The 55,969-nt window shown below is 70.1% G+C and carries 52 protein-coding genes and 2 pseudogenes (2 of these 54 cut by a window edge); 33 read left to right on the forward strand and 21 right to left on the reverse strand.

All coding sequences use genetic code 11. The features are described 5' to 3' along the window. Nucleotides 1-1,337, reverse strand: the 5' portion of a protein-coding gene (locus tag ACIA73_RS09360) for a carbohydrate-binding module family 20 domain-containing protein (protein ID WP_399438037.1). It extends 415 nt beyond the left edge of the window; only the first 1,337 of its 1,752 coding nucleotides appear in the window; the start codon lies at nt 1,335-1,337; its stop codon lies off the left edge, out of view. A 489-nt stretch (nt 1,338-1,826) separates the two neighbouring features. On the opposite strand from ACIA73_RS09360, the gene ACIA73_RS09365 reads away from it, so the two are divergent. Next, nucleotides 1,827-2,192, forward strand: a complete 366-nt coding sequence (locus ACIA73_RS09365; RefSeq protein WP_399437740.1) for an iron chaperone — start codon at nt 1,827-1,829, stop codon at nt 2,190-2,192. Nucleotides 2,193-2,214: 22 nt separating this feature from the next. Here ACIA73_RS09365 and ACIA73_RS09370 read toward each other — a convergent pair whose 3' ends face one another. The 6 genes from ACIA73_RS09370 to ACIA73_RS09395 form a co-directional block, all read right to left on the reverse strand. Then, nucleotides 2,215-3,027 carry a phytanoyl-CoA dioxygenase family protein gene (locus ACIA73_RS09370; protein ID WP_399437741.1) on the reverse strand — a complete coding sequence of 271 codons (813 nt, stop codon included), beginning with the start codon at nt 3,025-3,027 and terminating at the stop codon, nt 2,215-2,217. Between the two features lie 169 nt (nt 3,028-3,196). Next, nucleotides 3,197-4,237, reverse strand: a complete 1,041-nt coding sequence (locus ACIA73_RS09375; RefSeq protein ID WP_399438038.1) for a LacI family DNA-binding transcriptional regulator — start codon at nt 4,235-4,237, stop codon at nt 3,197-3,199. Continuing rightward, complete coding sequence (locus ACIA73_RS09380) at nt 4,222-5,898, reverse strand: glycoside hydrolase family 13 protein (protein ID WP_399437743.1); 1,677 nt, start codon at nt 5,896-5,898, stop codon at nt 4,222-4,224. The genes ACIA73_RS09375 and ACIA73_RS09380 overlap by 16 nt, the downstream gene beginning before the upstream one ends. A 402-nt stretch (nt 5,899-6,300) precedes the next feature. Then, on the reverse strand, nt 6,301-7,158 hold the full coding sequence (locus ACIA73_RS09385; RefSeq protein WP_399438040.1) for a sugar ABC transporter permease: 858 nt from the start codon (nt 7,156-7,158) through the stop codon (nt 6,301-6,303). A gap of 35 nt (nt 7,159-7,193) precedes the next feature. Next, nucleotides 7,194-8,246, reverse strand: coding sequence for a carbohydrate ABC transporter permease (locus tag ACIA73_RS09390; protein ID WP_399437744.1), 1,053 nt, complete (start codon nt 8,244-8,246; stop codon nt 7,194-7,196). A 9-nt stretch (nt 8,247-8,255) separates the two neighbouring features. Continuing rightward, on the reverse strand, nt 8,256-9,530 hold the full coding sequence (locus ACIA73_RS09395; RefSeq protein ID WP_399437745.1) for an extracellular solute-binding protein: 1,275 nt from the start codon (nt 9,528-9,530) through the stop codon (nt 8,256-8,258). A gap of 339 nt (nt 9,531-9,869) precedes the next feature. Here ACIA73_RS09395 and ACIA73_RS09400 point away from each other — a divergent pair, with 339 nt between their 5' ends. From ACIA73_RS09400 to ACIA73_RS09415, 4 genes are all read left to right on the forward strand, one after another. Further along, nucleotides 9,870-11,486, forward strand: coding sequence for a glycoside hydrolase family 13 protein (locus tag ACIA73_RS09400; protein WP_399437746.1), 1,617 nt, complete (start codon nt 9,870-9,872; stop codon nt 11,484-11,486). Between the two features lie 25 nt (nt 11,487-11,511). Then, nucleotides 11,512-12,531 (forward strand): LacI family DNA-binding transcriptional regulator, encoded by a 1,020-nt coding sequence (locus tag ACIA73_RS09405; protein WP_399437747.1) that lies wholly within the window; start codon nt 11,512-11,514, stop codon nt 12,529-12,531. Between the two features lie 74 nt (nt 12,532-12,605). Next, nucleotides 12,606-13,475, forward strand: a complete 870-nt coding sequence (locus tag ACIA73_RS09410) for a phosphatase PAP2 family protein (RefSeq protein ID WP_399437748.1) — start codon at nt 12,606-12,608, stop codon at nt 13,473-13,475. Between the two features lie 122 nt (nt 13,476-13,597). Next, nucleotides 13,598-16,588 (forward strand): bifunctional [glutamine synthetase] adenylyltransferase/[glutamine synthetase]-adenylyl-L-tyrosine phosphorylase, encoded by a 2,991-nt coding sequence (locus tag ACIA73_RS09415; protein ID WP_399437749.1) that lies wholly within the window; start codon nt 13,598-13,600, stop codon nt 16,586-16,588. A gap of 12 nt (nt 16,589-16,600) precedes the next feature. Here ACIA73_RS09415 and ACIA73_RS09420 read toward each other — a convergent pair whose 3' ends face one another. The 3 genes and pseudogenes from ACIA73_RS09420 to ACIA73_RS09430 all read right to left on the reverse strand — a co-directional run. Beyond that, nucleotides 16,601-17,116, reverse strand: coding sequence for a DinB family protein (locus ACIA73_RS09420; protein WP_399437750.1), 516 nt, complete (start codon nt 17,114-17,116; stop codon nt 16,601-16,603). A 5-nt stretch (nt 17,117-17,121) separates the two neighbouring features. Continuing rightward, entirely contained in the window at nt 17,122-17,859 is a 738-nt protein-coding gene (locus ACIA73_RS09425) for an SAM-dependent methyltransferase (RefSeq protein ID WP_399437751.1), read from the reverse strand. A gap of 99 nt (nt 17,860-17,958) precedes the next feature. After that, nucleotides 17,959-18,045, reverse strand: a pseudogene (locus ACIA73_RS09430) (glutamine synthetase); the annotation flags it as partial. 555 nt (nt 18,046-18,600) lie between these two features. On the opposite strand from ACIA73_RS09430, the gene ACIA73_RS09435 reads away from it, so the two are divergent. Continuing rightward, complete coding sequence (locus tag ACIA73_RS09435; protein ID WP_399437752.1) at nt 18,601-19,731, forward strand: hypothetical protein; 1,131 nt, start codon at nt 18,601-18,603, stop codon at nt 19,729-19,731. Nucleotides 19,732-19,748: 17 nt separating this feature from the next. Further along, entirely contained in the window at nt 19,749-20,393 is a 645-nt protein-coding gene (locus ACIA73_RS09440; RefSeq protein ID WP_399437753.1) for an HAD family hydrolase, read from the forward strand. On the opposite strand, the gene ACIA73_RS09445 is transcribed toward ACIA73_RS09440, so the two are convergent. From ACIA73_RS09445 to ACIA73_RS09460, 4 genes are all read right to left on the reverse strand, one after another. Beyond that, nucleotides 20,390-21,241: a DUF1932 domain-containing protein gene (locus ACIA73_RS09445; RefSeq protein WP_399437754.1), complete on the reverse strand. Its 852-nt coding sequence runs from the start codon at nt 21,239-21,241 to the stop codon at nt 20,390-20,392. The genes ACIA73_RS09440 and ACIA73_RS09445 overlap by 4 nt on opposite strands. Continuing rightward, entirely contained in the window at nt 21,238-21,825 is a 588-nt protein-coding gene (locus tag ACIA73_RS09450; RefSeq protein ID WP_399437755.1) for a guanylate kinase, read from the reverse strand. Before ACIA73_RS09450 ends, ACIA73_RS09445 begins: the two co-directional genes overlap by 4 nt. Then, nucleotides 21,822-22,829, reverse strand: a complete 1,008-nt coding sequence (locus tag ACIA73_RS09455) for an AAA family ATPase (RefSeq protein WP_399437756.1) — start codon at nt 22,827-22,829, stop codon at nt 21,822-21,824. The genes ACIA73_RS09450 and ACIA73_RS09455 overlap by 4 nt, the downstream gene beginning before the upstream one ends. A 249-nt stretch (nt 22,830-23,078) precedes the next feature. Continuing rightward, nucleotides 23,079-23,432 carry a GntR family transcriptional regulator gene (locus ACIA73_RS09460; protein ID WP_399437757.1) on the reverse strand — a complete coding sequence of 118 codons (354 nt, stop codon included), beginning with the start codon at nt 23,430-23,432 and terminating at the stop codon, nt 23,079-23,081. Nucleotides 23,433-23,980: 548 nt separating this feature from the next. Between ACIA73_RS09460 and ACIA73_RS09465 the strand changes: the two genes are divergently transcribed. The 16 genes from ACIA73_RS09465 (at nt 23,981) to ACIA73_RS09540 (ending at nt 34,692) form a co-directional block, all read left to right on the forward strand. Then, nucleotides 23,981-24,349, forward strand: a complete 369-nt coding sequence (locus tag ACIA73_RS09465; RefSeq protein WP_399437758.1) for a hypothetical protein — start codon at nt 23,981-23,983, stop codon at nt 24,347-24,349. 95 nt (nt 24,350-24,444) lie between these two features. Next, nucleotides 24,445-24,762, forward strand: coding sequence for a hypothetical protein (locus ACIA73_RS09470; RefSeq protein ID WP_399437759.1), 318 nt, complete (start codon nt 24,445-24,447; stop codon nt 24,760-24,762). Beyond that, complete coding sequence (locus tag ACIA73_RS09475) at nt 24,759-25,622, forward strand: DUF2637 domain-containing protein (protein ID WP_399437760.1); 864 nt, start codon at nt 24,759-24,761, stop codon at nt 25,620-25,622. The genes ACIA73_RS09470 and ACIA73_RS09475 overlap by 4 nt, the downstream gene beginning before the upstream one ends. Nucleotides 25,623-25,645: 23 nt before the next feature. After that, nucleotides 25,646-26,014: an RRQRL motif-containing zinc-binding protein gene (locus tag ACIA73_RS09480; RefSeq protein ID WP_399438041.1), complete on the forward strand. Its 369-nt coding sequence runs from the start codon at nt 25,646-25,648 to the stop codon at nt 26,012-26,014. Nucleotides 26,015-26,108: 94 nt separating this feature from the next. Next, on the forward strand, nt 26,109-28,316 hold the full coding sequence (locus ACIA73_RS09485; protein ID WP_399437761.1) for a cell division protein FtsK: 2,208 nt from the start codon (nt 26,109-26,111) through the stop codon (nt 28,314-28,316). A gap of 141 nt (nt 28,317-28,457) precedes the next feature. Then, on the forward strand, nt 28,458-28,709 hold the full coding sequence (locus tag ACIA73_RS09490) for a hypothetical protein (protein ID WP_399437762.1): 252 nt from the start codon (nt 28,458-28,460) through the stop codon (nt 28,707-28,709). 112 nt (nt 28,710-28,821) lie between these two features. After that, the gene (locus ACIA73_RS09495) at nt 28,822-29,010 is read left to right on the forward strand and encodes a hypothetical protein (protein WP_399437763.1); all 189 of its coding nucleotides are present in this window, start codon (nt 28,822-28,824) and stop codon (nt 29,008-29,010) included. An 11-nt stretch (nt 29,011-29,021) separates the two neighbouring features. Then, nucleotides 29,022-29,624, forward strand: a complete 603-nt coding sequence (locus tag ACIA73_RS09500) for a hypothetical protein (protein ID WP_399437764.1) — start codon at nt 29,022-29,024, stop codon at nt 29,622-29,624. 3 nt (nt 29,625-29,627) lie between these two features. Next, a complete protein-coding gene (locus tag ACIA73_RS09505; RefSeq protein WP_399437765.1) occupies nt 29,628-29,939 on the forward strand; it encodes a hypothetical protein in 312 nt (103 codons plus the stop codon). Then, complete coding sequence (locus tag ACIA73_RS09510) at nt 29,936-30,124, forward strand: hypothetical protein (protein ID WP_399437766.1); 189 nt, start codon at nt 29,936-29,938, stop codon at nt 30,122-30,124. The genes ACIA73_RS09505 and ACIA73_RS09510 overlap by 4 nt, the downstream gene beginning before the upstream one ends. Before the next feature lie 3 nt (nt 30,125-30,127). After that, on the forward strand, nt 30,128-30,289 hold the full coding sequence (locus ACIA73_RS09515) for a hypothetical protein (RefSeq protein ID WP_399437767.1): 162 nt from the start codon (nt 30,128-30,130) through the stop codon (nt 30,287-30,289). An 86-nt stretch (nt 30,290-30,375) separates the two neighbouring features. Continuing rightward, nucleotides 30,376-31,293, forward strand: coding sequence for a bifunctional DNA primase/polymerase (locus ACIA73_RS09520; protein ID WP_399437768.1), 918 nt, complete (start codon nt 30,376-30,378; stop codon nt 31,291-31,293). Next, nucleotides 31,290-31,652, forward strand: coding sequence for a hypothetical protein (locus tag ACIA73_RS09525; protein WP_399437769.1), 363 nt, complete (start codon nt 31,290-31,292; stop codon nt 31,650-31,652). Before ACIA73_RS09520 ends, ACIA73_RS09525 begins: the two co-directional genes overlap by 4 nt. Then, nucleotides 31,649-33,052, forward strand: coding sequence for a phage/plasmid primase, P4 family (locus tag ACIA73_RS09530; protein WP_399437770.1), 1,404 nt, complete (start codon nt 31,649-31,651; stop codon nt 33,050-33,052). Before ACIA73_RS09525 ends, ACIA73_RS09530 begins: the two co-directional genes overlap by 4 nt. A gap of 87 nt (nt 33,053-33,139) precedes the next feature. Next, nucleotides 33,140-33,355, forward strand: a complete 216-nt coding sequence (locus ACIA73_RS09535) for a helix-turn-helix transcriptional regulator (RefSeq protein ID WP_399437771.1) — start codon at nt 33,140-33,142, stop codon at nt 33,353-33,355. Nucleotides 33,356-33,426: 71 nt separating this feature from the next. Then, the gene (locus ACIA73_RS09540; RefSeq protein WP_399437772.1) at nt 33,427-34,692 is read left to right on the forward strand and encodes a tyrosine-type recombinase/integrase; all 1,266 of its coding nucleotides are present in this window, start codon (nt 33,427-33,429) and stop codon (nt 34,690-34,692) included. A gap of 78 nt (nt 34,693-34,770) precedes the next feature. Here ACIA73_RS09540 and ACIA73_RS09545 read toward each other — a convergent pair whose 3' ends face one another. Both ACIA73_RS09545 and ACIA73_RS09550 read right to left on the reverse strand, forming a co-directional pair. After that, nucleotides 34,771-36,132 (reverse strand): glutamine synthetase family protein, encoded by a 1,362-nt coding sequence (locus ACIA73_RS09545; protein ID WP_399437773.1) that lies wholly within the window; start codon nt 36,130-36,132, stop codon nt 34,771-34,773. A 179-nt stretch (nt 36,133-36,311) separates the two neighbouring features. Beyond that, nucleotides 36,312-38,327, reverse strand: a pseudogene (locus ACIA73_RS09550) (ABC1 kinase family protein). Between the two features lie 14 nt (nt 38,328-38,341). On the opposite strand from ACIA73_RS09550, the gene ACIA73_RS09555 reads away from it, so the two are divergent. The 3 genes from ACIA73_RS09555 (at nt 38,342) to ACIA73_RS09565 (ending at nt 40,176) form a co-directional block, all read left to right on the forward strand. Continuing rightward, nucleotides 38,342-38,758 carry a hypothetical protein gene (locus ACIA73_RS09555; protein WP_399437774.1) on the forward strand — a complete coding sequence of 139 codons (417 nt, stop codon included), beginning with the start codon at nt 38,342-38,344 and terminating at the stop codon, nt 38,756-38,758. Nucleotides 38,759-38,830: 72 nt separating this feature from the next. After that, entirely contained in the window at nt 38,831-39,487 is a 657-nt protein-coding gene (locus ACIA73_RS09560; RefSeq protein ID WP_399437775.1) for a DUF3105 domain-containing protein, read from the forward strand. Further along, a complete protein-coding gene (locus tag ACIA73_RS09565; protein WP_399437776.1) occupies nt 39,484-40,176 on the forward strand; it encodes a DUF305 domain-containing protein in 693 nt (230 codons plus the stop codon). The genes ACIA73_RS09560 and ACIA73_RS09565 overlap by 4 nt, the downstream gene beginning before the upstream one ends. A 51-nt stretch (nt 40,177-40,227) precedes the next feature. Here the strand turns inward: ACIA73_RS09565 and ACIA73_RS09570 are convergent, their stop codons facing one another. The 3 genes from ACIA73_RS09570 to ACIA73_RS09580 form a co-directional block, all read right to left on the reverse strand. After that, a complete protein-coding gene (locus ACIA73_RS09570) occupies nt 40,228-40,680 on the reverse strand; it encodes a DUF5990 family protein (protein WP_399437777.1) in 453 nt (150 codons plus the stop codon). 79 nt (nt 40,681-40,759) lie between these two features. Continuing rightward, nucleotides 40,760-41,611 carry an alpha/beta fold hydrolase gene (locus ACIA73_RS09575; protein ID WP_399438042.1) on the reverse strand — a complete coding sequence of 284 codons (852 nt, stop codon included), beginning with the start codon at nt 41,609-41,611 and terminating at the stop codon, nt 40,760-40,762. 71 nt (nt 41,612-41,682) lie between these two features. Then, the gene (locus tag ACIA73_RS09580; protein WP_399437778.1) at nt 41,683-42,357 is read right to left on the reverse strand and encodes a DUF998 domain-containing protein; all 675 of its coding nucleotides are present in this window, start codon (nt 42,355-42,357) and stop codon (nt 41,683-41,685) included. A gap of 74 nt (nt 42,358-42,431) precedes the next feature. On the opposite strand from ACIA73_RS09580, the gene ACIA73_RS09585 reads away from it, so the two are divergent. The 4 genes from ACIA73_RS09585 to ACIA73_RS09600 all read left to right on the forward strand — a co-directional run bounded on the left by ACIA73_RS09585 (nt 42,432) and on the right by ACIA73_RS09600 (nt 47,821). After that, nucleotides 42,432-42,971, forward strand: coding sequence for a hypothetical protein (locus ACIA73_RS09585; RefSeq protein ID WP_399437779.1), 540 nt, complete (start codon nt 42,432-42,434; stop codon nt 42,969-42,971). A 162-nt stretch (nt 42,972-43,133) separates the two neighbouring features. Beyond that, nucleotides 43,134-44,807, forward strand: coding sequence for a multicopper oxidase family protein (locus ACIA73_RS09590; protein ID WP_399437780.1), 1,674 nt, complete (start codon nt 43,134-43,136; stop codon nt 44,805-44,807). A 170-nt stretch (nt 44,808-44,977) separates the two neighbouring features. Continuing rightward, entirely contained in the window at nt 44,978-45,919 is a 942-nt protein-coding gene (locus tag ACIA73_RS09595; RefSeq protein WP_399437781.1) for a DUF4190 domain-containing protein, read from the forward strand. Nucleotides 45,920-46,042: 123 nt separating this feature from the next. After that, complete coding sequence (locus tag ACIA73_RS09600; RefSeq protein WP_399437782.1) at nt 46,043-47,821, forward strand: NAD+ synthase; 1,779 nt, start codon at nt 46,043-46,045, stop codon at nt 47,819-47,821. 82 nt (nt 47,822-47,903) lie between these two features. Here ACIA73_RS09600 and ACIA73_RS09605 read toward each other — a convergent pair whose 3' ends face one another. Further along, nucleotides 47,904-48,851: an endonuclease/exonuclease/phosphatase family protein gene (locus ACIA73_RS09605; RefSeq protein WP_399437783.1), complete on the reverse strand. Its 948-nt coding sequence runs from the start codon at nt 48,849-48,851 to the stop codon at nt 47,904-47,906. A gap of 654 nt (nt 48,852-49,505) precedes the next feature. On the opposite strand from ACIA73_RS09605, the gene panB reads away from it, so the two are divergent. The 3 genes from panB to ACIA73_RS09620 all read left to right on the forward strand — a co-directional run bounded on the left by panB (nt 49,506) and on the right by ACIA73_RS09620 (nt 52,536). Next, nucleotides 49,506-50,432, forward strand: a complete 927-nt coding sequence (panB, locus tag ACIA73_RS09610; protein ID WP_399437785.1) for a 3-methyl-2-oxobutanoate hydroxymethyltransferase — start codon at nt 49,506-49,508, stop codon at nt 50,430-50,432. Between the two features lie 200 nt (nt 50,433-50,632). Then, on the forward strand, nt 50,633-51,691 hold the full coding sequence (locus tag ACIA73_RS09615; protein ID WP_399437786.1) for an ATP-binding cassette domain-containing protein: 1,059 nt from the start codon (nt 50,633-50,635) through the stop codon (nt 51,689-51,691). After that, nucleotides 51,688-52,536: an ABC transporter permease gene (locus ACIA73_RS09620; RefSeq protein WP_399437787.1), complete on the forward strand. Its 849-nt coding sequence runs from the start codon at nt 51,688-51,690 to the stop codon at nt 52,534-52,536. The genes ACIA73_RS09615 and ACIA73_RS09620 overlap by 4 nt, the downstream gene beginning before the upstream one ends. A 16-nt stretch (nt 52,537-52,552) precedes the next feature. On the opposite strand, the gene ACIA73_RS09625 is transcribed toward ACIA73_RS09620, so the two are convergent. After that, nucleotides 52,553-55,969: the 3' portion of an AfsR/SARP family transcriptional regulator gene (locus tag ACIA73_RS09625; protein WP_399437788.1), read on the reverse strand. The gene runs 81 nt beyond the window's last position; 3,417 of the gene's 3,498 nt are visible here — the last part of the coding sequence; the start codon falls outside the window, past its right edge — the gene reads right to left on this strand; the stop codon is at nt 52,553-52,555.

Genomic DNA, 55,969 nt, shown 5'->3' on the forward strand with positions numbered 1-55,969 from the left:
ACGTCGCAGTAGTCCCCGGCGGGCAGGCCGGTCTGGAAAGTACGGGTGAGGGCGGCGCCGTCGTGGTTGATCGCCACGTACGCCCTGTCGCCGCGACCGAACGCGATCCGGTTGCCGCCGTCGTCCCACCAGTGGGCGACGGACTGCCCCCGGGCGGAATTGCGGAAGCCCACCATCGAGGCGACCTCCCGCCAGTCGTGCTGGCACTTCCACCCGTCCGCGTAACAGGCGTCCACCTGACCGCCCTTCGGCGGCCCGGCGTCCTTGTTGGTCCACTCGTAGCCGGAGTGCACGTCGGGCGACCCGTACGGCCACGCCAGCATGAAGACATGGGCGAGGGTGTAGGCGCTGCCCGCCTTGTAGTTGAGGGTGTCGCCGCCGCGCTCGGTGTCGTGATTGTCCACGAACACGGCGGACTTCCCGGACTCCATGAAGCCCCAGCCCTCGCCGAAGTTCTTGAGGCTCGCCAGACTCCCGCCCTGGAAGGCGGACTTCAGCCCCCGCCCGTACCGGAACTCCTGCACGTCGCCCGTGCCCAGGTACTCGCTCGGCGACACGGCCTCGCCACCGCCGTATATCGCCTCCTGCTTCCAGTGGACGCCGGGGTTGGTCAGCTTCCCCTTGATGGCGGCCAGGTCGGCGGCGGGCATGTGCTTGGCGGCGTCGACGCGGAAGGCGTCGACACCGAGCGAGAGGAGGTCGTTCAGATATCCGGCTATCTTCGTGCGGACGTACTCCTCGCCCGTGTCGAGGTCGGCGAGGCCGACGAGTTCGCAGTTCTGGACGTTGGCGCGGTCCTGGTAGTTGCTGATCTGCGACCGGCAGTCGTCCATGTCGGCGCCCGAGTACAGGCCGGGATAGCCGTACTTGGTGTACGCCGTCCCGCCGGTGCCCGTCCCGTCACCGGCCGCCATGTGGTTGATGACGGAGTCGGCGACCACCTTCACCCCAGCGGCGTGACAGGCGTCGACCATGCCCTTGAAGGCGGCCCGGTCACCGAGCCGGCTCGCTATCCGGTAGCTGACCGGCTGGTAGGCGGTCCACCACTGGTCGCCCTGGATGCGCTCCTGCGGCGGCGACACCTGCACGAACCCGTACCCGGCGGGCCCGAGCCGGTCGGTGCAGGCCTTCGCCACCGAGCTGAACCTCCACTCGAAGAGGACCGCGGTGACGTCCTTCTCGCCGGGCGGGGAGGCCTGGGCCACCGGGGCGGCCGGACCGACGAGGAAGGTGGCCGCACCGGCCACCAGGGCGCACCCGGCGGACAGCAGCCTGCGGGACGCGGGGGTCGTACGGGACACACGGGCTGTGCGGGACACGGGAGTTGTGCGGTCCATGGGGGTCATGCGGCTCATGGGGATTCCTCCTGCATGGGGGGAGGTGCGGGGGCGGGCGGCTCGGATGCGCGTCCGACAGCCCTGAATGTTCTTGCTGCAAGAATCCGGAAGTTCTTGCGGAGTGACGGTACGAGGACGCCCAGGGGTGGTCAACCCTTTGAACAGCGGCAGTTGTTCAAAATGAATGGGCAGGTCAGCGCCCGGCCGACGGCTGCGGCCAGGTACCCGCCGCCCGGTTGATCCGGAACACCTCCGGCACGCAGAGGTCCACCAGGACCGGCCGCCGGTGCGCAAGCGGCGCTCGCTCTCACGGTGGCGACCGGCCGTGCGGCGACGGCCACGATCGCCGGGTTGCCCAGGAAGAGGATCCAGCTCCGGGACAGCCGGTCCGCGAGGAGGCCGCCCACCAGGAGGAGGACGAGGGCCGGGACCGGAACCAGCCCCCTCCGGGTCCGCCCTCCCGCTCCCCCGCCGGTCTAGGCTCACCGCATGGTGCAGAGCAGGGCGGAGAACGTCGACGACTACCTGATCGGGGTGCCGCAGGAACGCGGGGAGGCCCTGGCCCGGCTCCGGGAGCTGTGCCGCACGGAACTCCCGGGCTTCACCGAGGCCATGGCGTACGGCATGCCGGTGTACGAACGCGACGGCACCGCCGAGGTCGCCTTCGCGAGCCAGAAGAGTTACGTGTCCGTCTATCTCCTGCGCGAGGACGTCCGGGAGGCGTTCGAGGAGCGGCTGGCCGGACACGACATGGGCAAGGGCTGCCTGCGCTTCCGCAAGCCGGAGAACATCGACTTCGACCTGCTGCGCGACCTGCTGAGGGCCACGGCGGCCGCACCCGGCACGGCCTGCTGAGCACGGCAGCCGTGAAGTGCGGCTACTCGGCGCTGTGGCCGCCCCCCTCCCGGTCCGGGCCGGGGGCGTCCAGTCCCAGGCCCCGGCGGATGGCCCTCTCCACGGGTGAGTACGCGCCGTCGGCCCGCTCCAGCGCGTAGGGCGCGGCAGGCATCAGCGGCGGCTGGGCCATGAAGCGCGGCCGCAGCCCGTGGTGCGGTTGCGCGGCGTGCACCAGGAACGGATGGCACAGGAAGACGTCGCCCGGGGACCCGGTGGCGAGGGCGAGCGGCCGGTGGTCGGACGCCGCCACCAGATCCGGGGCGAGGGTCAGCCCACTGGCCCCGTCCTCCCCGTACTGCTCCAGCACCTTCGGCGCGTCGAGATGGGAGCCGACCCGGATCCGGGTCGGGGCGTCCTGTTCACCGACCTCGCTGAACAGGAACAGCATCAGCAGCGCCCGGCCACGGGAACGCAGATTCGTGAAGTACCAGCTCTCGCCCTCCGGCAAATAGCTCCCCTCGATGTGCCAGCCCGCGTCGGCCGGCTCCTCCTCGTGCGGGAAGCGCAACGGGAACGTACCCAGCGAATAGCGCGGCTCCCAGCGCCCGGCACCGACCAGCAGGTCGTACGCACGGTGCAGGGCCGGGGAGTTGGGGGCGGCGGCGAACGGCCCCTGCCCCATGCCGGGCACCCAGTGCACGGGCTGCGTCCAGGTCGCCGGGTCGTCCGGGTCGCAGCCCGTCTCCCGCCACAGCAGCCGCGCGCAGTCCGCGGCCACGCGCGGCGCGACGGCTCCCTGAAGCTTCACGAAGCCGTCGCGGAGGAATCGGGATACCAAGGTCATGTCGTCCATGCCCCCATCGTGCGGCGGCACCGGCCGCGCTCACCCGACATTCCCCGCACCGTCTTTGTCGGGTACGAGGACGGGGCCTGCCGGGCGCGAGGACGGGCTCTGCCGGGTGCGAGGACGGGCGCACGGCCGCCGCCCGCCCCTCACTCCCCCGCCCTTCACTCCCCGCCCCTCACCCCCGCCGCTGGCCCGTGGACCCCCGTACCACCAGCTCCGGCTGGAACACGTACTCCGTGTGCTGGACCGGGTTTCCGCCGATCTCCTCCAGGAGCGCGCCGACCGCCGCCGTGGCCATCGCCTGGACGGGCTGGCGGACCGTGGTCAGGGGCGGGTCGGTGAACGGGATCAGCGGCGAGTCGTCGTAGCCGACCACCGAGACGTCCTCGGGGACGCGCAGGCCCCGGTCGCGGGCGGCCCGGACGACACCGAGAGCCATCATGTCGCTGCCACAGACGATGCCGGTGCAGCCCGCGTCCAGCAGGGCGCCCGCCGCCGCCTGACCGCCCTCGACGCTGAACAGGGTGTGCTGGATGAGCTCCGGTGCGCCGGTCGCCTCGACGAAGCCCTCGCGCTTGCGGTGGGAGGGGACGAAGCGGGCCGGGCCGACCGCCAGGCCGATGCGCCGGTGCCCCAGCTCCCCCAGGTGGGTGACGGCCATCCGTACCGCCGCATGGTCGTCCGGGGAGACGAACGGGGCGCTGATCGCCGGGTTGTAGCCGTTGATCAGGACGTACGGGACACCGCGCGCGGTCAGCGCGGCGTAGCGGGCCGGGTCGGCGGAGAGGTCGGCGTGCAGGCCGGAGAGGAAGATGATTCCGTCCACGCCCCGTTCGACGAGCTGCTCGACCAGTTCGTCCTCGATGGAGCCGCCGGGCATCTGGGTGCAGAGCACCGGGGTGTAGCCGCGGCCGGCCAGGGTCTGCTCCACGACCTGGGCGAACGCCGGGAAGATCGGGTTCGTCAGCTCGGGGATGACCAGCCCGACCAGGCCCGCACTGCGCTGGCGCAGCCGGGTGGGGCGTTCGTAGCCGAGGACGTCGAGTGCGGCCAGGACGCGCTTGCGGGTGGCTTCGGCGACGCCCGCCTTGCCGTTGAGGACGCGGCTGACCGTCGCCTCGCTGACCTTGGCCTGCGCGGCGAGGTGGGACAGTCGCGGAGCGGCGGCGGTGGGGCCGCCGCTCCGCGGCTCGGGCACGGTCACACGGCCCACCAGACGGTCGTGTCGGCGGGGAGGTCCAACTGGCCGTCGACCGGCGCCACTTCGCAGGAGGAGAGCAGCACACGGCCGTCGGGCACGGTGATCCATACCGGCTCTGTGGTGGTGTTCGCCGTGCAGACGAAGCCCTCGCGGGCGAAGGCGAGAACACCGGCGGGGGTGTCGGGCAGCCAGCTGACGCCGGTGCCCGCGCCCAGCCCCCGGTGGTCGCGGCGCACGGCGAGCGCGGAGCGGTACAGCTCCAGGGTGGAGGCCGGGTCGCCGGTCTGCGCCTCCACCGACAGGGCGCCCCAGGTGGCGGGCTGCGGCAGCCAGCTGCCGCCCGTCCCGAACCCGTACGAGGAACCCCCGACCGTCCACGGGATCGGCACCCGGCAGCCGTCACGGAAGCCGTCCTGCCCGGCCGCACGGAAGAAGGAGGGGTCCTGGCGCACCTCGTCGGGCAGGTCGGTGACGTCGGGCAGGCCCAGCTCCTCGCCCTGGTAGACGTACGCCGAGCCGGGCAGCGCCAGCATCAGCAGGGTCGCCGCGCGGGCCCTGCGCAGGCCGAGTTCGCGGTCGCCGGCCGTGCGGATCTGGGTGCCCAGGCCCGGCGGGTTGGCGAAGCGGGTGGCGTGGCGGGTGACGTCGTGGTTGGAGAGCACCCAGGTGGTCGGGGCGCCGACCGGCCGCATCGCGTCGAGCGAGGTGTCGATGACCTCGCGCAGCGCGGCGGCGTCCCAATGGGTGCCCAGGTACTGGAAGTTGAAGGCCTGGTGCAGCTCGTCCGGGCGGACGTAGTTCGCGGTGCGCTCGACGGTCGGGGTCCAGGCCTCGGCGACGCCGATGCGCTCGCCCGGGTACTCGTCGAGGATCTGCCGCCAGGCGCGGTAGATGGCGTGCACGCCGTCCTGGTCGAAGAACGGCATCACGTCGTTGCCGAGCAGCTTCAGCTGGTCGTGGGTCCCGAGGTCCGGGAGACCCTCCGCCTTGACCAGCCCGTGCGCGACGTCGATCCGGAAGCCGTCCACGCCCATGTCCAGCCAGAAGCGCAGGATCGAGCGGAACTCGTCGGCGACCGCCGGGTGCTCCCAGTTGTGGTCGGGCTGCTCGGGGGCGAAGAGGTGGAGGTACCAGTCGCCTTCGGTGCCGTCGGGGTTGGTGGTACGGGTCCAGGCCGGGCCGCCGAAGACGGACTCCCAGTCGTTCGGCGGGAGTTCACCACTGGCCCCCTTCCCTGGGCGGAAGTGGTAGCGGTCGCGCAGGGCCGACCCCGGGCCCTCCTCGATGGCCCGCTTGAACCACTCGTGCTGGTCGGAGGAGTGGTTGGGGACGACGTCCGTGATGATGCGCAGGCCCAGCTCGTGGGCGTCGCGGATCAGGCCGTCGGCGTCGAGCAGCGTCCCGAACATGGGGTCGATGGCCCGGTAGTCGGCGACGTCGTAGCCGGCGTCGGCCTGCGGGGACGCGTAGAACGGGCTCAGCCAGACGGCGTCCACGCCGAGGTCGCGGAGGTAGGGGAGGCGGGCGCGGACGCCTGCGAGGTCGCCCATGCCGTCGCCGTTGCCGTCGGCGAAGCTGCGGGGGTAGACCTGGTAGATCACCGCGTCGCGCCACCAGTTGGTGGGACCGGGGGTGGTCTCGTTCGCCGGGGCGGGGGCGGTGAGGTGCTGGGTCATGTCGTCCCTGGGGGTCTGGGAGGTGAGAGGGGGTCGGGTCCGGGGGTGGCGGGGTCGGGGGTACGGGGCGGGGCGGTGGGCGGGGCCGGGGTGGGCCGGGGGTGGGTGCGGTGCGACTCCGTCGAGGGCCGCCCCTTTGCCCGCCCGTTCCGCCCCCGGGGGGCGGCCCCGCCGCCCAAGCGGGCTAGCGGGAGCGAAGGGCGGGCGGCCGCCGTACCCAAGCGGGCTACCGGGGGGGTGGGCCCTGGGGGGGGCGGCCGGAGGCCGCCTTCCAGGGGCGCGAGGAACTGCGCGAGCAACCACCACACCCCCGCACCTCCCCACCAGCCCCGCGGCCGGCGGTTCAGGGAAGGGGCGGGGAGGGGCAAACGCCCGCCGCAGGCGCGAACGAACCCGGTCCGCTCACCCCTTGGTCGCACCAGCGGTCATACCGCCCACCAAATGCCTCTGGGCGAAGATGAAGACGATCCCCGCCGGAATGGCGATGAGCACCGACGCCGCCGCCATCGGCCCCCACTGACTGCTGTACTGGTTCACGAACTTCTGCAGACCACCCGCCAGGGTCATGTTCTCGTCCCCCACCAGGAACGCCGACGCATACGCCACCTCCCCCCAGGCCGTGATGAAGGAGTAGAAGGCGGTCACCGCCAGCCCCGGCTTCGCCAGCGGAAGAATCAACCGCCAGAAAGTCCCGAACGGCGTCAGCCCGTCCACCATCCCCGACTCGTCGATCTCCTGCGGGATCCCGTCGAAGAACCCCTTCATCATCCAGGCGCAGAACGGGACCGAGATGGTCAGATACGTGATGACCAGCCCCATCGGCTGATTCAACAGCCCCAGCTTCGCCATGATGTTGTAGATCGGCACGATCAGGACGGCCACCGGGAACATCTGGGTGATGAGCAGCGTCCACATCAGCCCCCGCTTCCCGGGGAACCGGAAGCGGCTGATCGCGTAACCCGTCGTCGCGGAGACGAAGACCCCGATGACCGTCGAAAGCCCGGCGATCAGCAGCGAGTTGCCGAACCAGGTGAGGAACGGGGTGTCGTTCAGCAGACTGGTGTAGTTGGTGAGCGTCGTCTCCCGGACGAAGTCCGTGGTCGTCGCGTACTGGGCCGGCTTGAGCGAGGTCAGCAGCACCCACAGCACCGGGAACACCGCGACGATCGACGCGACGACCAGCGTGGTGTGCAGCGCGACGGACGCCAGCGGCGAACGCCGGTCGCGTCGCTGCACATTGGCCGCCTGGCCGGTACTCAGAAGTGTTCCGGTCCCCGGAACGCTCTCGGTCGTGGTCACCAGACTTCTCCCTGCTTGCGGAGGACTCGCCGGTAGACCGCGGCGAAGATCATCAGGAGTACGAGGATCAGGACGCCCCAGGTGGACGACTGCGCGAAGTCGCGCGGGCTGATCTCGAAGGAGAACTTGTACGCCTGGGTCACCAGAATCTGAGTGGCCTCGCCCGGTCCGCCCCTGGTCAGCAGGAAGATCACCGGGAACATGTTGAACGTCCAGATGGTACTGAGCAGGATCACGGTGGTGGACACCGGCCGCAGCCCCGGCATGGTGATGTGCCGGAAGCGCTGCCAGGCCGTGGCCCCGTCCATCTCGGCCGCCTCGTACAACTCGCCCGGTATGGACTGGAGCCCGCCGAGCAGGGCGACCATCATGAACGGGATGCCGAGCCAGACGTTCACGGTGATCACCGCGAACTTCGCCCAGTTCGGGTCGTTCAGCCACGGCACCGCGTCGATGCCGCCGCCCGCGAGGATCTTGTTGAGCAGCCCGTTGTCCTCGTTGTAGAGGAAGCGCCAGGCGAAGACCGAGACGAAGCCGGGGACCGCCCAGGGCAGTACCAGCATCATCCGGTAGGCGCCCCGGCCGGCGATCTTCCGGTTGAGGATGTTCGCCAGGCCCATGCCGAGGGCGAAGGTGATCGAGACACACGCCACCGTCCACAGCACGGTCCACCCGAGGGTGGCGAGGAACTGGTTGCCGGTGAGCGCGTCGGCGTAGTTGTCGAGGCCGACGAACTCGTAGGTGGCGGGGAGCTTGTTGACGCCGATGGAGCGCTCGACATTGCGCTCATTGGCGTCGGTCAGCGACAGGAAGATGCCGCGGACCAGCGGGTATCCGATGATGACGCCGATGACGACCACCACGGGGGCGACCATCGTCCAGGCGTACCAGTGGGTCGAGAGCGACCTCCGGAGGCGTCCGGGAGTTCCTGGGGTACTCGGGGTGCCTGGGGCTTTGTCCCTCGTGCCGGTTCCGCGGCTCCGGCCGCGGGCGGGTTGGTCCCCGCCCACGGCCTTCGCCACCGACCGGCCGGTGTCAGCAGCAGTCATCGGTGATTCCTAGTTCCAGCCCTTGAGGAGCTTGCGGTACGCGTCACCCGTGGCCTTGGCGCCGGCCTCCGGCGTGGTCTGGTTGGTGAGGACCTTGGTGTACTCGGTGACCAGCGGGGCGAACAGGCTGCCGGTCTCCGGGATCCACGGGCGCTCGACGGCCTTCTCGACGACCGGCTTGAAGAACGTGACGATCTCGTTCTTCGCGACGTCCGGCTGGGAGTAGACGGAGGTACGGGTCGGGAGCAGGTTGAGCTCCTTGGTGACCTGGGCCTGGACCTCGGCGGAGGTCATGTACTCGACGAAGGCGTGCGAGGCCTCGCGGTTCTTGGAGCCCGCGTAGACGGCGAGGTTGTGACCGCCCTGCGGGGCGCCCTGCTTGGCGGAGCCGGCCGGGACCGGGGCGATGCCCAGGTTGGTCCTGTCCTTGAACTGGTCACCGGCGTAGGTGTCGGCGATCGCCCACGGGCCGTTGATCATCATCGCGACATCGCCGGACTTGAACGCCTTCTGCATGTTGTCGAAGCCGTCGGTGGCGTCGGTCTTGGCGGCGCCGGAGGTCACCAGGTCCTTGGCGACGCCCAGGGCCTTCACGCCGGCCGGGTTGTCGATGGTGATCTTCTTGTTCTTGGCGTCGACCAGGTCGCCGCCCTCTCCGTAGAGGAAGGAGAGGAACCAGTAGGCGTCGTCGCCGCGCAGGTACATCCCGGTCTTGCCGGTCTTGTCCTTGATCTTCTTCGAGGCGGTCTTGAGGTCGGCGACGGTCGCCGGGACCTCGACGCCCGCGTCCTTGAGCATCTTCTTGTTGTAGAAGATGCCCATGGAGTCGATGACCTGCGGGACCGCGTAGGTCTTGTCCTTGTACTTCGTGGAGGCGGCGGCCTGCTTGAGGAAGTCGCCCTCGTTCTTCAGGGCCGCGGTGCCGTCCAGCGGGTCCAGGATGCCCAGGTCCGCGAAGTCGGGGGTCCAGGCGACCTCGGAGCGGATCACGTCGGGGGCGCCGGAGCCCGCCTGGGCGGCGTTCTTGAACTTGTTCTGCGCGTCACCGAAGGGGACGTTGACGTACTTGACCTTCACCTTGGGGTGCTTCTTGGTGAAGTCCTCGGCGATCTTCTTGAAGACCTTGTCCTCGCTGCCGACCGTGGAGGTGTCCCACCAGGTGACCTCGCCGGCGAGCTCGCCGGCCGGGCCCTTGCTCTGGGGGTTGTCGCTGTCGCCGCCACAAGCGGTCGCCGCGAGCGCCAGGGTCGCGACCAGGGCGGTGGCTGCTATGCCACGTCGCATCTGAACTCCTTCAACTGCCGTACCGCTCCGTCGCGGCGCCGGGTCGTGGAGGAACGTAACAAGCCTGAAAGAAGTCCGAAAGAGTTTGCGGGAAATTTCTGCAAGGGTGGTCGATCGTTACCTCGGTGTGTCCTGCCGGTTGCAACCAGAAGCCTTACCTGGCAGGTGGGAGCGGGGGTTCCGGCCGGATGGCGGCCCTTGCCGCCGCGCCCGCAAGAACTTGCAGGGCTGTTACTTTCGGGACCCGCCGGCGTTGATCCCGTAGTTGCCGATACGAGAGCCCACCGACCGCACGGACCGGCCCCCGGCCCGGACGGTCCTGGCAGACCAGGGAGCGCCATGACACCCCTTTCCCCGCCCCGGACCACCACAGGGACCAGCGCCTCGCGGTGGTGGCGCGATGCCGTCATCTATCAGGTGTACGTCCGGTCCTTCACAGACAGCAATGGGGACGGCGTGGGGGATCTGCCGGGCATCCGCGCACACCTGCCGCAGCTGGCCGAGCTGGGCGTCGACGCGCTGTGGCTGACCCCCTTCTACGCGTCGCCGCAGGCGGACGGCGGTTACGACGTGGCGGACTACCGGAAGGTCGACCCGCTCTTCGGGACACTGGAAGACGCCACCCGACTCATCGACTCCGCACACGAGTTGGGCCTGCGGGTGATTGTGGATGTAGTGCCGAACCACACCTCGGACCAGCACGCGTGGTTCCGTGCGGCGCTCGCCGGGGGCCCGGAGCGGGACCTCTACCACTTCCGCCCCGGCCGTGGCGCGGACGGCGAACTCCCCCCGAACGACTGGGAGTCCGTGTTCGGCGGCTCCGCCTGGACCCGTACCACCGGCCCCGACGACACCGAAGGCGACTGGTACCTCCACCTCTTCGCCCCCCAGCAGCCCGACCTCAACTGGGAAAACCCCGCCGTGCACGCCGAGTTCGACTCGGTCCTGCGCTTCTGGCTGGACCGGGGCGTGGACGGCTTCCGCATCGATGTCGCCCACGGCATGGTCAAGGCCCCCGGCATGCCCGACATCGGGGCCCGCGAACAGGCGAGGATGATCGGCTCCCAGGTACTGCCGTTCTTCGACCAGGACGGGGTCCACGAGATCCACCGGGCGTGGCGCCGGCTCCTGGACTCGTACCCCGGTGAACGCATCGGTGTCGCCGAGGCGTGGGCCCCCTCGCCCGAGCGGCTCGCCCTGTACGTACGCCCCGACGAACTGCACCAGGCCTTCAACTTCCAGTTCCTGACCTGCCCCTGGGACGCGACGGCGATGCGCAAGGTCGTCGACGCCTCCCTCGCCGCGGCCGGTTCGGTGGGCGCGCCCACCACCTGGGTGCTGTCCAACCACGACGTGGTCCGCCATCTCACCCGCTACGGCGGCGACGACTACGCGCTGGGGCTGCGCCGGGCCCGGGCGGCCGCGCTGCTGATGCTGGCGCTGCCCGGGTCGACGTACCTCTACCAGGGCGAGGAACTCGGACTGCCCGAGGTCACCGACCTCCCCGACGAGGTGCGCCAGGACCCGTCCTTCTTCCGCACCGACGGTCAGGACGGGCTGCGCGACGGGTGCCGGGTGCCGATTCCGTGGGAAGGGGACCAGCCGCCGTACGGCTTCGGAAGCGGCGGCAGCTGGCTTCCGCAGCCGGACGCCTGGAAGCGGCTGAGTGCGGCGGCGCAGCGGGGCGACGCGGACTCGACGCGGGAGATGTACCGCCGGGCACTGGCCGTCAGGAAGGAGCTGGACGGGCTGGGCGACGGGCGGATGACGTGGCGGGAGTCGGTTCCGGGACTGCTCGACTTCGTACGCCCCGGCTTCCGCTGCACTCTCAGCACGGGGACCGGTCCCCTCCAACTCCGCACCCCGGGACGCCTCCTGGTGTCCTCGTGCGCGCTCGTGGCGGACGGCGAAACCGTCACCCTTCCGGCCGATTCCTGCGCTTGGTGGGCAATCTGACATGCGCCCGGTAAGGTCCCACGTCATGACCGCACGGCTAGCCGACATCGCAGCCCAGGCGGGGGTCAGCGAAGCGACGGTCAGCCGGGTACTGAACGGCAAACCGGGTGTTGCCTCGGCCACCCGCGAATCCGTACTCGCCGCACTCGACGTCCTCGGGTACGAGCGACCGGTCCGGCTGCGCAGGCTCAGCGCGGGCCTGGTCGGGCTGATAACCCCCGAGCTGGAGAACCCGATCTTCCCGGCGCTCGCGCAGGTCATCGGCCAGGCGCTGACCCGGCAGGGCTACACCCCGGTGCTCGCCACCCAGACCCCCGGCGGCTCCACCGAGGACGAGCTGACGGAGATGCTGGTCGCGCGCGGCGTCTGCGGCATCATCTTCGTCTCCGGGCTGCACGCGGACACCACCGCCGACACCCAGCGCTACGAGCAGCTGCGGGCACAGGGCGTCCCCTTCGTCCTCGTGGACGGTTTCTCGCCGAAAGTGCAGGCGCCGTTCATCTCGCCGGACGACCGGGCGGCGATGCGCCTGGCGGTCACCCATCTCGCGGCGCTCGGTCACACCCGGATAGGCCTGGCGGTCGGGCCCAAACGCTTCGTCCCCGTGCTCCGCAAGATCGAGGGCTTCCGCAGCAGCATGCAGGAGCGGTACGCGATGTCCGCCGAGGAGACGGAGGAGCTGGTCCAGCACTCCCTCTACACCCTGGAGGGCGGCCAGGCCGCCGCCTCCGCGCTGATCGAGCGGGGCTGCACGGCGGTGGTCTGCGCCAGCGACATGATGGCGCTCGGGGCGATCAGGGCGGCGCGACGGCTGGGTCTTGAGGTGCCGCGTGACGTCTCCGTGGTCGGTTTCGACGACTCCCCCCTCATAGCCTTCACCGACCCCCCGCTCACCACCATCCGCAAGCCGGTCACCGCGATGGGGCAGGCGGCGGTCCGCGCGCTGCTCGAAGAGGTCGGCGGTACGCCCGCCCCGCACAGCGAATTCGTCTTCATGCCGGAGCTCGTCGTACGGGGGTCAACCGCCTCGGGACCTCGTCCCTGAGGGGGAGACGGGGCGGCCCTAAACCCTCTCCAGGATGATCGGCTCCGGATAACGATCTGGCAGACTTCCGTCCCATGGGTGAAGCGACTACGAGAACTGAGGCAGGCCACAGGGCCACCATTCCGTCACCCACGGTGAGCGAGGAGGGGGCGTCACCGGCCCGTCGCCGCTCCGTAGTCGAACGCATCCGTTCACCGCGCAGGCCGCGCTTCTGGTTCGAGATCCTGCTGATCGCGGTCAGCTACTGGATCTACTCGATGATCCGCAACGCGGTGCCCGAGCAGAAGGAGAAGGCGCTCGCCAACGCCGACTGGATCTGGAAGGTCGAGCAGGACCTCGGGATCGCCGTCGAGAAGTCGGTCAATCACGCGATCGACTCGGTGACCTGGCTGATCGTCTCGATGAACTACTACTACGCGACCCTGCACTTCCTGGTCACGCTGGGTGTACTGGTCTGGCTGTACAAGTGGCAGCCGGGGCGGTACGCCGCCTCGCGGACCATCCTCTTCGCCACCACCGGCGTCGCTCTCGTCGGCTACTACCTCTACCCGCTGGCCCCGCCCCGCCTGATGAACGGCGGGGGCTTCGTCGACACGGTCCTGGTGCACCACACCTGGGGGTCGATGGCCTCCGGCGACCTCAAGCACATGACGAACCAGTACGCGGCGATGCCGTCGATGCACATCGGGTGGTCGACCTGGTGCGGCCTGACCATCTTCTTCCTCGCCTCGGCGCCGTGGGCCCGCATCCTGGGCCTGCTCTACCCGACCCTGACCCTGATCGTCATCGTCGCCACCGCCAACCACTTCTGGCTCGACGCGGTCGGCGGCCTGCTCTGCCTGGCCTTCGGCTACGCGGTCGCCTACGCCTGGTACGGCTCGGTCCCCCACCACCTCCCGAAACTCGTCACCCCCACAACCCCGCTCCTCCCCACCCCCGCCTGACCACGAGGGTCCCGGGGGCCGGGGGCGGCAGGGCGCGCCCGCCCCGGCCGCCCTTCCCGCACCTCACCCCATAGGCTCGGTACCCGTACCGCAAGAGCATCGAGGGATAGGGCGGGGAATACATGACCGTGCCAGGCCGCCGCAGCAGCACCTTCACCCGTCTCATCCGGCACGGCTTCACCGACCCCTCCACCGCCGAGCGGCTCCTCGACGAGGAGTCCCTTGCCGCCGTCCGCCAGGACCCGGTCCTCCTCGACGCCCTCGGCGCGACCGCCGACCCCGATCTGGCCCTGCTGGGTCTCGTACGCCTCGCCGAGGCCCAGCCCACCGACGACGAGCGCCAGGACTTCCTGCACACCCTCGTCTCCGCCAAGCCCCTGCGCGACCGCCTCCTCGGTGTCATGGGCGCCTCGGAGGCGCTTGCCGACCACCTCGCCCGCCACCCCGGCGACTGGCACGCACTGCTCACCTACGAGGCCGTCGACCTGCACCCCGGGGTGGAGGAGTTCGAGCAGTGCCTTGCCGAGGCGGACGACCCGGTGACCCTCCGCATCGCCTACCGCCGCTGCCTCCTGTCCATCGCCGCCCGCGACGTCTGCGGAACCACCGACGTCGCGCAGACCGCCGCCGAGCTGGCCGACCTCGCGACCGCCACCCTCCGCGCCGCCCTCGCCATCGCCCGCCGGGCCGCCCCGGACGACGCCACGATCTGCCGGCTGGCGGTGATCGCGATGGGCAAGTGCGGCGGCCACGAGCTGAACTACATCTCCGACGTGGACGTGATCTTCGTCGGCGAGGCGACCGACGGCGCCGACGAGGGCCGGGCCATGCAGGCCGCCACCCGCCTCGCCGCGCACCTGATGCGGATCTGCTCGGAGACCACCATCGAGGGCGCCATCTGGCCGGTGGACGCCAACCTCCGCCCGGAGGGACGCAACGGTCCGCTCGTCCGCTCCCTCTCCAGCCATCTCGCCTACTACCAGCGATGGGCGAAGACCTGGGAGTTCCAGGCGCTGCTGAAGGCCCGCCCGGTCGCCGGGGACCTCTCCCTCGGCGAGGAGTACATCGAGGCCCTCTCCCCCATGGTCTGGCAGGCCGCCGAGCGCGACAACTTCGTGCACGACGTGCAGAAGATGCGCCGCCGGGTGGTCGACAACATCCCGCCGGGGCAGTTGGAACGGGAGCTGAAGCTCGGCCCCGGCGGCCTGCGGGACGTCGAGTTCGCCGTGCAGCTGCTCCAGTTGGTGCACGGCCGCAGCGATGCGACGCTGCACAGCGGTACGACGCTGGAGGCCTTGCAGGCGCTGGCCACGGGGGGTTACGTGGGCCGGGCGGACGCCGCCCAGCTGGACGAGGCGTACCGCTTCCTGCGCCAGATGGAACACCGCATCCAGCTCTACCGCCTGCGCCGCACCCATCTGGTCCCCGAGTCCGAGGCCGACCTGCGCCGGCTCGGCCGCTCGCTGGGGCTGCGCGGCGAGCCGGTCACCGAACTCCAGCAGGCCTGGAAGCGCCACGCCTCGGTCGTCCGCCGCCTCCACGAGAAGCTCTTCTACCGCCCGCTGCTGGACGCGGTCGCCCAACTCGCTCCCGGCGAGACCCGGTTGAGCGCACGGGCCGCCGGACAGCGCCTCGAAGCGCTCGGCTACGCCGACCCGGTCGGCGCCCTGCGCCACCTGGAGGCGCTGTCCTCGGGCGTCACCCGCAAGGCCGCCATCCAGCGCACCCTGCTCCCCGTCCTCCTCTGCTGGTTCGCCGACTCCGCCGACCCGGACGCCGGGCTGCTGGGCTTTCGCAAGGTGTCCGACGCGCTCGGCAAGACCCCGTGGTACCTGCGCCTGCTGAGGGACGAGGGCGCCGCCGCGGAGAACCTCGCCCGGGTGCTGTCCGCCGGCCGCCTCGCCCCCGACCTCCTCCTGCGCGCCCCGGAAGCGGTCGCCATCCTCGGCGACCCCAAGGGCCTCAACCCCCGTGGCCGCGACCACCTGGAGCAGGAGGTACTGGCCGCGGTGGGCCGCGCGAACGGGGCCGAGGCGGGAGTGGCGGCGGCGCGCGGGGTACGGCGCCGGGAGCTGTTCCGTACCACTGCCGCCGACATCATCGGCTCGTACGGTACGGAGGAGAGCCCGGCCGAATCCGACCCCGGCGCCCTGGTGGACCGGGTCGGCGGCGCGGTCACCGCCCTCAACGCGGCCACCCTCGCGGGCGCCCTGCGCGCGTCGGTCCGCGAACAGTGGGGCGACGAACTCCCCACCCGCTTCGCCGTCATCGGCATGGGCCGTTTCGGCGGCCACGAACTGGGTTACGGCTCCGACGCCGACGTCCTGTTCGTCCACGAGCCCCGCGAGGGCGTCGACGAGCAGGAGGCCGCCCGGGCCGCCAACAAGGTCGTCACCGAGATGCGACGGCTCCTCCAGCTCCCCACCGCCGACCCACCGTTGCTGATCGACGCCGACCTGCGCCCGGAGGGCAAGAGCGGCCCCCTGGTCCGCTCCCTGAAGTCCTACGAGGCGTACTACCGCCGCTGGTCCCTCGTCTGGGAGAGCCAGGCCCTGCTCCGCGCCTACCCGATGGCGGGCGACGCGGACCTCGGCCGGCGCTTCATCGACCTCGCCGACCCCCTGCGCTACCCGGCGGAAGGCCTGGGCGACGACGCGGTCCGCGAGATCCGCCGCCTCAAGGCCCGGATGGAGTCCGAACGGATGCCGCGCGGCGCCGACCCCACCCTGCACACCAAGCTCGGCCGGGGCGGGCTGAGCGACGTCGAGTGGACGGTGCAGCTCCTCCAGATGCAGCACGGCTGGGCCGAGCCCGGTCTGCGCACCACCCGCACCCGCGAGGCCCTGGCCGCCGCCCACGCGGCCGGACTGATCCCGACCGAGGAGGCAGCCATCCTCGACGAGGCCTGGGTACTGGCCTCACGGGTGCGCAACGGTGTGATGCTGGTGCGCGGCCGCGCCGGCGACACCTTCCCCTCGGACGGCCGCGAACTCGCCGCCATGGGCCGCTACCTGGGCTACGACGAGGGCCACGTCGGCGACATGCTGGACGACTACCGGCGGATCACCCGGCGGGCGCGGGGCGTGGTGGAGGAGCTGTTCTACGGGGCGTGAGGGGCCCGTGCCCTACGCCCCCACCACCCCGTCGATCCCCTCCCGGAGGAAGTCCGCGTGCCCGTTGTGCCGGGCGTACTCGTGCAGCAGGTGCACCATCACCAGGCGCAGCGACACGTCCTGCTCCCACCGCCCGAAGTACCCGGTGACATCGAGCGACGCGGCCTCCCGCTCGATCCGCCGGGAGTGCTCGACCTCCGCCTCCCACGCGGTGAAGGCTTCCTCCCGGGTCGACTTCGACGCGTCGTACGCCTCCTGGAAGTCGCCCTTGTCGGACCAGACGAGGGGGAGGTCAACCTCCTGGTTGATGACCCGCCGGAACCAGTTCCGCTCCACCTCCGCCATGTGCCGCACCAGCCCCAGCAGCGACAGCGTCGACGGCGGCGAGGACTGTGCGCGCAGCTCCTCGTCCGTCAGCCCCGCGCACTTCATCGCCAGCGTCGCCCGGTGGAACTCCAGGAACGCCCTCAGGGTCTCCCGCTCGTCGCCGCGCAGGGGCGGCGCCGGACGGTCGTCACCGGTGTTCACGGCACTCAGCCCTCCGTGCGGCGCAGCACGAGCGTCTGGTAGCCGAAGCTGTCCCGGTACCCGCGCAGCCACTCGTCGCGGTGCACGGTGGCGGCCTCCAGCGCGGCCCCGCTCCCCGGGTCCTCGGGGTGGTCCAGGGCCCAGGCGGAGAGCGATCCGGTCCAGTTCCACTCGTAGTCGTCGAGCTCGTGGCGGGTGGAGAGGTGCCCGTAGACGGGGGTCCACCCGGCGCCGGTGATCCGGTCCACGGTGTCCGCCAGGTTCTCGTACTCCCCCAGCATCTCGATCGCCTCGGCGGACGGCTCCGCTCGCCAGTACGCGTCGCCGATGACGACCCGGCCGCCCGGCGCGAGGAACTTGTGCGCGGTCTCCAGCGTGGCGAGCAGCCCGCCGAAGGCGTGCGCGGCCCCGGAGCTGATGATCACGTCGAAGGGCGCCGCGGGCGTGAAGGCGGCCGCGTCCACCTCGTGCAGCACGAGCCGGTCACCGACCCCCCGTACGTCGGCCTGCCGGCGCCCCTCGGCCAGCGCGTTGGCCGCGAGGTCGACGCCCTCGGCGGTCGTACCGGGATGCGACTCCAGCGCCCGGATCAGCCACTCGGCCTGCCCGCAACCGAGGTCGAGAACGCGCTCGCCACCCCGGTTGAGAGCGCGGCCGAGCACCCTCGTCACGGAGTCGAGGCCGAGCGGCGACGCGATGGGGTGGTGCGCGTGGGCCAGTTGGGACATCAGGGAACGTTCCATGAGCCGCACCCTGCCAGCAAAACGGACCCCCCGCAGGTGATTTCGCAGAGGGTCCGAAGTGCCGTCCGGCCGGCGCCGGCAGCGGCGCCGGACCTGCGGCTACAGCACCGGCAGGTTCTTGCGGAGCTCGAAGGCGGTGACCTCGGAGCGGTACTCCTCCCACTCCTGCTTCTTGTTGCGCAGGAATTGATGAACTGCTCCGGCCTCCTCCACAGAGGTCACGTGCGCTACCGCTGAGCAGCGGGAGAGAGGTCGTTGACGGTGCTTGATGGTCTTTGTGGGCCGCCTTTTGACGGCCCACGGACGGCCCAAGCTCAGGGGCTCCCCTAACCCTTGATGGCAGCGATCATCGCCGCAAGGGCTGACAAGAGCCCCGCCAATGCCGTGATACCAGCGAGCCAAAGCATGGCCCCGTTGCGTCCAGCTTCGGTAGCCTCATCATCGTGAGGCCCGTCCATCTTTGCCACGGCGGTTCTCCAACCTTCGGCCTGACTGTCCCAAGCCAGGTCATTGCGAGTTAGCCCCGCCCTCACCCTCCGACAGGTGGGGACGGGGCAGCTTTCGCATCTAGTGAATCTGTCCGAAGCGTGGGGCACCAACTCCCCGGCAGGTTCCGGTCATTGCCGGACACAGCCCACCTCTCTGACCTAGCATTCTCCCTCTAGACGAAGACAGCTTCGGACGGACGCGGACGATGGCGGACGATCACGGACACTCGCGGACGCATCATGAGGGGGAGTCATGGGCAACGGCTTGGCCAAGCAGATACGAGACCTACAGGTACGCGCAGGCAATCCGCCGGTTAGGGAACTTGAGCGCCTCATAAAGGCACTGCGCCCACAACACTCTATAGCCAGATCCACAATTCAAGAAAAGATTTCTGGAAAAACTCCAGCGAAACTAACTCAGATACTCGCGATAATTGACGCAATTGCTGAGTACGGGAGAATTAACGGAACGCCACTAGCCGCACAGGAGGTTGACGAAAACACCTGGCGCGCTAAATATGTTTCAGCAATGGGGAACCGCGGCAGAACTGGTAGAGCACCAACCCCTCAGGACGAAACAGCAACACCCCAAAGAATCTGGGACCCGAAGCCGCTTCGAGCCACCGGCATGACAGATCTTGTCGACCTCATAGCCCAGTCCGAGGGTGCGCCACTTGTGAGCTGGGTGCCGCATGTCGCAGCAGAAATGAACAAAGCAGGAATGTCCTGCGAATCCCTCATGAAGTGGGTTTCCTCGGGAGGTGTGAGAGATACTATCGATTGCATCCAAGCGCTAGATCGAATTTTCCCACTCCCCGACCCTGACAAGGAACCCCACTTCTGGGACAACAATTCTTCCGGTTACGCTGCCGTCACAGAATATGCACTCATACACACCGCCAGAATTCATGGAATTATCTCCGCCCCAAAAATCATCGCAGGCCTCCGCCGCGCTAACGTGGGCCAGTATGTGCGTGCGTTCCTTAGGTTCGTAGCTTGCTGGCACCTGCCCAAGAATATCGACGTTGCAGTTAAACGCCTACGCGCCGCTGAGCTAGGAAACGACGCGGGAATAATGCTCGGCTACATCGGGTCAGACAGACGAGAGGATCGGGTAGTGGAGGTCGTTCATCACTTCTTGCAAGAAAAGGATGACACCGACGCGGCTACAATACTGAAAGGCATGTCTGAAGAAAGTCCTCAACGTTTCACCTTGGCCCTTCGCGATCCAAAATGTGCAACGCTAAGTAATGCGCTCATCAGCGGCGTCCCTTGGAATAAGGGTGCCGACTACGTCGCCCACCTCAGAGATGAAGGGTTCGGCGAGATAGCCGATAAAATCACCGTACCGGGGAATGGCTACAGTGATGAGCCGCCCTTCTGATCTCATAGAATTTCAACATGCTGGTACTTTTCGATCTGGACAACACCCTGATCGACCGTAATGCGGGCTTGGCCGTCTGGGCTCGCGGGTTTGTGAGCTCTCGTTGCCTTCCGCATGAAGCAGAGGCCATCGTTTGCGAGCGGCTCCGCGAGCGGGCCCACCTTGAAGATTTCGTGGACCTGCGGAAGGTCCTCAGTCTCAGTGACAGCCCACGCGACCTCTGGCACGAGTACGTCGATGGTGTCGCTCGGTCTGTGCGTTGCTTCCCTGGAGTGCGGGAGGGCCTCATAACGCTACGGAACGCGGGGTGGACCCTCGGCATCGCGACGAACGGGGCAGGGGACATTCAACGCGCCAAACTAGCTGAGACCGGTCTGTCCCTGCTGTTCGACGGCATCTGTGTCTCAGGTGAGGCCGGAATTCGGAAGCCTGAGCGCCGTCTCTTCGAAGCTGCGGCGGCGGAGTGCGGCACTTCGCTCAGCTCTGGGGGGTGGATGGTTGGCGACAACCCCCACACGGACATGTTCGGGGCGAAGGCAGCGGGACTGCGAACCCTCTGGGTGGCCAATGGCCGCGAATGGGCTGATGACCTCTACGAGCCCGACGTCACGGCAACGGGCATCGTAGAAGCCATCGAGGTACTGCAACGGCCAACTCTCTAGGTTGGCCCCTCGCGCGGGCTTGCGTGCAACTCTTGGAGCACGAGCGCGAGATCCGGCGACGTGTCCTTGAGGCCCGTCCACCGGCCCATCACGGCGGCTGCGGCGTCGGCCAGATCAGAGGGGAGCCCTGCCTCTGCGAGAGCGTGCGCCGCCTCCTTCATCTCCGGTCCCCAGCGCCATGAACGCGCGGCGACCTTCGGGAAGTACGCAGTCTCTGCCAAGTAGCTGGTCGTCCGCCCTGCTGCGATGTCGAGTAGTTCCGCCTCCACCCCGTGGTCACTGGCGAGGGCGTAGGCGACCGTAGCCAGGGCGCGGCTGGCCTTCTGATAGCTGCTGTACGAGAGCTTAAGCGCAGATGCCTGCCCCATATCGCTCGACAGGAGACGCGCTTGAACAGCACTCCCCTCAAAGAGCCGCGCCACCGAATGCAGTGCGTCGGCTGGCCCGGACAAGTAGAGGCGAGGGCTCTTCGAGTCCGACGGCGGAGATCCGATCACGGAGCCGTCGACTGCGGTCGCCCCGGAGTGCTCCACGATGGCGCTGATGTCGGCCATCGACGCAGGAGAAACCGCGTTCCCGTCGACGTAGATTCCGGCATACGAACAATCCGCAACGTTCCGCGCCACGTCTGCGGCAGCGGCCGGCGGGCACAGGCTCAGGATGATGTCCGCCCGCTCGACCATTTCGCTCAGCGCATCTACCGGTGTGAGCCCGTATCGGTCGGCTCGTTCCTTGCTGCTTGCGCTGCGTCCGGCTGGACACCACAAAACCTCAGCACCGGAGCGCCGCGCCTGAGCAGCAACGGCGGCGCCCATGCTGCCCGGGTGCAGGATGCCGAGCGTCGTCATCCGACAAGCTCCCGAATGCTACGGATCTCCGCTGAGGCGGTGGTTGCGAGGGCGTCGATGATGGTGTTGGCGGACTCGGTGGGGCTGAGTCGATCGGTCCTGAGGGTGAGGGTCCACGGCTCGGATTCGTGGGCCAACAGATCCTCTCGGGTCTCGTGCCAGACCTTCACCCGAGCCTCTACATCCTTGTCACCGCGGCCGATGGAGCGCGATTCCGTGACGTCCAGAGGACACCACAAGAGCACGCGAATCCAGCGCAGAGGAAAGTCAGCCACCGCACCCGCGCCCGCTACTTGCCCCATGTGCAGCACGGGGATTCGGCCGACCTGTACGAGATCGGCCACGCCGCGCCTGTCGATGGCGTATTCCGCGTCGTACCGAGCGTTGCGGTACAGAAGTTCCCCGGCCTGAGAAAGTTCCTCGATGTGATCGATGCTGGTCATTCGGTAACCTGCGGAACGCCCAGGGCCTGCCTTAAGGCGCTGGAACAGCGTGAACTCACCGCGCAGCGCGGAGAGTTCAGCGGTGATGGTGTCCTTACCCGAGCCAGGCGGGCCGTAGAGGATGACGCCGGAGGGGGTCACAGGTCACCTCCGCTCAGAACGTCCTTGGCTTCGTCTACGAGGGCCACGGCTGCCCCCAAGCGGTTGTCCACAACGAAGTGCGGTCCCTGCGGCCGCAGTTGGAGGTCGAGCGAGGCAAGGTAGTCGTCCCACGCTTCCATCTTCCAAGCGTCTCGGGCGGCACCCCTGAATTCGATGTACTCGCGCATGGACTCAGGGTCGCAATCGACCCAGATCGTTGCCATCGATACGCGATTCGATCGGCACTTGTTTTGGAAACGCTGCATCCACTCGGCTTGAGAAAATTCCGACACGAATGGAGCGTCGAGGATTGTGGAGATCCCGCAGTTCACGTTTTCCCACGCTGTGTTCAGAAGGCATCGGTATTCGAGCGGCCGAACCTTCTCCCGGTAGAGCTCTGAACTCCGGTCGTGCGCTTCCCCTCCAAGTGCAACCAGTAGCTGTTCCACCAAGGGGCGAGTCAGGGAATCCTTGTCGAGAATGGGCCACCCGGTGAGGTTGCCGAGGAACTTCGCGAACTCGGACTTGCCCGATCCGGCGAAGCCACCGACCAACACGACCGAGGGGCCTTCCGCTCCCGCCGAAGTGCGGTGACGCCAAGCCGAGACCATGCGGTTGATGAGCATCTCGCTGTCCGCGCCGGCCGATCCCGTGCGAATGCTGCTCAGCGCCTGCCGCACGGCGTCCGACTGGTCGGGGAGGGTACGTGTGGCGACTGCGGGGGCGGAATCCACGTGGGCTTCCTCTCCGGGCAGAGCAGCACGGAAGCCAAGTTGCGCCTCGTTACAGCGGTAGAGGCGGGAGTACGCCCGGCGGTAGTGCGGGCCGGGGTAGACCCTGCCTGCCTCGTGACCCCATATCGTCTGAAAGTTCGCCGCGATGTTGAGGCCGTGCCGTTCCGCGATCTCGCGCAACTTCTCCCCTGTGTCTTCCAGGGTCAGCCCGATTGCTTCCCGCTGCTTGCGCAGGATCTCAGGGTTCCAATCCGGGTGCTCCCGAGCCATCTGGCCCTCCTAGATAGGTACTCGGATTCGCGACTGTAGCTGTCCGAGTAAGTCAATGGAAACTCGTGATAGCGCATGTATAAGCGGATGTGTAAAACCGCTGAGTCTTAGTCAGATAAAGCAACGTGATACAGGTCTCAAAGGATTGGCGATTGAGTAGCACCACAACCCGACGGGGAGGTGCTCATGAGTCGCAACACAGCCGGGACTACCCGGCTTCGGCAGTCCCGGCGCGGCCGGCGCATATCCTCAGTGGGATTCCAGCTCGGCTACCCGCTCGCGAAGTTGGCCTACCTCGCTCCGCAGCTCCGCGACCTGCCCCTTCAGCTCCGCGACCGCCCCGGCGGTGTCGCTGAGCTTCGCGGACTCCGCGGAGTCCGCGGTGAGGAAGGCCCCCTTGCCCTGGTGGCTCACCACCAGGCCCTCATCGCGGAGTTGCCTGATGGCGGCGCGGGCCACGGTGACCGACGCCGTGTAGGTGCCCTGGATCTCCGCGAGGGACGGCAGCTTGCCATCCTTCGCGAACTCGTCCTTGGCGATCCTGCGCCGAAGCTCGTCGGCCACCTGCTGGTAGGCGGGCTTCTCGCCAGTCCACTCGACCATCTGCACCCCAAGTCTCTTCTAGGTCTCTGCCTCATAGTGCACAAGCAACAGAGGGAGAACCAGCGCCCGCCCCGAGTTGTTCCGCGAAGAGGGTTGACGCACTCTGCCTCAGAGTGCACTCTGAGGCAGAGAAGAGGGGCGCCACCTAGGGCTCCTCCACTCAGTAACTCGCCTTCTCCATAGGCGAGTTACTGACCTGCTCAACAACTCCACAGCGTGATCCACCGCAGCAACACGGCCGCGACCACACCGGCTGAGGCGAGTGGAGACCAGTCGGCCGAGAAGCAGGCCCCCGTCACAACGGGGCCTCACACCCCGCGTAGGGGGACACGCCACCGACTTGAAAGAACGGATCCGCCCAAGGGCAGAGACGCCGACGCGATGACCCCGAGATGCGATTCCTCGGGTGAGCGGGAAGAGGGCCGGATCCATATCGCGTACGGCAGGCACTCCGCTTCCTGGGCACCACAAGGCGGGCATGGCGCGGTGGCAGTGACCGCGCTCGTTCAGCTCAGTCCGCTCCACTTCCTCTACGGCAGGAGTCGTTCATGTTGCTCGGCATCGGTGACGTCGTTCGTATCCGCAACTGCAAGACCCTGGGCACGGTTGCCGGGGTCGCCGCGCACAACACCGGGAGCCTGGTGGTCCTGACGATCGGCCCCGGGCTTTCCCGCCCGGTGGTCCCCTCCGAGCTGGAGCTGGTGGCCCGCGGCATGAAGCCGCAGAGCACCGCCCGGTCCGTCTGGACGCTGATCTTCCTCGCGCTCGCCCTGGTGGTCGCCGGGGTGTTGGGCGGCACGGTGCACGACCTCGGTGGCGGTCTGGCGCTGACGGTGTTCGTCGCGCTCTCGTCCGTCTCCGCCATCTTCGGCGGGCTGGTCAACACCTTCCACCGGCCGCGCCGGGTGCGTGTCTGACCCGCTCCGCAGCCCCTCGCTCTCGCCGGGGCGGTCGCCTCTCAGCAAAAGACCGCGACCGCCCCGGCTTCCCTTCGCACTCAGGAGAGACCCCCATGCGTACGTACATCGGTAACCACCAGGTCCTCAACGCCATCGAGTTCGAGGAGCTGGCGATCGGCTTCGACGAACTGCCCGTCGGCCTTGACCACGACCTGTTCCGCGGCCCGCTCACCCCGGAGTCTCCCGAGGAGCGGGCGGCCAGGGAGACGGTCGCCCGCGAGGTCATCGCGGAGCTGGCCGCGCAGGGCGAGGGCGGTGACGAGGTCGCCGCGTGGGACGCGCTCTACGCCGACGCGCTCACCCGCACGGTGCCCTTCCTGCGCGCCGCCCGCTCCGCCGGCCGTTCCACCGGGACGGAGGCAGTCGCATGAACCGCAAGGGCAAGGTGCTTCTCGTCCTGGCCCTGGTGGCCGTGGTCGGCATGGCGTTCCGGGTGTCCTGGAACGCGCTGCACGATGTGGCCCGCGCGGTCGGTGCGGACCCCACCGCGGCGACGCTGTACCCGTTCGTCGTGGACGGCCTGATGGCGCTCGCCCTGGTGGCCACCCTCGTACTGGTCGGCCGTGACCGGACGTTCGCGCTGCGGGTGCTGGCGACGTACACGATCGCCTCGCTCGTCCTGAACTACGTGCACGGGCTCGTGCCCGATCTGCACCGCGCGTCAGTCGACTGGGGCCGACTGGCCGACTGGGACCCGGCCAACTGGGCTCTCGTCTTGCTCGCCACGTCGCTGCCGGTCGGGTCGATCTACTTCGGGTCCGATCTCGTGGCGAAGGTGCTGCACCACCGCACCCCGACCGTGACGGATGCGGAGGAATCGGCAGAGACCGTTGCTAATCGGTCTACCCCTGGCCTCGCAGAGTCGACTCCCGCACCGCTGCCCGCACCAGTCGTACGGGCGTTGCCGATGCCGGTGGAAGTCGACTTCACGAAGCCGACCGGCACCGGCAAGCAGCCCGCCGCAGTGCTCCCGATTCGCCGACCGGTCGCCGCGCAGTCGACTTCGCCCCGCCGGGCAACCGGTCGAGTTCCCGACAGCGCCCGCACCCCCCGACCAACTCGCACCGTCACCCAACTCATCGACGAAGCAAGGGAGTTGACGGCCGACTGGTCGTACCGTGAGCTGACGGCCGAAGCGATCCGCAAGGCCGTCCATACCGCCCCGGCCAAGGCCCGCTTCCTGCGCGACACGCTCCGCGCGGAACGCGATATCGCGTCCGGAGCGGCGTGATGGGTGCCCGGTTCGACATCTGCATGACGACCCCGGCCCCGGTGGTGACGGGTTGCGGGCAGATACCGCGCGTCTTATGGCGGTGCGCTCCCAAGGGGTACGCCACCCTTCGCCAACTGGCCGCGCAGGGCTTACGGCCCGGTGGCCAGGACGTGCAGATCGAACTCTTCCGCCCGCGCTACCGGCGCGGCCCCCTGGTCGCCTACCTCTACCGGGTCGACCTCGCGAAGCCGAAGCGGCCGATGACCCCCGCGAAGTGGGCGGCTCTCGCCAAGGCGAACACCGCCCGCCGTACCTGCCCCGCCTGCCGTCGGGACGCCGGGTACGTCATCCCGACTTCGCTCGGCATGTGTGTTACCTGCGCCTATCCCGACGAACAGCGCGCTGCCTGATCCACAGAGCTACCCGCAGAGCGGGGTCCGGACGGTTGACCGTCGGAAGCGCCGTCCGGACCCCTTCCAACCGCAGCACGGAAGGAAGCACCCAGTGAAACACCCTGATGACGACCACGAACTCTTCAACCGGCTCGAAGCCGAGATGAACAACCCGGGCGGCGAGGTGCTCGACCTCGACAAGGCGCGTGCCGCCCGCACCGACTCCACCGCCCCCGCGCCTGCCCCGGAGACGGAAGACCCCCATCCCGACCCGGACACCGTGGTCAAGGTCGACGGCCCCGCCCCGGCGGGACCCGGCTACCTTGGCCGGTTGATGGGCGCCCGGCGTCGAGAGGTGGTCCCGCCGTGGCTGCGCTCGCGTGCGGAGCTGCGGACCGCCGCGACCTGGGTGGGCTCGCACTACGGGCACCTGGCCGGGTATCACGCGCTGCGCACCCCGGTCTACGCCGCCCGCCTGGTCGTGCAGTCGCCTCGCGGCGCGGCCCGGTTCGTCGGGGGCAGCATGCGGTGGGTCGCCGACCGCGAGGGTGAACCCGTACGCCTCGCCGCCGTGCGGCGCGAGGATGCAGCCGAGTACCTCAAGCTGTCCCGACAGCGCGACGGCCGTGTCCGGCTGCGCACCCTGGTGGCCACCCTCGCCGCACTCGTCGGCTTCGCGGTGGCGTTGGCCCTGTACGTGCTGGCCCCGGGCTGGCTGCAAGCCGTCTCGCTCAGCGTCGTCATCTTCGCGCTGGGCACGGCCGGCGGGAAGGCCGATGCCCCGGTCATCAGCCGTGCCGTGGAGGTGCCCAAGGCACCGAAGCTCACCAGCGACATCGTCCTCCGCGCCCTCGGTGCCCTCGGCATTCCGGCGATCAACCAGGCGCAGGGCAAGGGCCGCGACGGATTCACCTTCACCGCCCCCATCACCCGCGACGGCCCCGGCTGGCGTGCGGAGGGAGACCTCCCGTACGGGGTGACGGTCACCGACGTCATCGACAAGCGCGACAAGCTCGCGTCCGGCCTGCGCCGCCCGCTGGGCTGTGTGTGGCCCGAAGCCGTGCCGGACGAGCACACCGGACGGCTGGTCATGTGGGTCGGCGATCAGGACATGTCCAAGGCGAAGAAGCCGGTGTGGCCGCTCCTCAAGGGCGGTGCGGTGGATCTGTTCAAGCCGGTCGCGTTCGGCACTGACCAGCGCGGGCGCTGGGTGGAGATCACCCTGATGTACATCGCGGCCGTCATCGGCGCGATCCCCCGCATGGGCAAGACCTTCCTCCTGCGCCTGCTGTTGCTCATTGCGGCGTTGGATGTGCGCGCTGAGCTGCACACGTACGACCTCAAGGGGACCGGTGACCTGGACCCGGTGGGAGAGAAGGTTTCTCACCGTCACCGGGCCGGGGACGACGATGAAGACATCGAGTACGCCCTGGCTGACCTGCGGGAATTGCGTCAGGAGTTGCGGCGTCGGGCGAAGATGATCCGCTCGCTGCCGCGGGATGTGTGCCCGGAGTCGAAGGTGACGTCCGCGCTCGCGGACAAGAAGAGTCTGGGGCTGCACCCGATCGTGGTTGGGGTGGATGAGTGCCAGGTGTGGTTCGAGCACCCCAAGCACGGCGGGGAGTTCGAGGAGATCTGCACCGACCTCGTCAAGCGCGGCCCGGCCACCGGCATTGTTCTGCTGCTAGCCACCCAGCGGCCGGACGCCAAGGCGCTGCCGACGGGGATCAGCGCGAACGCGTCCGCCCGGTTCTGCCTGAAGGTCATGGGCCAGTTGGAGAACGACATGGTCCTCGGCACGTCCTCGTACAAGCGGGGGGTGCGGGCCACGATGTTCTCCTGGGCGGACAAGGGCATTCACTACTTCATCGGCGAAGGCTCCGACGCCCGCATCGTCGCCTCCGTTTACGTGGACGCCCCCACCGCCGACGCCATCGGCGCCCGCGCCCGCAAGCTCCGCGAAACCGCCGGCACCCTGTCCGGGCACGCGCTCGGCATCGAGCCGGAAGCTGACCCGTCTCTCTCGTACGACCTGCTGCGCGACATCGTGGCGGTGACCCCGGAGAAGGAACTGCGGCCGTGGAACGACGTCACCGTCGACCGCCTCGCCGACCTGCGCCCCGAGACGTACGGGCCGTGGGCGGACCTGGAACCCGCAGAGCGCGCCGCACACCTGACGACGCTGCTCAAGCCGCACGGGATCAGCACCGGGCAGGTCGGGCGGCGCATCAAGGGCAAGACCGTCAACCGCACCGGATTCACCCTCGCCCACATCACCTCCGTGATTGCAGGGAGTGACGGAAAGCGGGACGCGAGCTGACCCCCGGAGGCTTCTAGCGCTAGGTGCACCCACCCCTAGCGCTAGAGCCTCCGCTAGCGGCCTGCACCCCGTGTGATCAGGGTGCTAGCCGTTAGCGCCCCACCTGCGAGAACACCCGAAACCCGCCTGAGAGGGCTTCCGATGACCCCTGCGCTGCTCGCTATCGCCTGCCTCTTCGCCATCACCCTCTGTTACAGCAAGACCTGTGCGGCGTCGCCGTTCGGGAACTGCCGCAAGTGCAAGGGCTTCGGCTTCGCGATGAAGACCGACCGCAAGGGACGCCTCAAGCGCGGCAAGCACTGCCGCCGCTGCAACGGCGTCGGCAAGCGCATACGCGTCGGCCGCTGGCTCTACAACCGCGCCGCCCGCCTCCACCGCGACGGCACCCGCTGACCCCACCGGAAGGAACCCAACCCCGTGATCCGCTCCCTGCGCTTCGCCGCCCTGTGCGTCTTCCTCGGCTTGCTCGTCGCCGCCTGCCCTGCCCGCTGACCCGGAGGTTCCCGTGGCCGTCACCGTTTCCCTCGTCGTCCTGTTCGGGCTCGTCCTGTTCTTCCTGCTCCGCTCCAAGTCCCTCGGCTTCGGCTCCGCGTTCATCGCCGTGATGTTCGGCTTCTACCTCGCCGCCACCGGCGCCGCCAAGCCCGTCACCGACCTCACCACCGCAGTCATCGACGCCCTCGGCAAGATCTAGGAGACGCGGTCATGAACGAACCGATCGTCGCCCGCCACTGGCTCACCCTCGCCGCCCCGAAAGCGGCCCCGGCACTGGCCACGTCCACGGTGCTCATCCTCGGCAGGATCTGGAACGCCAACGGCGCCGAACACTCCACCGGCAACGCGGTGTTGATGGTCGTGCTCGCCGCCGGAGCGGCAACGGCCGGCGCCTTCGCGTCGGCCGGTCGCACCGGAGACTCCGTCATCGCCGGGACCGCGTTCGCCGTGTCCGGCGGGTGCGTGCTGGCCGGAGTCGCCGGATACGCCGACGGCCTGCCGCTGCCGCTGCTGCTGTGGGTGCTCGCCACCGCCGCGGCGTACGGCATCGCGGCCCGCTACTGGCGCACCGACCGACGCGACACCCTCGCGCACGACCGGCACACCAGCGTCCGGCGCGAGGAACACGGGCACATCGAGCGCGTCGAAGCACTGCGCGCCGGAGCACAGATCGAAGTGGCCCGCTCCGGCGCCGCGTACGCCGAACAGCTCGCCATCGCACTCCTCACCCGCGCCACCCTGCCCGGCTTCGACCCGCAGGCCCTCGCCAGCGGGGGCCTGCCCGAACTGCCCGTCACAGCAACGGAGGACTGACCCATGTCCGCGTACACACTCGCCCCGAGCGTGATCAGTGAGATCGGCTGGACCGTCGACCGGTTCCGCGCCCACCTGCGCGGCGACCGGGTGGGCCGGGAGTACTGGCTGCGCAAAGCCGCCGTCCTGGACCGCATCGCGCTCAGCGAGAACCCCGACCACGGCCCCAACGACCCCTGCGACGCCGCCGACATCGCCACCGAAGCGGCCCGCCACCTCATGGACCTGGACGGCGCGCCCCGCACCGCCGACCCCCGCGCCTACGTCCGCCAGCAGTACGCCGTATGGGCCGCCAGCAGGGAGACCCGGTCATGACCTGTCGCTCCTGCACCGGCCACCACCCCGCCACCCTGCGGACGTTCCCCGCCGGGGACACCCGCGCCTCCCTGCACGCCGCCCGCGCGGCGACCGAGGAACGCGAACACACCACCGCCCCCGTCCACATCCACTACGACGCCACCACGGACACCTTCGCCGTCGTACGCACCGAGGAGAACTGACCCATGGACGAAGACGAAGAGACCTACTGCGACGAATGCGCCGCCTACGGCTGCCCCGGACACGAGGTGTGCGAGTTGTGCGACGGCGACGAGTGCGACGGGTGCGACTGCCCGGACAGCACCTGCCCCGGCCCCGTCGCGCACTACACCGGCACCAACGCCTAGCTACGCCCGGGGCGGTCGCCTCTCAGCAAAAGACCGCGACCGCCCCGGCTCTCTCGTCCCTTCGCAGAAACAGGAGAACCCCCAGCATGACACCAGAGCCCACCATCGCGCAGCCCCGCAGCATCCCGCCCAACGGTGACCACCTCCGGACGGCCCTACGCCTCGCCGCAGCCGGGGTGCCGGTCATGCCGCTGCGCGCCGGGAAAGTCCCGTTCGGGAACTGCCCCGCCTGCCAGGCCAACGCCTGCGGCGGACGACCGCACATGAAAGCGGCCGGCGCTTGCGACTGCCCCGCGCCATGCCACGGATGGGCCGCCGCCACCACCGACGCCGACACCCTCACCTCCCGAGCATGGGTGTCCTGCTGGCGGGCCGCCGCTACGGTCGCCTACCACCCGGGCGGCGCGGGGCTCACCGTGGTCGATCTCGACACGCCCGTGGCCACCCTGTGGGCGCGTGAGACCCTGCCGCTCACCCGGACCGTGCCCACCACCCGCGGCGAACACTGGATCTACCAGGGGGCCATGCGGTCCGCGAACGCCGTGCGCCCTGGGGTCGACCTCAAGTCGTCCATGCAGTACGCCCGGTGGCTCGGCAGCGGCCACGGCGATCTGTCACCCCTGCCGTCGGTTGTCCTCGCGCTCGTTGAAAGGGAAGAGACCACCCTGCCCCCGGGCCGGGCGGGGGTGGTCTTTTCCCACCCCGAACACGCCGCGTGGAACCCCACGGTGGCCACAGGGTGCCGTCACACCGAGCGGTACATCCGCACCGGCCTGGAACGCGGCCTTGCCATGGTCCGTGCCCGCACCGAGTCCGGGGCCGCCTCGCAGGCATTCGGCGTGGCCCGGTTCCTGGCGGGCCAGCACTCCCGATGCCCGGGGCCGTGCGGGCTGAACGTCATCGGGGAACAGATCGTGGACGCGGCCGTGTCCGTCGGCGTCCCCGCGCCGTACGCACGGCGGGCCGTCACCAACGGCCTCACCGGGGCGGCGAGGGCAGCATGACCACATCCGCGTCCCACGGCGGGCAGCTCCCCCTCACCGGGCTCCCGGACGCCCCCGCGCCGCAACCGGCCGCCGGGCGGGCGGCAGTTGCCCGTAAGACGTCGGCCGCAGGCCGTCCTTCTCGTCCCTGCCCGGACCGCAAGGTGACCGCCGGGCCGGGCCCCGTGAGGGTGACGGGCTCGCTGCGGATCGTCGCCCCACCGTCCGGGGACCTCTCCCCGCGGGCGAACTGCTGGTGCGAGTGCGGATTCGAGCGCCACGCCATCGGACGACCCGCCGTCCTGCGGCTCATCACCGAACACACCGGGCACCGCGAAACCTGCCCCCTGCGCGTCTCCGAAGGGAGGACGACAACATGAGCACCCCGGAGGAATTCCCCCCGCCGCACCACCCGATGGCCGTCGCCCGCCGGGTCCTGCCCGACTGGCTCACCCCGGACGGCGTCCCGCTGCTCCGCCGGTGGCGCGGTTCCTGGATGCACTGGACCGGCACCTGCTGGAAAGAGCTGGACGAACAGCAGATGCGCTCCGACCTGTACAAGCGGCTGGAGCACGCCACGTTCAGCGTCCCCGGCAAGAACGGCCCGGAAGCACGAGACTGGGCACCGACCAAACCCAAGCTCAGCAACCTTCTCGACGCGCTGGGGGCCATCACCTTGCTGCCCACCGAGACGGACGCCCCGGCCTGGCTCGACCGCGACAACGGCGGGAGCGAAGAGGGGCCGATGGTGGCGTGCAGCAACGGCCTGCTGCGCATCCGTGACCGGGTACTGCTGCCGCACACCCCCGGGTTCTTCAACCTCGTGTCCGTGCCCTTCTCCTACGACCCGGACGCCACGGCCCCGGAGTGGGAGGCGTTCCTGCACAAGATCTGGCCGGACGACGCGCCCGCCGTCACCGCGTTGCAGGAATGGTTCGGCTACGTCCTGTCCGGGCGCACCGACCAGCAGAAGATCCTGCTCGTCACCGGCCCCTCCCGGTCCGGTAAGGGCACCATTGCCCGCGTCCTGAAAGAGCTGGTGGGCAAGGAGAACCTGGCCGGACCCACCCTTGCCGGGCTGGGGACGAACTTCGGTCTGTCCTCGCTGCTGGGCAAGCCGCTCGCGGTCATCTCGGACGCCCGTCTCTCCGGGCAGGACGGCGGGCAGGTAGTGGAGCGGCTTCTGACCATCTCCGGTGAGGACACCATCGACATCGACCGGAAGTTCCGCGATGTGTGGACGGGACGTCTGCCTACCCGGCTGATGATCCTGACCAACGAGCTGCCGCACTTCGGCGACTCCTCCGGGGTCATCGCCCGCCGCTTCGTCGTCCTGAGCATGCGGGTGTCCTGGCTCGGAAAGGAAGACACCACCCTCACCGACCGGCTCGCCGCAGAGATGCCCGGCATCATCAACTGGGCACTCGACGGACTCGCCCGACTGGAACGCACCGGCCGGATCACCGAACCCCCGTCCAGCCGCGACGCGGTCACCACGATGCAGGACACCGCATCCCCCACGTCCGCGTTCGTCCGCGAGCGCTGCACCACCGGCCCGACACGCAGCGTTCCCGTGGACACCCTGTGGGCCATCTGGCGGGAATGGGCTGAAGACAACGGCGTCCGCGCCGTCGGCACGAAGCAGATGTTCGGTCGCAACCTGCTCTCCGTCGTGCCCCAGCTCAACCGCTCCCGCCCCCGCGACGGCTACGGCCGGCAGGTCGCCACCTACAACGGGATCACCCTCCGCGAAGCCGAACCACAGTCGCCTGAGTCGTGACTCATCGCGACTCAAGCACCCGTCAACCCGCTCTGAGTCGCGATGAGTCGCGACTCAGAGCACTGTGACTCGAACACGGAGGCTCGCATGGCTACCCCCGCCACGACCGCGCTCCGGGCCGGACTCCCGGACCGCTACCTCACTCCCGAAGACGTCGCCGCCCTCTTCTCCGTCCCGCTGGAAACCGTCTACGCCTGGCGCAAGAAGCGCACAGGCCCGCCCGGATTCCGCATCGGCAAACACCTGCGTTACGACCCCGTCGCCGTCCACGCCTGGACCGCCGAACTCGCCACCCACGCCTGACTCCACCCCCACCTCCAAGGGGCGCGACCGCCACGGTCGCGCCCCTTCCGCATGCCACCAGGAGCACCCGCATGGCAGGCCACATCCAAGACCGCTGGTTCAAAACGGAGTTGAACGCCGACGGCAAGGCCGTCCGGGGCAAAACCGACCGCCACGGCATCGGACTCCGCTACCGCGCCCGCTACATCGGCCCGGACGGCACCGAGAAGTCCCAAAGCTTCCCCGACGGCAAGAAGCGCCTCGCAGAGCAGTGGTTGACGAAGACCCAGGCCGACATGGACGGCGGCCGGTACATCGACCCGAAGGCGGGGCGGATCACCTTCCGCCAGTACGCAGAGAAGTGGCTCACGTCGCAGACGACCGACCCGACCACGCGGGAACCCGTCGCCGTGCAGATCCGGCGCCACGCGATTCCTTACCTGGGCTCGCGGCCGCTCGCGTCGTTCAAGCCCGAGCACATCAGGGAGTGGCTCGCGGAGCTGGAGCGGGCGGTGCCCGCTTCCTCGTACCGCCGGGTCATCTTCGCGAGCGTGTCAGGAGTCTTCACGGCGGCCGTGGAGGATGACCACATTCATCGCAATCCCTGCAAGGCAAGCACTGTTCATGTGCCGAGCCCGAGCACCCGGCGCGTTGTCCCGTGGACGTCCGAGCGGGTATTCGCGGTGCGCTCCGCCCTGCCGGAGCAGTACCGCGCCGCTGTCGACCTGGGCGGTGGGTGCGGTCTGCGGCAGGGCGAGATCCTCGGTCTGCCGGTCGATGAGATTGGCTTCGACACCGGTTGGCTGCACGTCGGGTACCAGGTGAAGGTGTCGGCCGGAAAGCTCGTGTTCGCCCCTCCCAAGCGGGAGAAGGAACGTGACGTCCCGCTCGCCGACTCCGTGGCGCACGCCCTCAAGGAGCACATCGAGGCGTTCCCGCCCGTCAGCGTCACCCTTCCCTGGCAGCGGCCGGACGGCCGGCCGGTGACCAAGCGGCTTTTGTTCGTGCGGCCGGACGGTAAGGGCGCCGTACGGCGGACCGACTTCAACACGCGGTACTGGAAGACCGCACTCGTGATGGCATGGGTCATCCCGGAGCCCAAGTCCGGCGAGCGCCACCAGGCCGCGCGCGAGCACGGCATGCACGCGCTACGGCACTTCTACGCGTCCGTGCTCTTGGACGCTGGGGAGAACGTCAAGGCGCTGAGTACGTACTTGGGGCACACTGACCCTGGCTTCACGCTCCGGGTCTACACCCATCTGCTGCCGAGTAGTGAGGGACGTAGCCGCAAGGCCGTGGACTCGGTGTTCCAGCGCATCAGTTCAGCGGCTGACGGCCCACAGACGGCCCAGGGCTAACCAATCGACCGGAGGGGCTCGCAGTCGACAACTGCGAGCCCCTCCGTCGTACGTAGCCAAAAAGGCGCTGACCTGCGGTTACAGCACGGGCAGGTTCTTGCGCAGCTCGAAGGCGGTGACCTCGGAGCGGTACTCCTCCCACTCCTGCTTCTTGTTGCGCAGGAAGAAGTCGAAGACGTGCTCACCCAGGGTCTCGGCGACGAGTTCGCTGCGCTCCATCAGCGCGATCGCCTCGCCGAGGTTCTGCGGCAGCGGCTCGATGCCCATGGCGCGGCGCTCGGCGTCCGAGAGCGCCCACACGTCGTCGTCGGCGCCCGGCGGGAGTTCGTAGCCCTCCTCGATGCCCTTGAGGCCGGCGGCGAGCAGGACCGCGTAGGTCAGGTACGGGTTCGCGCCGGAGTCGATCGAGCGGACCTCGACCCGCGACGAGCCCGTCTTGCCGGGCTTGTACATCGGGACGCGGATGAGGGCGGAGCGGTTGTTGTGGCCCCAGCAGATGTACGAGGGGGCTTCGCCGCCGGAGCCGGCGGTGCGGGCGGAACCGCCCCAGATGCGCTTGTAGGAGTTGACCCACTGGTTGGTGACGGCGGAGATCTCGGCGGCGTGCTTGAGCAGACCGGCGATGAAGGAGCGGCCGACCTTGGAGAGCTGGTACTCGGAGCCGGACTCGTAGAAGGCGTTGCGGTCGCCCTCGAAGAGGGAGAGGTGGGTGTGCATGCCGGAGCCGGGGAACTCGGAGAACGGCTTGGGCATGAAGGTGGCCTGGACGCCCTGTTCGAGGGCGACCTGCTTCATGACCAGGCGGAAGGTCATGATGTTGTCGGCGGTGGAGAGCGCGTCGGCGTAGCGCAGGTCGATCTCCTGCTGGCCGGGGGCGCCCTCGTGGTGGCTGAACTCGACCGAGATGCCCATGGATTCGAGCATGGTGATCGCCTGGCGGCGGAAGTCCATGCCGACGTTCTGCGGGGTGTGGTCGAAGTAGCCGGAGTTGTCGGCGGGGACCGGCTTGGAGCCGTCCAGCGGCTTGTCCTTGAGGAGGAAGAACTCGATCTCGGGGTGGGTGTAGAAGGTGAAGCCCAGGTCGGAGGTCTTGTTCAGGATGCGCTTGAGGACATAGCGGGGGTCCGCGAAGGACGGGGACCCGTCCGGCATGAGGATGTCGCAGAACATCCGGGCGGTGCCGGGGGCCTCCGCACGCCACGGAAGGATCTGGAAGGTGCTCGGGTCCGGTTTGGCGATCATGTCGGACTCGTAGACCCGGGCGAAGCCCTCGATGGCGGAGCCGTCGAAGCCGATGCCCTCGTCGAAGGCCTGCTCCAGCTCGGCCGGGGCCACGGCGACCGATTTCAGGAAGCCGAGCACATCGGTGAACCACAGGCGTACGAAGCGGATGTCCCGCTCCTCCAAAGTACGGAGCACGAATTCCTGCTGCTTGTCCATTTTCACTTCCATCCTTGCTGGTCAGGCCGCCTGCTCCCACGCCTCGGGACACACTGGGGGCTCCCCAGCATCCCACCACACGGTTTCCGGCACGTTGCGTACCGCCCCTCGTACCGATGATGCGGTCGATCAGTGTCCCGGGTCACGTCCCTGGTCACGTCCCTGTCCATGTCTTCGGGTCACGGGGCGGGGCGGCTGATGACGTACACGGTGCGCAGCAGTACCGCTGCCGATATCGCCAGCAGGTGGAAGCCGACGAGTCCGTACAGGTTCAGCGTCTCACCGATGGCGGGGCCGCCTCTCATGCCGAGCAGTTGCAGGCCGATGACGCCCAGGAAGATACCGACGGCGGCGAGGACGACCCGGCCGACGAGGTCGCCGAGGAAGCGGCGGTCGCGCGGGTCGGCGAGCAGCCGGACGTTCATCGAGAGGCGGCCCTCGGCGAGTCGGCCGCCTATCCGGTCCAGGCGGCGGGGCAGTCGGCGCAGCACCGGGAGGAGGGAGAGGAGTTCGGCCTGGGCGGTCTCGCGGACGCTGCGCGGGGCGAGGCGGTCCTGGAACCGGGTGGTGGCGTACGTCCGGGACGCGGCCAGCATGTCGAAGCCGGGCGAGAGGCGGACCAGGGTGCCTTCCAGGGTGGCCAGGGCGCGGAAGACGGCGGCCATCTCGGCGGGCACGGCGAGGCGGTGGTCGGCGACCAGCTTGAACAGTTCGGTGAACATGGCGACGTCGGGGGCCGCGCCCTGGCCCAGGTGGCGGGCGCTGAACCGGCCCAGTGCGCGCTGGAGCCGCTGTTCGTCGACGTCCTCGGGGCGGTCGGTGACTTCGAGGAGGGCGTCGCACAGGGCGGCGGGGTCGCCGGTCTCGACGGCGAGGAAGAGTCCGGCGAGCGCGTCGCGCAGGCCGGGGTCGATGCGGCCGACGGAGCCGAAGTCGAGGAGGGCCGGGGTGCCGTCGTGCTGGAGCAGGATGTTGCCGGGGTGCGGGTCGGCGTGGAAGACGCCGTCGAGCATGATCTGGTCGAGGAGTGCGGTGAGCAGGGCGTGGGCGATGCGGGTGCCGTGCGCGGCGTCGTCGGGGGTGGCCTGGCCGAGCGGGGTGCCCTCGATGCGGCTCATCACCAGGACGCGTTCGGTGCTGAGGTGTTCGTGCAGGACGGGGACGGTGAGGGCGCCCGTGCGGGTGCCGGTGGCGTGGCGAACGGCCTTCATGTTGCGGGCTTCGACGCGGAAGTCGAGCTAATCGCGCAGGGCGACGGCGAAGCCGCGGGCGAGGTCGGTGAGGCCGAGGCCGCGGCCCCAGTCGGTGCGGGTGTGCAGGGCGGCGGCGAGCCTGCCGACGATGTCGAGGTCGCGCTCGACGAGCGGGGAGAGGCCGGGGCGCTGGACCTTCACTATCGCGGGTGAGCCGTCGAGCAGGACGGCGGCGTGCACCTGGGCGATGGAGGCGGCGGCCAGCGGTTTGTGGTCGAACTCGGCGAAGACCTCCCCGACGGGGGCGCCCAGGGCCGCGGTGAGAGTGGCCTCGACCTCGTCCCAGGGGGCGGGCGGCACCTGGTCCTGGAGGCGGCTGAGCTCCTCGACGTACGCCTCGGGGAGCAGGTCGCGGCGGGTCGACATGAGCTGGCCGAGCTTGACGAAGGTGGTGCCGCCGGCCTGGAGGGCCTGGCGCAGTTCGGCGGCGAGGAGTTCGTCGCGTACGTCGCTGGGGTGGCGGCGGCCGCGGAGGTAGGGGCCGAGGCCGTGGCGGGTGGCGATGCGCAGGACCCTGGAGTAGCGGCGGGTGCGGGCGAGGCGGGCGCGCAGCGACTGGAGGCGGCCGAGCGGGCGCAGGCCGGTCGGGAGGACCAGGTCGAGGACGACCAGGATGGTCATCGAGACCAGGACGCCCACCAGGGCCATCAGGGAGAGGAACCCCGGTTCGGGGGCCCTGTTCCCGGCCATCTGGGGGCCGACGAGCGCTCCCGAGACGGCGACCGCGACGAGACCGGCGAGGACGACCCGGCTCCGCACCGCACGGATACCGAGCAGGCGCCGCGCGAGGACCGCCGGAAGGACGACCACGAGCAGGAAGACGGATGCTGCGACCAACAGGCCCACGATCACCATGAGAGGCATTGTGCCCCAACTCCCCCTAGCACGAACGGAGTTGAAGGTTCCGCCCGGTTGACTGGTGACGTACGGCGAGGTGGCCATTACGATCGCCCCTCATGGGGGGCTTGCGGCACACCCGCAACAGGCGCACCAGGGATCACAGTTACGGTGCGCACACCGAGCCGATCGCACGCCTCAGGCGTGGCGTGGCGCTGCTGTGCGCCGCGACGGCCCTGATCGGTGCGCTGCTGGTCTGCCTGGGCCCGGTCCCCGCCCCGGCCGACGGGGGCGGGACACATCCGGCCCCCTCCTCCGCCCCCGCGTACAACTGCCCCTACGAACAGGGGCACTGCAAGGTCTTCCCGCATCTGTCGCCCGCGATACTGACCGCGCCGCCGCAGGACTCCCCGCCGGGCGAGGTCGCCCTGCTGGTGCGGCGGGCGGGCGGTGTTCCGGCGGCGGGGCCGGTGCGTGGGGGTGAGGCCTGGGCGCGGGCGCCCGGGAAACACGTCCTTCAGGTGCTGCGGAGGTAGCAGAGGGGCCCGTGCGCCGGGACACCCCTGACCCCCGTTCCGCTTCCGTACCGTGTAAGGACGTTGTTGAAGATGTCTTCCACCACCACTTCCCGCAAGGCCCGAATAGAAGAGATGCGGCGTGCCGAGAAGGCCCGCGAGCGCCGCAACAAGATCGTCGCCTTCAGCGTCGGCGGCGCCGTGCTGGCCGGGCTGATCGGCTTCGGGGCGTATGTCTTCCTGTCGGAGTCCGAGAAGAAGGACACCCAGACCGCCCTGGCGAAGGAGCCCGTCAAGGACGAGAAGTCCTGGGACGCCAAGAAACTGGGCCGCACCCACGTCACCAAGGAGGTCAGCTACCCGATGACCCCGCCGGTCGGCGGTGACCACGACCAGGCGTGGATGAACTGCCAGGGCGACGTCTACCCGAAGCCGATCCCCAACCGGCACGCGGTGCACTCGCTGGAGCACGGCGCGGTGTGGGTGACGTACAACTCCAAGGCCGCCAAGGGCGATGTCGAGAAGCTGTCGGCGAAGGTCAAGAAGACCCAGTACTCGCTGATGAGCCCGGTGAACGAGCAGGCCGGGGCGATCATGCTGAGCGCCTGGGGCAAGCAGGTCACGGTGGACGGTGCGGACGACCCCCGGGTCAACCAGTTCTTCACCAAGTACGTGATGGGCCCGCAGACCCCGGAACCGGGCGCGGCCTGCTCCAACGGGATGACCCTGGAGACGGTGGGCCAGAGGTGAGCAAGTCCCTGTGGGGCGCGCTGGGGGCCGTGCTGTTCGCCGTGGTGGTGGCGGTGGGCGCGGTGGTGGTGACCCGGGCGGCGTCGGCACCCCCGGGTGCTGCCGCGCCGGGCTCCTCGGATGTGTCGCCCGCCGCGTCCAGCAAGTCGTCGGTGCCCGAGGGGGATTCGGCGGACGCCGGGTTCGCGAGGGACATGGCGGCCCACCACCAGCAGGCGGTGGAGATGTCGTTCGTCGTACGGGACCGGACGCGTGACACGGACGTGCGGCGCCTGGCGTACGACATCGCCAATACGCAGGCCAATCAGCGCGGCATGCTGCTGGGCTGGCTGGACCTGTGGGGTCTGCCCAAGGTGTCGCCGCCGGACGCGCCGCCGATGGGCTGGATGGGGCACTCGGAGCACGGCAGCGGCCCCAAGCCCAAGGAGGACGGGCTGATGCCGGGCATGGCCACCCGGGCCGAGATGGCGGCGCTGGGCAGGGCGGACGGCAAGCAGGCCGAGATCCAGTACCTGAAGCTGATGACCGTCCACCACCAGGGCGGCGTCGCGATGGCCCAGGGCTGCGCCAAGCAGTGCACGGTCCCGGCGGAGCGGGCGCTCGCACAGGGGATGGTCGACGCCCAGCAGTCCGAACTGGAGCTGATGGCCGGCCTGTTGAAGGAGCGGGGCGCGAAGCCCGGCGCGTAGGGCCCCGCGAACCGGGCCCGCCCGGAAGGACACGCCCCGAGTCGCGGCGTGTCATCCGCCCGCCCCCGCGTCCCAGGCGATACGGGGCGGGCGGACCGCCGCGCACAGTGGCTTGCCCTGGCCGTCGGTGAGCCCGAGACGGCCGACCGCCGTGCCCCGGGCGAGGAGGCCGGCGGGCAGATCGGCGAAGTAGATCTTGGCCCGGCGGAACATCTCGAACTCGCCGCCCTCGGGCAGTTCGCCCCAGGTCAGATAGAGAAACCGCGCACCGGGCCGCCCCTGCACATACGGGCCCGTGAAGTCCGGCTTCCCGTCACGCCCGGTCACCACTTCGACGGTGAAGTCCCACTGGGCGCCGACCGCGTCGCCCGGCACCGGCCGGTCCGGCTCGCGCCCGCGCTGCACCGCCACATGCACGTCCCGGAACTCCTCGCAGGTGAGTCCCGGCAGGTCATCGCCGATGAGGCGCACCCTGAGATCTGAGGATCTGCTGTCCTGAGTCATGACTCCATGTGACCACGGGGGTCTGACAATCGCCCGTGACCAGGCATGACGCTCCGTGATCAAGCGGCACCCCCGCTCGTCACCCGGTCCGCAGCACCGCCGCCGCGACCGCCGCCGGACGGTCCAGCATCACCAAGTGCCCGGCGGGCACGGCCGGTTCGAAGCGGGCACCGAGCAGGTCGGCCAGGTCGCGCTGGCGCTCCAGCCGGCGCACCGACAGGAGGCCGGGGCGGCCGTCGTATCCGGGCATCACGGTGACCGGCGCGTGGGCGGGCAGCGGGTGGGTGGTGCGCAGCGCGAGGAGCTGGGCGGCGACCGCCTTGTAGTGGGTGTTCTCCAGGAGTGCGCCGTCGAGGACGCGTGCGGTGCGGTAGGTACGGCGTACCAGCGCGTGGGGCGCGGGGTCCGCGACGCCACCCGCGCGCGAGGCGCGGACCACCGCGCGCCGGGTCGCGGGACCCAGGGCGGCCGGGGCCCCGACGGCGGTCAGGGCGGTGGCGAGGCCCCGCGCCAGGGCGGTCCGGACCGCGGGCGCGGCGGGCACCCGCGCGGCCGGCTCCACGCTGGAGTCCAGCAGGACCACTCCCACGGTGCGTGCCGGGTACAGCCGCGCGAACGCCTCCGCGTGGAATCCGGCGATGGAGTGGCCGACGACGGTCACCGGCCCGACGGCGGCGAGCCCCACCGCGTCCAGTACCGCAGCGATCCGCTGCGCCTCCCCCGCAGCCGTCGGCGGGACCACGGCCGGCCCGGACAGCCCGTGCCCCGGCCGGTCGAAGCGCACCACCGTGCGGCGCGGGGCCAGCAGCCGTACCACCGGCTCCCAGTCGAACCAGCTCATCGCCAGCCCCGCACTCAGCACGCACACCGGCCCGCTGCCCTCGACCACGACGTGGTGGGCGACCCCACCGATCCGTACGAAAGCGCCCACGCCCACACCCCTGTCCGCGGCGAGACCCGCACCGACACCCACGCCGAGACCCGAACCCGCCCCTGTATCCGTCACGGAGACAGTTTCTCGCGCCGCACCGACCACGTGAGCACCGCCAGCCACACCGCCACCAGCAGCACCTGTGACCGCTGCCCCGCGCCCAGCAGGCAGGTGCCCCTGCCTGCCTGGAAGGCGGCGACGGAGGCCAGGGTCCAGGCGGTGGCCGCCAGTTCCAGGGCCACGAGGGCCGGTCCGCATCGGGCGAGGGGGGTCCACTGCCGATAGCGGCGGGCGGCGACGGTGAGCGCGACGATGCCGGTGAGCGCGCCCAGCATGGCGAGGCTGCTGCTCCAGGCGTGCGCGGTGTGGGTGGCCGGGACCAGCCCGGCGGTCTCCCTGGCCGCGCACTCCGGGTCGACGGTCGGCGCGCAGCTCAGCGGAAGCCGCGAGTCCGCGACGGTCGCCCCGCCGAACAGGACCAGCCCCGCCCAGCCGGCCACCAGCCATGGCCGGCGCGGCGTCAGCACCAGCGCCCACGACGCGCCGAGGAACAGCAGCGAGCCCGCGAGAAGGTCGGTCGCCCGGAAGAGGCCGCCCAAGGGCTGGTCGGCGGCGGCGAGTTCACTGACGTACGTACGGACGGGATCGAGGCCGGTCCAGACGAGGACTTCGAGCACCCACGCGGTGTACGCGGCGGCGCCGAGGCCGAGGAGGACCGAGAGGGGACGGGTGCCAAATTTGGACATAGTGGGATTGATGCTAATTCCCGGATCGCACCCCACCCGGGAAGGCGATACCCGCCGGGGGTAAGGTGCCGGGCATGGTGACGGCTGGGCGGAGTGCGTGGAGCGGGCGGCTGCTGCTGTTCGCGGCGCTCCTGTTCGGCATCGTCACGATGCACACGCTGGGACACCCTGCGGAGGAGCACGGGGGCACCGGGACGACCGCGAGCGGTCCGGCCCCGGCGGCCCACCTGGCACTCATGACCCATGAGTCGCCCGGCACCTCACGCGAGACGGCGGGCCCGTTGCACGGCAAGGCGGCTCCAGCCACCATGCTTCTCCCGGCCCGGGCCGCCACCCCTCTCCCGGCCGCCGCGCCCCTCCCCGCCCCCGGGTCCACGACTCCCCGGGCCACCTCCTCCCCCCACGGCTCCTCCCACGGCATGGACCCCCTGTCCATGTGCCTCGCCGTGCTCGGTGCCTGGGGTGTGGCCCTGCTCGGGGCGTGGCTGGTGGCTTCCCGTGCGGCGGCCATCGACCTCGTACGGGTCGTGCGCGGTGCCCTGTTGCGCGCCCTGTGGCCGCAGCCGCCTCCGCCCAGAACCGTTCTCGCCCGGTTGTCGATCCTGCGGATCTAGGAGCGGTGCCCCCTGGAGGGGACGGGGTCCCGCAAGGGACCACCCCTCTCTCCGGGGACATCTCCCTTCCCGCACGCGCGCGTACGTCCACGCGCCCCTGCGCGGATTCCCGCGCGCGTGCCCGCACCGCTCGACCGACCACCCCACACGAGGACGTCTCTGATGCGTACCCGCACCACCCGCCGGACGCTGCTCGGCGCCGCCGTGGCAGCCGCCGGAACCGGACTGCTTGCCGCCTGCTCCGACTCGAACACGGACCACATGGACGGAATGGACCACTCCGGTGGCTCCCCCGCCCCCAAGGGCTACATCGCCCCGTACGACACGGAGGTCGCCGCCGCCGAGAAGGCGCGCGGCGCCAAGGGCCCGGTCCGCACCGTCAAGCTGACCGCCACCCCCACCACCCTCGACCTCGGCGGCGGCACGACCGTCAGGTCCTGGGCGTACGGGGACTCACTGCCCGGCAAGGAGGTCAGGGTGACGGCGGGCGACACCCTCGCCCTGACCCTCGCCAACCACCTCCCCGCCGCCACTTCGCTGCACTGGCACGGACTGGCCCTGCGCAACGACATGGACGGCGTCCCCGGCCTGACCCAGCAGGAGATCAGGCCGGGCGCCGAGTTCGCCCACCGGTTCGCGGTGCCGCACCCCGGGACGTACTGGTTCCACCCGCACTCGGGCGTGCAGCAGGACCGGGGGCTGTACGCGCCGCTGATCGTGGAGGACCCCGAGGAGCCGCTGAAGTACGACAAGGAATGGGTCGTTGTACTGGACGACTGGGTCGACGGCGTCCAGGGCTCCACCCCGGACGCGGTGCTCGCCGAACTGGGCAGGGGCATGGGCGGCATGGACCACGGCGGCACGGACATGGGGGACATGGGTGGCGGGAGCACCGGAGGCGGCCACCAGGGCCACTCGATGCCCGGCGCCGAGGAGCCCGCTGCCGCCGGGCCCGCCCCCGGCAGGCCCGCCCCCTCCGGGTCGACCCCCGCCCCCAAGAGCCCCTCCCGCATGATGAGGGGCGCCACCAGCGACCTCCTCGGCGCCGACGCCGGCGATGTCGCCCACCCGCACTACCTGATCAACGGCCGCGTCCCGGCCGCCCCTTCGGCGTACCGCGCCGAACCGGGCGACCGGATCCGCATCCGGATCATCAACGCGGGCGGCGACACCGCCTTCCGTGTCGCCCTCGGCGGCCACCGGATGACGGTCACCCACACCGACGGCTTCCCGGTGCGGCACGCGACGACGGACGCCCTGCTGCTCGGGATGGGTGAGCGGTACGACGTCCTGGTCACGGCCGGGGACGGGGTCTTCCCGCTGACCGCTCTGGCCGAGGGGAAGAAGGCGTCCGCGCTGGCGCTGCTGCGCACCGGAAGCGGTGCGGTGCCCTCCGCCTCCGTACGGCCGAAGGAACTGTCCGGAAAGCTGCTGACCGCCGACCGGCTGACGGCGCAGGAGTCGGTGGCGCTGCCTGCCCGCAAGCCGGACCGGACGGTGAAGATCCGGCTGACCGGCGGGATGGCGAAGTACGACTGGGCCTTCGACGGGAAGCCGTACACCCCCGACCAGCGGCACCCGGTGAGGGCGGGCGAGCGGGTCCGGCTCGACTTCAGCAACGCGACCACGATGTGGCACCCGCTGCATCTGCACGGCCACACCTTCGCCCTGGCGAACCGCAGGACCGGCGCCCGCAAGGACACCGCGATCATCCTGCCCAACGGCCGTCTCACGGTGGACTTCGACGCCGACAACCCGGGCCTGTGGATGATCCACTGCCACAACGTCTACCACTCGGAGGCCGGGATGATGACGGTACTGGGCTACCAGCGGTAGAACCCGGCCCCGGGCCGGACCTGCGGAGGGGCGGGGGTGCACTTCCCGTCCCCTCCCCCTCCGCGGGCGGAAAGGATGTGAGGCTCAAGTGAAGGCACTGTTAATGTCATCGAACTCCGATTCGATCACCTTCCCGGCCTCCGCCCGGGGATTCTGCCCGAGGACTTCGCATGCCGACCACTCCCCCTCCCACCGGCCAGAACCCGTGGGCCCCGCCGACCGAGGGGTCGCAGGCACCGGATCCGACGGCTGGGCCGACGAGCGGGACAATGGGCCCGCCGATGGGCCCGCCGCCCGGTTACGGCTCCCCGTTCCCGTCCGGGATGCCTCCGCAGATCCCCGCCCCGCGCAACGGCATGGGCATCAGCGCCCTGGTGCTCGGTATCGTCGGCGCGCTGTTCGGAGTGGTCTTCTTCTTCCTGTTCTGGCTGACCTGGCTGCCGGCCCTGCTCGCGGTCATCTTCGGTTTCGTCGCCCTCGGCCAGGTCAAGAAGGGCGTCGCGAACAACAAGGGCGTGGCCCTCACCGGGCTGGTGCTCGGTGTCGTCGGTCTGCTGATAGCCATCGGCGCCGGGATCTTCACCGTGCTGCTGGTCAAGGACGTCACGGACAAGGCGCAGGACCGGATCCTGGAGATCGACAGGTCCGCCGACAAGGAGGCCGACGCGCAGGCGAAGGAGGCCGCCGAGGAGGAGGCTGCGGAGAAGGCCCGCAGCAGCCTGAAGTTCGGTCAGACCTACACCACGGCGAACGGCCTCAAGGTCACCGTCAGCAAGCCGGCCCCGTTCAGCCCCGATGACTTCGCCAACGGTCACACCAAGGGCAACAAGGCGATCGAGGTGTCGGTCAAGGTCGTCAACTCCGGCGGCAAGAAGGTCGACCTCCAGCCGGGCCTGCCGCGCGTCTTCGACGCGGACGGCGCCGACGCGGAGCTGGTCATCGACGGCAGCGGACGGCAGATCGTCATGCACGGGATGCTGCTGCCCGGCCGCGACATGAAGGGCCGGTACGCCTACTCGCTGCCCCCGCAGGCGGCGACCGAAGCCAAGGTGCAGTTCAGCCTCGGCGAGGAGAACCCCGAAGAGCTGACCTGGTCGGGTCCGCTCAAGTAGTCGCCACAGCACCGCCACAGCACCTGCGAAGGACCCCGCGAAGACGCCGCGGGGGCCTTCGCGCGCTTGCGTACGGCCCGCCCGCCAGGCCATTGCGTCAGGTAGACGATTAGAGTGGCGGGCGTGCCTCAACTACGTCTCGCTCTGCAACAGATCGACTCGACGGTCGGCGATCTCGCCGCGAACGCCGAGGCGATCATCCACTGGACCCGGCACGCCGCCGAGCAGGGTGCGCATCTCATCGCGTTTCCCGAGATGGCGCTCACCGGGTACCCCGTCGAGGATCTGGCCCTCAGGTCGTCCTTCGTCGAGGCCTCCCGGGACGCCGTGCGCGCGCTCGCGGTGCGCCTCGACGAGGAGGGTTTCGGGGAGGTCCCGGTCGTGGTCGGTTACCTCGACCGGGCGGCCGGGGACCGGCCCCGCTACGGGCAGCCCGCCGGGGCCCCGCAGGACGCCGCCGCCGTGCTGCACAAGGGCGAGGTCGTTCTCTCCTTCGCCAAGCACCACCTCCCCAACTACGGCGTCTTCGACGAGTTCCGGTACTTCGTGCCCGGCGATTCGCTGCCGGTGATCCGGGTGCACGGGATCGATGTCGCGCTCGCCATCTGCGAGGACCTCTGGCAGGACGGCGGCCGGGTGCCCGCCGCGCGCACCGCGCGGGCCGGGCTGCTGCTGTCGGTCAACGCGTCACCGTACGAGGTCCACAAGGACGACAGCCGGCTGGAACTGGTCCGCAGGCGCGCCCGCGAGGCCGGCTGCACCACCGCCTATGTGGCGATGACCGGCGGCCAGGACGAGCTGGTCTACGACGGCGACTCGATCGTCTGCGACCGGGACGGCGAAGTGATCGCCCGCGCCCCGCAGTTCTCCGAGGGCAGCATGCTGCTCGACCTGGAACTGCCCGCCGCCGACGAGGACCCGGTCACCGGAATCGTCGACGACGGCCTGCACGTCGACCGGGTGGTGATCACCGGGGACCCGCTGCCCGCGTACGAGGCCGAGCTGACGGGCGGTTACTCGGAGCGGCTGGAGGACCTGGAGGAGGTGTACTCGGCCCTGGTGGTGGGCCTGCGGGCGTATGTCGCGAAGAATGGTTTCCGCACGGCTCTGATCGGTCTGTCCGGCGGCATCGACTCGGCGCTGGTCGCCGCGATCGCCTGCGACGCGCTGGGGGCGTCGCACGTGCACGGCGTCTCCATGCCGTCGAAGTACAGCTCCGAGCACTCCAAGGACGACGCCGCCGAGCTGGCCCGCCGGACCGGACTGCACTACCGCACCATCGCCATCGGCCCGATGTTCGACGCCTTCCAGGGAGCCCTGGAACTCACCGGTCTCGCCGAGGAGAACCTCCAGTCCCGGCTGCGCGGCACCACCCTGATGGCGCTCTCCAACCAGGAGGGCCATCTGGTCCTCGCCCCGGGCAACAAGTCCGAGCTGGCGGTGGGGTATTCGACGCTCTACGGCGACTCGGTCGGCGCGTACGGCCCCATCAAGGACGTCTACAAGACCTGGATCTTCCAGCTGGCCCGCTGGCGCAACAAGGCGGCCGAGGAGCGCGGCCAGGCCCCGCCGATCCCGGAGAGCTCGATCTCCAAGCCGCCCAGCGCCGAGCTGCGCCCCGGCCAGGTCGACAGCGACTCGCTGCCCGACTACGAGGTGCTCGACGGGATCCTTGAGATGTACGTCGACCAGGACCAGGGATTCGAGCCGATCGTCGCGGCGGGCTTCGACCGCGAACTGGTCGCCAGGACGCTGCGGATGGTCGACACCGCCGAGTACAAGCGCCGCCAGTACCCGCCGGGCACCAAGATCTCCCCCAAGGGCTTCGGCAAGGACCGCAGGCTGCCGATCACAAACCGGTGGCGGGAGACGGTGGGCCGGGAGCCTTCGTCCACGCGCTGAGAGCACGAGAGCTCCTTCCGGTACGTCGACGGGGGGCGCGCCACTCGCGGAGGCGCGCCCCCCGTCGACGTACGTCCGGAGCCTAGAACTTCACCCGGGCCGCGATCGGCAGGTGGTCGCTGACCGTCTGCGGAAGGGTCCAGGAGGACATCGGCTCGACGCCCTTGACCATGATCTGGTCGATCCTCGCCATCGGGAACGCGGCCGGCCAGCTGAAGCCGAAGCCGTCGCCCGCGGCCCCCTGGGTGGAGCGCATCTGGGCGGTGATGCCGTTGAGGGCGCGGTCGTTCATGGTGCCGTTGAGGTCACCGAGCAGGACGATGCGCTTGAGGGGTTCACGGGCGATGGCATGGCCCAGGGCATCCGCACTGGCATCGCGCTGACCTGCGGTGAAGCCCGCCTTGAGCTTGACGCGGACGGACGGCATATGGGCCACGTAGACGGCGACGTCGCCCTTGGGGGTGGTCAGCGTGGAGCGCATCGCGCGGGCCCAGCCGAGCCGGATGTCGACCTGCCGGGTGTCGCTCATCGGGTACTTGCTCCACAGACCCACCGTGCCCTGGACCGCGTGGTACCGGTACGTCTCCCGCATGGCCTTCTCGTACGCCGCGAGGCGGTCACCGGCGATCTCCTCCAGGGCCACCACATCGGCACCGGACTCGGCGAGCACGCGGACGGTGCCGGCCGGGTCGTTGTTCTCGGCGTTCACGTTGTGGGTGGCGACGGTGAGGTCGCCACCGGGCACGGACTTGTCCGTGTAGAGGCCGCCGAAGAGATTCAGCCAGACCGCCGCCGGGAGGATCAGCGCGACCAGGGCGAGCGCCGAGCGGCGCAGCAATGCGCACACCAGCAGCAGGGGCACCGCCAGGCCGAACCACGGGAGGAAGGTCTCGGAGAGGCTGCCGAGGTTGCCGACGGTGTTGGGGATCTGGGCATGGAAGATCATCACCAGCGCGACCAGCACGGCGAGCACCGCGAGGAAGATGCCGCGCCGCCAGATCCCGCGGTCACCCCGCCAGCCGTTCGTCAACCGCCCGAATCGCGAACCGGAACCGGAACCGGAACCGGAGCCCGAGCCGGAACCGGAACCGGAGCCCGATCCCGAGCCGGGGCCAGAACCGGACCCGTGACCCGGCCCGAGGCCGGAGCCGGAACCCTGTCCGAAGCCGGAAGCTGAACCCCCGCCCGAGCCGGGTCCCGGGCCGGAGCCGGAGCCCGGTGCCGGGGTCGTACCGGAAGGGGAAGCGGAACCGGGGGCGGTGCCTGTGTCCGGGCGGGGAGTGGTGCCGGCGGCGGGCCCGGAATCTCTCGTGGAAGCCGTCCTGGAGGGCTCTGCCTCCGGGCCGTCGTTCCCGGTTCCCGGCCTGTACGCCTGTGCCATTCCGCTGCCCTCGCTCGCCTTGCCCACACACTCACCGCCCCGCCCCCCACGACCCTAGGCGATGACCGCTGTGCATCTGAGCCGCCATCCCAGACGGCCGTACTGCCTCAAGGACGACCCTGACCGGTGGCAGGTTCCTGTCGTGCCGCCGGACCACCCCTCTGTGACGAAACGCGCACAAAAGTGCAGGTGGGAAGGGTGCTGCGGCCGCCCACTACCGGACGGCGGCCAAGGATGCCACCATGGACGCGGTCCGGAGACGCCGTAAGGGCGCTTCGAGATGACGAAGGAGCCGTTTCAGCCATGACGCTTCAGGCTGCCCAGAACTCTGCCCAGAACCCGGATTCGGCCGGGTCGACCTCCTCACCCCTGTCCCCCGCCGCGGACACCGCCGCGAGCCGGGACCCCAAGTCGCTCTACGGCGGCACCGGCACCCGCCGGATCACCGTGCACCAGATCGCCGCCGCCAAGGAGCGCGGCGAGAAGTGGCCGATGCTCACCGCGTACGACGCCATGACGGCGTCGGTGTTCGACGAGGCCGGGGTGCCGGTGCTGCTCGTCGGGGACTCGATGGGCAACTGCCACCTCGGGTACGAGACCACCGTGCCGGTCACCATGGACGAGATGGCGGTGCTGTCGGCCGCCGTCGTCCGGGGGACCACGCGCGCCATGGTGGTCGCGGACCTCCCGTTCGGCTCGTACCAGGAGGGTCCCGTCCAGGCCCTGCGCAACGCCACCCGGCTGATCAAGGAATCGGGGGTGGGCGCGGTCAAGCTGGAGGGCGGCGAGCGCTCGCTGCCGCAGACCGAGCTGCTGGTCGCCTCCGGCATCCCGGTGATGTCGCACCTGGGGCTGACCCCGCAGTCGGTGAACACGCTCGGCTACCGGGTACAGGGGCGAGGCGACGAGGCCGCGCACCAGCTGCTGCGGGACGCCAAGGCGGCCGAGAACGCGGGCGCCTTCGCGGTGGTCCTGGAGCTGGTCCCGGCGGAGCTGGCGGCCGAGGTCACCCGCAGTCTGTCCATCCCGACCATCGGCATCGGCGCGGGCCCGGACACCGACGCGCAGGTCCTCGTCTACACCGACATGGTGGGGCTGACCGGCGGCAAGGTGCCGCGCTTCACCAAGCAGTACGCGAATCTGCGGCAGACCCTCGGGGACGCGGCCAAGGCGTTCGCGGAGGAGGTCTCGGGCGGGGCGTTCCCGCGCGAGGAGCACACCTTCCACTAGGAGTTGCCCGCCGTACGCCGCCCGCGTCCCGTGCACGGCGTACGGCCCCGATGCCACTGCCCGCACAAACGACGGCCCGCCGCTTCCCCCACGGCGGGCCGTCGGCGTGTGCCGCGCGGGCCCCCGCCGTCGGCGTGCTGTCGGTGATCTGTCGGTGGCCGGACAAGACTGTCGGCCGATTGTCAGTGGTGCCTGCTCCAATGAGGTCCATGACGCGAAACGACATGAAACAGGGCGGCGGGACGCACGCCATCGAGGTACGAGGCCTCGTCAAGCACTACGGGGAGACCAAGGCGCTGGACGGCGTCGATCTGAACGTCAGCGAGGGCACCGTCCTCGGTGTGCTGGGCCCCAACGGCGCCGGCAAGACCACCCTCGTACGGTGCCTGTCCACGCTCATCCGGCCCGACGCGGGCACCGCGACGGTCGCCGGGTACGACGTGGTGCGCCAGCCGCGACAGCTGCGCCGCACGATAGGCCTGACCGGGCAGTACGCCTCGGTCGACGAGAAACTCTCCGGCTGGGAGAACCTCTACATGATCGGGCGGCTGCTCGATCTGTCCCGCAAGGACTCCCGTAAGCGCGCGGACGACCTCCTTGAGCGGTTCTCGCTGACCGAGGCGGCGAAGAAGGCCGCCGCGACCTACTCCGGCGGTATGCGCCGCCGCCTCGACCTGGCCGCCTCGATGATCGGGCAGCCCGCCGTCCTGTACCTGGACGAGCCGACGACCGGCCTCGACCCGCGCACCCGCAACGAGGTGTGGGCGGAGGTGCAGCGGATGGTCGGCGAGGGCGTCACCGTGCTGCTCACCACCCAGTACATGGAGGAGGCCGAGCAGTTGGCCGGCGAGCTGACCGTGATCGACCGGGGCAAGGTCGTCGCGGAGGGCAAGGTCGACGAGCTGAAGGCCAAGGTCGGCGGGCGTACGTTGCAGATCCGGCCCTCCGACCCTGCCCAGTTGCACGCCATGGCGGGCACCCTGGCCGAGGCGGGCCTCGACGGCATCGCGGGCTCGCAGGCCCGGGTGGACGAAGGCCTGCTGTACGTGCCGATCCTCAGCGATGAGCAACTGACGGCCGTGGTCGGCCTGTTGGGTGCCCGCGGGTTCGCCATCGCGGACATCGGCACCCATCTGCCCAGCCTGGACGAGGTGTTCCTGGCGATCACGGGCGAGAAGAGCAGCGAGGCGGACCTCGATCCGTCGGCGCAGGGGCAGGGGCAGGACCGGATCATGGACAAGGAAGAGGTAGCGGCATGAGCACGGCCACCCTGAACAAGCCGGCGCAGGAAGCGCCACGGGTCCGCCCGGCGGCCGTCGCCGACGAGGGACGGATCGGCCTGCGGGCCAATCTGCGCCACATCAGCGCGCTCGCCCGGCGCAACGCGCTGCAGATCAAGCGGGACCCGGAGTCGATGTTCGACGTCCTGCTGATGCCGATCATCTTCACCCTGCTGTTCACCTTCGTCTTCGGCGGTGCGGCGTTCGGCAAGGGCAATCTCGACCAGTACGTCAGCTATCTGGCGCCCGGCCTGATGGCGATGATGGGCCTGAACGTCTCGATGGCGGTCGGCACCGGTGTCAACGAGGACTTCAAGAAGGGGGTCATGGACCGGTTCAGGACGATGCCCATCGCCCGGTCCTCGGTACTCATCGCGAAGATCGTCGTGGAGATAGGCCGCATGCTGGTGGCCTTCGCGGTCCTGCTGATCGTCAGCATGATCCTGGGCATGTCCATCGAGACGTCCGTGCTGCACGTGCTGGCGGCGATCGGCCTGTCCATGCTCTTCGGCGCCTCGCTGATGTGGGTGTTCATCCTGATCGGCCTGAGTGTGCCGACGGCGCAGGCCGTGCAGGGCGTGGCGATGCTGGTGCTGATGCCGCTCCAGTTCGGCTCGTCGATCTTCACTCCGACGACGACGATGCCCGACTGGCTCCAGAGCTTCACCGACTACAACCCGCTGTCGAACCTGGCGGACGCGGCCCGCGGCCTGTTCCTCGGCGGCCCGATCGCCACCGATGTGTGGATGGTGCTGGGCTGGTCGGCGGTGATCACCCTGGTGACCGCGCCGCTGGCGATCTCCAAGTTCCGCAACAAGACGTGACGTCGACGCCGGGGTGCTAGCCCCGGAGTCCGTCCCGCTGGTCCCGGTACTGATCGCGTCGTGTGTAGACGAGGGCGGAGGCCTCCTCCAGGGAGAGGCCGCCGCCTTCGGCGTACGCCCGCTGGTAGCCGGTGCCGCCGAGCAGAGCGCGGGCGGGCAGGGCGGCGAAGTCCCGCATGTCGGCCTCGTGCCCGTTGACGAAGTGGCCTTCCGGGAGGTGCTTCTGGTACGCCCCGAGCAGGCGGGCCGCGTCCACGGCCAGGGCCTTGTCCCGTACGGGGTCGCTGCCGCCCGCGCCCAGCCCGGCCAGTGCGCCCGCCACCGTCATCAGCTGCACGGCCGGCATGTGCGGGGCCACCATTCTCGACAGGGCGTCCTCGGACTGCCGCAGTGCGCGTGCGCCGAGGGAGAGTCCTTCCTCGTACGCCCCCTGCAGATTGGCCACCCAGGCGAGCAGCCCGAGCGAGACACCGTCGAAGACGAAGAGGTTGCCGGAGTCGCCCTTGTTGAAGTCGGCGCGCAGCAGGGTGAGTTGTTCGCGTGCCTCGCGCAGGCGGCCGGTGCGGCCCAGCCGGATGCCGAGGATCAGCCGGGCGGCCGCCCCCGCCTCCAGGCCGGGCGCCTCCCCCTCGTCGAGGATCGCGCGGAGGATGGATTCCCCCTCCATGCCGCCCTCGTCCTCGCTGAGTTCGACGAGCGCTCCGGCCAGCCGGGCACGCAGCAGCCTGACCTGGCCGTGCGCCTGAAGCTGTTCCGCGAGGCCGATGGCGTCGCGGTAGGCGTCGGCGGCACGGAGGTACTCCCCGATGCGTTCGTATGCCTCACCGCGTGCGGAGAACGCTTCGGCGGCTCCCCAGGCGTCGCCGAGCCGCTGGAAGATCTCCAGGCTTTCCCCGGCGTCCTTCAGGGCGTTGCCGGCCCAGGAGGTGTGGTTGGCGGAGAAGTTGGCGCGCATTTCGAGGGCGAAGGCCAGCTCCCAGGTGTAACCGAAGTCGCGGCAGGCCCGCACGGTCTCGTCGATCGCCAGCTGGAGCTGTTCGCCGCGCTCGCCGCCCATCAGCAGCGCCATCAGCCACAGCGAGCCCGGGGTGCGGCAGGTCTGCGGCAGTCCGGCGCGGTAGGTGGCGACGACCCTGCGCAGCCACGCCCGGGACTCCGGGCTGAACCAGGTGTCCACCTGGTGGTTCATGTTGACCAGGTTGAGCATCCGGATGCCACGCCTGGCCTCCTGGAGGACCTCGGGGCGCATCGGCGGCGGTGCGTCCGTACACCGTTCGAAGACGGCGGGGGCGGGCTCGACCGGTTCGTCGAACGGGTCGTCGCTCAGCGCCATGGTGGCGGACGTCCAGTACCTGGCCTCGGTGCGCAGGTCGCGGCACTGCCAGTACCAGGCCAGGGAGTGCACCAGGCAGAGCGCCTCCTGCTCGTCCTCGGTGGCGAGCGCGCGGCGCAGCGCGGTGCGCAGGTTCTCGTACTCGCGCTGGAAGCGGGCCACCCACAGGAGTTGGTCCCGGCCGCGCAGCAGTGGGTCGCCGAGGCGGGCGAATTCGCGGAAGTGGGTCAGGTGGCGGCGTTCGGTGGCGGTGCGGGTGCCGGACTCGGCGAGGCGTTCGGCGGCGTACTCAGCGACGGTCTCCAGGAGGTGGTAGCGCATCTGGCCGTCGGTGTCGTCGGGGGCGGCGACGACCAGCGACTTGTCGACGAGGGAGCCGAGCAGCAGCAGGGCGTCGGGGCCGCAGACGGCCTCGGCGGCGGCCAGGTCGCAGCCGCCCGCGAAGACCGACAGGGTGGCCAGCACCTGGCGTTCGCTCTCCTCCAGGAGGTCCCACGACCAGTCGACGACCGCACGCAGCGTCTGCTGGCGCGGCAGGACGGTCCTGGCGCCGGCGGTGAGCAGCCGGAATCTGTCGTCCAGCCGGTCGGCGATCTGGCGCGGGGTGAGCATCCGCAGCCGGGCGGCGGCGAGTTCGATGGCCAGCGGCAGCCCGTCCAGGCGGCGGCAGATCTCGACGGCGGCCGCCCGGTCGTCGTCGATACGGAAGCCGGGCCTGGCGGCGGCCCCGCGCTCGGCGAGCAGCCGCAGCGCGACGGGCTCGGGCAGTGGCTCCACCGGGCGCACCAACTCCCCCGGCACGCCCAGGGGTTCGCGGCTGGTGGCCAGGACGGTCAGTCCGGGGCAGCGCGCGAGGAGGTGCTCGGCGAGGTGCGCGGCGGCGGCCACCAGGTGCTCGCAGTTGTCGAGCAGGATCAGCATCCGGCGGCGCGCGCAGTGCTCGACGAGGAGGGCGAGGGGGTCGTCGCCGTGCCGGGTGGCGGCCCGGAACTCCTCGGCGCCGGCACCGCGCAGGACGGTGTCACGGGCGCCGAGCGCGGTGAGGGCCACTCCGGGGACGTTCTCCGGGTCGTCGACCGGGGCGAGTTCGATCATCCAGACGCCGTCGGGCCAGGGCGTCCCCGCGGAGTCCGGGCCCGCTCCCGCCCCGGCCTCGGCGGCCTCCGCCGCTTCCTGGGAGAGGCGGGTCTTGCCGGCCCCGCCGGGACCGAGCAGGGTCACCAGGCGGGCCTGCACGAGGTCGTCCCGGATCGCCCCGATATCGGCCTCCCGGCCGACGAAGGAGGTGAGACGGGCACGGAGGTTGCCGCCGTGCGGGGCGGGTGCGGGGGGCGGGGTCCGGGGAGGGGGTGGATTCGAGGTGGCGGGCGGGTTCGGGGTGGCGGGCGGGTTCGAGGTGGCGGACGGGTTCGGGGTGGCGGACGGGTTCGGGGTGGGGAGTGGGGTGAGCAACTCGGTGTGCAGGGAGCGGAGTTCGGCGGAGGGGTCGGTGCCGAGGCGGTCGGCGAGGCGGCTGCGTACCGTCTCGTACGCGGCCAGGGCCTCGGCGGTGCGGCCGGTCGCGTGCAGGGCGCGCAGGCGCAGTGCCTGGAGGGGCTCGTCGAGGGGGTGGTCCGTGCAGAGGGCGGTCAGTTCGGGGAGTGCTTCGGCCGCCCGGCCGAGGGCGAGGGAGGCGGCGAGGCGGCCGCGCCGGGCGTCGAGGCGGCGGGCGTCGAGGCGGGCCGATTCGGCGACGAAGGCGGGCAGGTCGGCCAGTGCCGGGCCGCCGCCGGTGCGCCAGAGGGCAAGGGCGTCGTCGAGCAGGGCGACCGCCTTCGCGGGGTCGCCGTCGGCGGCGGTGCGCAGCCCCTCGGTGGTGAGCCGTTCGAAGCGGTGCAGGTCGATGTCGTCCGGGTCGCCCGCGAAGACGTAGCCGCCGTCGACGGAGGTGACGCTCTCCCGGCCGATGCTGCGGCGCAGGCGCGCCACCAGCGCCTGAACGGCTCCGGGGATGTCGGCGGGGGCCGAGTCGCTCTCGCCCCACACGGCGTCTGCGAGCACGGACACCGAGAGGTGCCGGCCGGGGCGCATGGCGAGCGCGGTGAGCAGTGCGCGCAGGCG

This window comes from Streptomyces sp. NPDC051561, from assembly GCF_044454195.1.
Lineage (GTDB): Bacteria > Actinomycetota > Actinomycetes > Streptomycetales > Streptomycetaceae > Streptomyces.

Coding starts and splice junctions, on each gene's coding strand:
- ACIA73_RS09365 (WP_399437740.1), top strand. CDS start 1,827: ATGGTGCAGAGCAGGGCGGAGAACGTCGACGACTACCTGATCGGGGTG.
- ACIA73_RS09370 (WP_399437741.1), bottom strand. CDS start 3,027: ATGGACGACATGACCTTGGTATCCCGATTCCTCCGCGACGGCTTCGTG.
- ACIA73_RS09380 (WP_399437743.1), bottom strand. CDS start 5,898: ATGACCCAGCACCTCACCGCCCCCGCCCCGGCGAACGAGACCACCCCC.
- ACIA73_RS09390 (WP_399437744.1), bottom strand. CDS start 8,246: ATGACTGCTGCTGACACCGGCCGGTCGGTGGCGAAGGCCGTGGGCGGG.
- ACIA73_RS09395 (WP_399437745.1), bottom strand. CDS start 9,530: ATGCGACGTGGCATAGCAGCCACCGCCCTGGTCGCGACCCTGGCGCTC.
- ACIA73_RS09400 (WP_399437746.1), top strand. CDS start 9,870: ATGACACCCCTTTCCCCGCCCCGGACCACCACAGGGACCAGCGCCTCG.
- ACIA73_RS09405 (WP_399437747.1), top strand. CDS start 11,512: ATGACCGCACGGCTAGCCGACATCGCAGCCCAGGCGGGGGTCAGCGAA.
- ACIA73_RS09410 (WP_399437748.1), top strand. CDS start 12,606: ATGGGTGAAGCGACTACGAGAACTGAGGCAGGCCACAGGGCCACCATT.
- ACIA73_RS09415 (WP_399437749.1), top strand. CDS start 13,598: ATGACCGTGCCAGGCCGCCGCAGCAGCACCTTCACCCGTCTCATCCGG.
- ACIA73_RS09425 (WP_399437751.1), bottom strand. CDS start 17,859: ATGGAACGTTCCCTGATGTCCCAACTGGCCCACGCGCACCACCCCATC.
- ACIA73_RS09435 (WP_399437752.1), top strand. CDS start 18,601: ATGGGCAACGGCTTGGCCAAGCAGATACGAGACCTACAGGTACGCGCA.
- ACIA73_RS09440 (WP_399437753.1), top strand. CDS start 19,749: ATGCTGGTACTTTTCGATCTGGACAACACCCTGATCGACCGTAATGCG.
- ACIA73_RS09445 (WP_399437754.1), bottom strand. CDS start 21,241: ATGACGACGCTCGGCATCCTGCACCCGGGCAGCATGGGCGCCGCCGTT.
- ACIA73_RS09455 (WP_399437756.1), bottom strand. CDS start 22,829: ATGGCTCGGGAGCACCCGGATTGGAACCCTGAGATCCTGCGCAAGCAG.
- ACIA73_RS09460 (WP_399437757.1), bottom strand. CDS start 23,432: ATGGTCGAGTGGACTGGCGAGAAGCCCGCCTACCAGCAGGTGGCCGAC.
- ACIA73_RS09465 (WP_399437758.1), top strand. CDS start 23,981: ATGTTGCTCGGCATCGGTGACGTCGTTCGTATCCGCAACTGCAAGACC.
- ACIA73_RS09470 (WP_399437759.1), top strand. CDS start 24,445: ATGCGTACGTACATCGGTAACCACCAGGTCCTCAACGCCATCGAGTTC.
- ACIA73_RS09475 (WP_399437760.1), top strand. CDS start 24,759: ATGAACCGCAAGGGCAAGGTGCTTCTCGTCCTGGCCCTGGTGGCCGTG.
- ACIA73_RS09480 (WP_399438041.1), top strand. CDS start 25,646: ATGACGACCCCGGCCCCGGTGGTGACGGGTTGCGGGCAGATACCGCGC.
- ACIA73_RS09490 (WP_399437762.1), top strand. CDS start 28,458: ATGACCCCTGCGCTGCTCGCTATCGCCTGCCTCTTCGCCATCACCCTC.
- ACIA73_RS09500 (WP_399437764.1), top strand. CDS start 29,022: ATGAACGAACCGATCGTCGCCCGCCACTGGCTCACCCTCGCCGCCCCG.
- ACIA73_RS09505 (WP_399437765.1), top strand. CDS start 29,628: ATGTCCGCGTACACACTCGCCCCGAGCGTGATCAGTGAGATCGGCTGG.
- ACIA73_RS09510 (WP_399437766.1), top strand. CDS start 29,936: ATGACCTGTCGCTCCTGCACCGGCCACCACCCCGCCACCCTGCGGACG.
- ACIA73_RS09515 (WP_399437767.1), top strand. CDS start 30,128: ATGGACGAAGACGAAGAGACCTACTGCGACGAATGCGCCGCCTACGGC.
- ACIA73_RS09520 (WP_399437768.1), top strand. CDS start 30,376: ATGACACCAGAGCCCACCATCGCGCAGCCCCGCAGCATCCCGCCCAAC.
- ACIA73_RS09525 (WP_399437769.1), top strand. CDS start 31,290: ATGACCACATCCGCGTCCCACGGCGGGCAGCTCCCCCTCACCGGGCTC.
- ACIA73_RS09530 (WP_399437770.1), top strand. CDS start 31,649: ATGAGCACCCCGGAGGAATTCCCCCCGCCGCACCACCCGATGGCCGTC.
- ACIA73_RS09535 (WP_399437771.1), top strand. CDS start 33,140: ATGGCTACCCCCGCCACGACCGCGCTCCGGGCCGGACTCCCGGACCGC.
- ACIA73_RS09540 (WP_399437772.1), top strand. CDS start 33,427: ATGGCAGGCCACATCCAAGACCGCTGGTTCAAAACGGAGTTGAACGCC.
- ACIA73_RS09545 (WP_399437773.1), bottom strand. CDS start 36,132: ATGGACAAGCAGCAGGAATTCGTGCTCCGTACTTTGGAGGAGCGGGAC.
- ACIA73_RS09555 (WP_399437774.1), top strand. CDS start 38,342: ATGGGGGGCTTGCGGCACACCCGCAACAGGCGCACCAGGGATCACAGT.
- ACIA73_RS09560 (WP_399437775.1), top strand. CDS start 38,831: ATGTCTTCCACCACCACTTCCCGCAAGGCCCGAATAGAAGAGATGCGG.
- ACIA73_RS09570 (WP_399437777.1), bottom strand. CDS start 40,680: ATGACTCAGGACAGCAGATCCTCAGATCTCAGGGTGCGCCTCATCGGC.
- ACIA73_RS09580 (WP_399437778.1), bottom strand. CDS start 42,357: ATGTCCAAATTTGGCACCCGTCCCCTCTCGGTCCTCCTCGGCCTCGGC.
- ACIA73_RS09585 (WP_399437779.1), top strand. CDS start 42,432: ATGGTGACGGCTGGGCGGAGTGCGTGGAGCGGGCGGCTGCTGCTGTTC.
- ACIA73_RS09590 (WP_399437780.1), top strand. CDS start 43,134: ATGCGTACCCGCACCACCCGCCGGACGCTGCTCGGCGCCGCCGTGGCA.
- ACIA73_RS09595 (WP_399437781.1), top strand. CDS start 44,978: ATGCCGACCACTCCCCCTCCCACCGGCCAGAACCCGTGGGCCCCGCCG.
- panB (WP_399437785.1), top strand. CDS start 49,506: ATGACGCTTCAGGCTGCCCAGAACTCTGCCCAGAACCCGGATTCGGCC.
- ACIA73_RS09615 (WP_399437786.1), top strand. CDS start 50,633: ATGAGGTCCATGACGCGAAACGACATGAAACAGGGCGGCGGGACGCAC.
- ACIA73_RS09620 (WP_399437787.1), top strand. CDS start 51,688: ATGAGCACGGCCACCCTGAACAAGCCGGCGCAGGAAGCGCCACGGGTC.